Source organism: Ancylobacter sp. TW_SC_1, from assembly GCF_056836805.1.
Genome location: NZ_CM166365.1, coordinates 4,206,074 through 4,263,744 on the forward strand (window position 1 = coordinate 4,206,074; position 57,671 = coordinate 4,263,744).

Below are 57,671 nucleotides of genomic sequence, written 5' to 3' on the forward strand. Positions count from 1 at the left end.
CCACAACGCGGCGCGCGCGGCCTTGGCTCTGACGTCGGATCTCGTCGAGCAGGTCCTCGGAAATTTCGACATTGGGGCAGAATGCGCGCGCGAGATGCTGCACGTCCTCGATGTCGCAAGGTTGGGCGGGCATCCAGTCGAGGACGCGGTTCGCGACGCGCTCGATGCGCTCCAGCTTCACCGGGAGCTTTTCTTCGCCGATAAGAAGAACCGGCGCGCCCGAATGTTCCTGCAGTTCCCGGACGAGTTCGATGTAGCCCTTGTCGACGATCTTGTCGGCTTCATCGATGATGAGCGGGCGGCGAGGATTGTCGCCCAGCGCCGCCTTCGCCTTCTCTGCCATTGCGGCGACGGTTCCGCGCGGATCGAAGCCAAGTTCAAACAGGATGGCTCGCAAGAAGGTCCCGCGCGTCCAGCTGTCGCCGACCTCGACACGTACCGCGCGGGTCTTGTTCTGGCAGAAGATCGACGCATAGGTCTTGCCGTAGCCCGAAGGGCCGAAGCACACGCCGATGCCGGGAAGATGCGGCGAACGGTCGATCAGCTTCGTCGCCTGAGCCATGAAGGCGGCAACGTTCTTGAGGGCGATCGGCCCATTGACCTGCGGAACGGCGACAGTCATTCTGGTCTCCTCAATCGACTTTCAAAGCCCGGCTTCGGCCGGGTTTTCTTCTTCGAGCGGGTCGCCCCACGTAGCGGCGAAGCCCCGGTATTCCGGCCCCTCGCGGTAGCCCCCGAGCCACATCAGATCGGCCGGATTGACCGGCTCCTTGGCGACGAGGCGCGCAGCGATCGCGCCGGCCCGCTTCCAGCGGTCATGGGCCGTCTCGACGCGGCGGAGCGGGGCGACGTTCTCCTCCGCCATTAGCTGGCGCTGCATATCGAGGATCGAGGCCGCGACGGGCTGCGGCGCGGCGGGCGTGACGGCGTCCAGCGCGGCACCGAGCGCGGGCGTTGTGTGGGTGTCTTCGCGCTTCGGGAAGGCGATCAGCGTAGCCGCCTGCGCCTGCCCGTGCCGCACCACCGCATCGGCAAAGTCACGAGGCTTGAACTTGACCTTGCGGAGCTCGGCCGTCCGCTCGGCCATGAACGCCTTCTGCGCCGCCTGCGCCCGCTTCACCGCTTCCGCCGGGTCGACGCCGGCGAGCTCGGGCGCGATGGCCTCGCCCAGGAAAGCCTCGCCGGAGGCGTCGAACAGATAGGCGCGGCCCATATCGGCCGGGTCCATGCGCACAAGCACTTCGGTGCCCGGCATCACCCCGGCGGCGATGTAGACGGTCCGGTCGATGGGGATGCCTTCCTTGCCGACTGTGCGGAGTCCGTCGCGGCCGGCGATCGGCGCGAGCAGCATGTCGAGGGCGCGAACATCCACGCGGCGGATCGGCGTCCGGTCGGCGCTGGCGACCTGGAACGGCGTGGCACCGGAAAGCCCGTCATGCGGACGATGGGCGTAGCGTCCGGCTGCCCAGCGGTCGCAATAGTCCTGCAACTCGGCCGGCGTCAGGTCGACCGAGAACGCCTTGTCGACGTCGCTGCCGAGCCGCTGGGCGAACGCCTTGCGCCCCTCAATCGCCTTGCGGTCGGCGACCGAATGGCCGACGAAACCCGGCAGCGTTCGCATGAGGTCGCGCTGCATCGTGCCGATGGCGCGCTCCACCGTGCCCTTCTGCCAGGGCGAGAAGGGCGCGGAAAGCTCGACATCGATACCGAGGCTGGCCATCACCCGCTGGGTGTACTTCGCCACGAAATCCGAGCCGTTGTCGGTCTTCACCCGCTCCGGCACGCCCCATTCGAGGATGGCGCGGCGCATGAGCAGGCCCACCGCTGCCGCCTTCGGGGTCTTGGAGACGAAGATGATGAGCCGCCGCGAGAAGACGTCGATGGCGACATAGACGCTGTGGCGGCCATCCTTGGTGAGCACGTCCGCCGGCGAGGCGTCGATCGCCCAGAGCTCGTTGCAGCGGCTCACCAGATGAGCTGAGCGGCCGGAAACGCGGAAGCTGTTCTTGAAGGCGTCCGGATCGGTCAGCGCCAGAAGCTCGGCCGAATAGGTCTCGCGCCATCCCTTCAAGGTCATTTGAAAGGTACGGACGGAGGGCACCGGCGCCACGGCGTCGCCCATGTCGAGGCTGGCGCCGAAGCGGTCGATGATCAGGACGCGCATATGATCGGCCGACAAATATGGGTTCTTGGCCATCGCCGCGAGGATGGTGTTGCGCACCTCGCCGCCATTGGCGAGGTCGAGCACCCCGCGATTGCGGCGCGCGGCGCCCTTGTCGACGGCGAGCCGATGCGTCTCGCCGGCCTTGAGAGCCGTCCGCCAGCGGCGCAGCGTTCGCGGCGTGAGCCCGCGAACAGAGGACCGCACCCACTCAGCAACTGGAATGCCGCCGGCATTGTAGGCGTCGCAGAACAGGGCGTCGGAGCCGAGGAGCCCGAGGCCGCTGTCGCGCTGAAAGCGTGTCAGGGCATTGAGAATGACGAGACGCGCGTCGCGCTGTTCGGCGGCGCTGCACGAAAGCTGCTGGGCCTCTGGCTCGGCCGCTGCGACAGCCGCGAGCGACGACGGCAGGTCGACGGCAGCGAGTTGCGCCTGGGCGCAGGCAAGTCGCACGTCCTGCGGCAGGCTGGCATAGCCATAGAGCCGCGGCCGGCCAGTGCCGGCCCCGACCGTGAACGGCCATGCCTCGCGCTGGGCGCGTATCTCGGCGCCGCGCTTGGTGACGTTCAGGGCCTGGGCGATCTGCGAAATGGAGAGCGGCTGCATCAGCGGCCACCCCGCCACTGCCGGCGACCGAGCCTCTTGATGCGCTCCAGCTGCTCGATCTGCTCGGTTGCCATCGCCTCCTTGATCGCGCCCTCAAAGCGCGCTTCGACCACGATCCGGTCGAGAGGGTCGGCTGCGAGTTGCAGGAGGCGCTCGTCGCCGGTGACGGCTCCTAGGGCGATCACGCGCAGGAACGAGATAGTGTGGCCTTCCTTGGCCTGGCTGGCGTAATTGTCCAGCATGCCGCGCGTGACGCCGCCGTCCTCGTCACCGAGAAACTCATTCATGCGGTCGGCGATGTCCTCGCGTGTCATTTTGCTTGCGTGCAGGGCCTCGGCGACGGCGCGGGCCACCTGGTCGCGCCACGTCGCGGCGCGCACGCGCTGGGCGTCGAAGCGCTTGACGACGGCCGGCGGCGTCCAGTCGAAGAGGTCGAGGGTATGAGAGTCGCGGCGGCTCAAGTCAGCGGCCCTCCCGCGCATCGTCGAGCACCGCGTCGACGAGATCATCCAGCAGCACCTTTTCAAGGATGGCGCTGGCGAGTACCGACCGCATGATCTTGCGTTTGTCGGCCTCTATTGTGAGGAGGGCGGAGGCCCGCGTCGTCATGTGCGCGATCGGCAGCGGGCCACCAGAAAGCGGCTCACCGCCGTCTAGGCCGGCCTTGCGGATCTGGCTCAGATAGACACGAACGGTTCCGGGCGTGAGCCTGCCATCCAGGCAGCAAACGATTTCGTTGGGATGCAGGCCGTTTCTGACCAAGCGCATCACCTCGGACAATCCAGTGCTTCGGTCGTCGGTCAATTCGACTCGCCGCACCATGTCAGCGCCCCTCCCCAAAGGGCGCCGGGCGGGCGATGCGAGACAGGCCCGCCCGGCAGTTTGGCTCAGGGAGGATGCGAGTAGCCCCGCCGCCCCACCACTGGCGCAGGTGGCGCGCTTCCCCGATGCTCAGGTCGCCAAACACCGAGTCGGAGGAAGCCGAAATATGAGTTGCGATCGAGAAGCAGGACATCACGCACGTCCTCGCGGGCGGAGGACGAACAATGCCGCTGCATAAATACGCGTCGCAGTGTTTCGCGCTGTCCGAAGAAGTCCAGTCGTTCTTGACCGGGGACGAGTACGAGGATGTCTTTGAGCTTTTGAAGGAGTTTTCGTACGTTGATTGGTTGCGTTGGCGTAGTGAAAGAGCCGACGCTCTGCGCGCGCTCGCAGCAGCAACTCCTGCCAAGCAGCAGCAGAAGCTTCACAAGATGCCGTCGAGAGAGCGCCTCCTAACGGTCTTTGCCCTGTCGCAGTTCTACGCTGAGGCGGGCGAACTTCTCGAAGCGGCGTCAGATCTGCAAGCAGGCGGCTCGTATCGGTCGACAGCTGTGTGGGCGTGGGATCGACGGCAGAAATTGGAGGGAGCTGAGCACTCGTTTTGGCCGTGGGGCGGCTCACCCACGTTCCGAAACCCTTAGCCAGCGCGCGTGCAGCGGCGAGAATGTGCCCGCGCAGCCTCATGCCGCCCTCCCGAAGTCTTCCGGGAGTGGCATTGCGCGCCAGAGCGATCCGCCGGGCGAACGCTTGAGCGCCGGCGAGGTGTTCAGCCACAGAGCAAGGCCATGGGCGACATCGGCATCCGTCACCACCAGCACGCTGTGCCGGTTCACGGCCTCGCCGATCAGCATGGTGGCGCCGACCACCGGCGAGGGATCGATGGTGACGGACCCGCTCCAGTAGATGCAGCCGGAGCGGTGGTCGGGCTCAAGGCGTCCGATGACGTACATCACGGCGCCACCTCGCGCAGTGCGCGTTCCGCCAGCGCCATGACGCTGGGCCGATAGGCAAGTGAGCGTTCCACCTTCACGCCGAGAGCGGCGAGGACCCCTTCGGGGAGGTCCCGGACGTTGTCAGCGACGATGCGCTCCGGCGCGCCCCACTTTGTCAGGGCAGCCGAAAGGGCACCCCATACCGCCGCCGTCTGAGAGCCGCCCGTGTAGTGGCCCAGCGTGGTGCGCGAGCGCACGTCGACAATGGCCGCGAGCCAGGGACGGCCTCCCTCGACGATGACATCGAGCGACTTCACGTCCACAACCCAGCATTCATGATGGCGCAGAGGCGTTCTGGTCATGGCGTTCACCACCGGCCGAGGCCGGCGAGGACGTTCGCCGTGCCGATGATGAGGGTGGCGATGACGAGCGCCTGGATCAGCAGTGCGTCATGGCGGCGGGGCCGGCGGCAGGGTCGCAGGGGCATGTCAGGCAGCCTCGATGGATTTGCCATGGCGGTACGTGGTCGATCGGCTATTCTTCGCCCTGTGCAGCAGGGTGCGTTGCTTGGGGATTCGCACGCCGGCCGACGTCCAGTGCTCCGGGAAGAGGACCTGCGGCGTCACGTCGAGCGTGGCAGCAAGCGCGCTCTCGATGGGAAGAGACGGAGCCCCCGCGGCGGTCGCCTGGACCGCCTGCCGGGTGACGCCGATCTCTTTCGCGAGAGACGTCCACGAGGACCCGACAAGCTTCAGCTGCATGTGGATCCACGCCCGCCTCACAGCGGGATTTTTTGGGATGTCTAAGGTTGCGTTCGCTACTGCCATGGCAACGAGAATGCGCTGAAAACAGCGTGTGTCAACGCCACTATCAGCGGTTCGCAAAGCCAACCCGACGCGATATGCGCCAATATCGGCGTATCTCTTTGAGTTTGCGCTGTTTTCTGCTTCTGCGAAATGGCTGACCAAATGGTGGATTCATTTCGCAAAGAGCCCTTCGATGACGCTTCGCTTGGCGAACGACTGAGGGAGTTCCGCGAATCACTGCATCTCGATCAAAAAGCGTTTGCTAAGCAGCTGGGCGCTGGTTTCCGCACCTACCAGGAGTACGAAGCCGGTAGATCTGCTCCGAAGGTGAGCGTGCTGCGTCTGTTGGCAGAGATGGGCTGCGATCCCACTTGGCTCTTGACCGGAAAGCGCAATGACAAGCCGGCACCGTGGGCCCATTTCACGCCAGATGCCGAGTTGTTGGGTCGTATCACAGACATGATCGCGCGCGTTTACCGCGAGGGTGGAGCGCCATTATCTATGGTCGATCTCGGCCGCTTAAGTGCCGAGAAATACAACGAAATCGCAAACGCCACGGACAATCCGGACGAGCGTTTCACCATGGTTAAATTGCTCGCCTCGCAGCTGAAAAGCGATCTAGCGAAATCTGAAGCCGGCTCCGGCAAACGCTCGGCCTGAGGTTGATCCGCGGGGAACGAACTACAATTATCGCGGGAATGGTATCCTGTTGGTGTATAAAATTGTTTGTGTGGTAACGAACGCGCTATCAGAACGTGCGCCCGGAGATGAAAAATGCGGCTCTTTGTGACCTGCACGTTATGGCTTCTGCTGGCGAACTCGGCGAACGCCTTCACCGTCACGGAGCAGGTAAAGATGCTCCAACGGGCAGAAAAGCAGGCCTCGTCAGCCATGATAAGTGGAGACGTCGCCGCGCTCCGGCATCTAAACAAGGACTTCTCGTCGCAACTTCAATCGCTGCTTGCGTCGGATGCGCCGTTCGAATGCAAGATGGCCGGCAACGCGATGCAGGGCCTACTCATAAGCGTTCTGTTGCCGCCCTCCGCTAGGAAATTGACGGCGATCGACCACGACGCGGGTCAGTGGGAAAAGAACATGGACGCATGCGAGCGGGATTTGCGTCTGCCATCTAAGCGCCTGATCACCCGGTAGCATTCCGCGAGAGCAGGCATCGGACGTTGGCCATTTGATCCTTCGCGCCCCTTTGGCGCCCGGTCACTGGCCATTTGATCCTTCGCGCCGCTCGTTTCATTGGCGCCCGCGCAAACCCTTGCCGTACCGCGCTTTCCCGCACGTTCCCGCCTAATCCCGCCAGATCACCGATTGTCCATCTGATCCTTCGCGTAACACTACTGCATCCGGTGCTGGTGGCGACGCTGCTGATGAACCTGACGTTCCGCGCCGAAGCCAGCCTCTCGCATGCAAGCTTGATCCTCGATGCGGTCTGGTTCTGCGTGCTGCTGATCGGCTATGGCAGCGCGGTGCTGTCGACGGTGCTCGGCATGCGCCGGCGCCGCGTGCCGGGGATCGGGCGGGCCATCGCGCTGATGCCGCTTTATTGGCTGATGATGTCGGCCGCGGCCTGGCGTGCCGTTCTCCAGCTCGTGATGGCACCCTATCGCTGGGAGAAGACGGACCACGGGCTGGCGCGCACCTCGCGGCGGCGCCCACGAATCCTGCGCACGGCACCGCCTAGAGGTAGCGGCGCAGTTCCTCGGCGGCCTCGGCCGGCGACCGCTTGAGGTTGAACGGCGCGATGAAGGTGCCGTCCTTGCCCATGAGATAGATGATGGCGGTATGGTCCATCGTGTAGTCGCCGTCCTGCGTCGGCACCTTCTTGGCATAGACGCGGTAGGCCTTGACGACCGCGGCAATCTGCTCGGGCGTGCCGGTCAGGCCCTGTATGCTGGGGTGGAAGCTGCCGAGATACGACTTCATCACCTCAGCCGTGTCGCGCTCGGGATCGACGGTGATGAACAGTCCGGTCACCTTGCGCGCATCCGGCCCGAGCGCCTCGAAAAGCTGTGACATCTCGAACAGCGAGGTCGGGCAGATGTCCGGGCAATGGGTGAAGCCGAAAAAGACCAGTGTTGGCTCCCCGACGAAGGTTTCCTGCGTGACCTTCTGGCCATCCTGATCGGTCAGCTCGAAGGGGCCGCCGATGGCGGTCTGCCCAGAGACCGCGACCGGCCCCTGCGGAAGCAGCGCAAGGGCGCTGGCGACGATGATGACGGCACCGGCGACGAAGGCGGCCAGCAGCAGGAGAACGCGACGGTTGGACATGGCACCCACGGCAGATTTTTCGGTGGCGCGCCCGGACCGGCCCGCATGTCGGCGGATTCAGTCAATGGGACGCTTCAAGCCTAGAAGCAATAGGCAATTCCGGCCGACAGCATGTCGAAGAAAACGGCGGCACCATGACGTGCCCACAGGCCGATCGCCGCACCTATCAGTACAATTACGCAGGCCGCGAAGATCCATCGTCCCAACATGCCTAGCCCTGCCGCGCGAGCCGTCATATATTCCTCCAGGTTCGGGTGAATACGTTATGCTGAATTTTGCCGTCTGACGACCTTAGCCCCACGATTCACCTAGGTTGCATGAGTGGCAAAATAGTACTCTAGTATATGAGCGTTCATTTTCGGAATGCGGGCGGGGCAAGACGCCGTTTCGCTGTCGCCCAACGTGGGACGGTGGAGGCGGAAGCCGGATGGATGGACCATTCGGAATGATGAGTGCTGGAAGGTCAACGCTATCCGGTCTCGGCCCGCGATCGGCGGAGCCGGAAGGACAAAAGCCTGGTGATGTCGACATCACCGGGTTGCTCAACTGCATGCGCGACGGGTTGGCGATCTTTGACGCCCAGGATCGCCTCGTTTTTCACAATCGACGCTTCCTTGAGCTGTTTCCCTTTCTCGAGCCGCTGGGCGATCTGCAGGGGCTGACCTTCTATGCCCTCGCCTCCGTTCCCAACGGCGAATGGCGCTGGGCGAAAAACCCGGAAGACCACATCGCGGAACGGCTGCGCCGGCATGCGACGGCCGATGGCACGCCCTTCCTGCTTCAACTGGAAGATGGTGGCTGGGTGCAGGTGCGCGAGCAGCGCACGCCGGAATCCTGGATGATCTGCACCTGGGCCGACGTGTCCGGGCTGAAGATGGTGGAGACCCAACTGAACGACGCGGTCGACGGGATCGCCGCGGGCCTGATCGTCCTCGGTCCCGAAGGACGGATCATCCAGACCAATAGCGGCATGCGGCAGATCTTTGCCGCCTCCGGCACCGCCCTGCGTACCGGACGGTACCTTTCGGAGGTGCTGGACGAGGCGCAGGCCAACGGTTTCTTCGGCGATGGCGCCGCCAATGCGCTCGCCCTGCTCAGGGACGGCCCCAACAAGGACGACGAGCGGCCGGTCGAGATCGTGCTGCGCGACGAGAGCTGGCTCCTGGTGAGCCAACGCCGGCTCGCCAATGGCAGCATGGTCGGCATCTGGACCGACCTGACCGCGCAGAAGAAGCGCGAGGCCGAACTCGTGGCCATGCGCGAGCAACTGCGCGAGCACACAGAGGCGCTGGCGGATTTCGCCCGCCTCGTCGCCCAGCAGGCACGCCACGACATGCTGACCGGCCTGCCCAATCGTTTCGCGCTCGAGGAACGGCTCGACCAGGTCCTGCGCGACGGCGTGACCGGCGGCGTGTGGGTCGGGGTCATCGACATCGACCATTTCAGTGGCATCAACGACGCGGTCGGCCACACCGCCGCGGACGAACTGCTGCGCGAGATCGGGCGCTTCCTGCGCGGGCAGCTGCGTGGCGACGACATGCTGGCACGCATCGGCGCCGACGAGTTCGCCGTGGTGCTCACCGGCCTCAGCGAGATCGAGATCGTCAGCATCGCCAACCGCCTCAATGGCGCGATCCAGTCCCACCCTTTCCGCGTCAACGGGCAACGCATCACGCTGACGGCGAGCATGGGCCTAAGCATGGCGCAGGCGCCGCTGCGGACGCCCTCCGGCCTGCTCGCAGCGGCTGACACGGCCTGCCGCGTGGCCAAGGAAGGCGGACGCGATCGCGTCCAGCTCTATGACCTCGGCGATCCGAAGGTGAATACCACGCATCAGCAGGTCGGCTGGGCCGAGCGGATCCGGCTCGGGCTGGAACTGAACCGCTTCAAGCTGCACCTGCAGGCCATCGTCGATTCCCACCAGCAGATCTGTGGCTATGAGGCGCTGATCCGGCTGACCGACGACAATGACAGCTATTACAGCCCGGCCCAGTTCCTGCCGGCGGCGCGGCGTCTCGGCCTCATGGGACGCATCGACGACTGGGTCTGCCGCCAGTGCGTGGACTTCGCCATGCAACTCATCCAGCGTGGGGGCGGTCAATACGTCTCGATGAATCTCAGCGTGCAGACGCTCGCCAACGCCACCTTCCAGCGCCGGCTGCTGGAAATTATCGAGGCGCATCCGGGGGTCGAGAAGGCGCTGCGGATCGAGATCACCGAAACCGACGTGATCTACGACGCGCATCAGGTGACCAGCTTCCTGATCGCGCTGCGCGCGCATGGCATGCACGTCTATCTCGACGATTTCGGCAATGGCTACAATTCGTTCGACACGCTGAAGCAGTTTCCGGTCGACGGCATCAAGATCGACTGGACCGTCACCCGCGATCTGCTGAGCGACCCGATCGACGAGGCGCAGATCAAGGCGGCGATTTCCATCACCGACTCGCTGGGGCTGGAACTGGTCGTCGAGGGCGTCGAGGAGGAGGAGCAGCTCACCCGGCTGAAGGAGCTCGGCGCGACGCTGTTCCAGGGCTTCTATTTCCACCGTCCGGTCAACGCCGACACCCTCTTCAAATGACCGCCACCTCCGCCGGGCGGGCCGAGGCTGCCTAATAGCCGCGGCGCGGATCGACTTCGTGCAGCGGCGCCAGCCCCCGACGCATCCGCCGGATGCTCTCCGCCACGTCCCGCGCCGCGAGCGTCGGCACGGTGATGCTGGCAAGATGCGGGGTGATCAGCACATTGTCGAGCGACCATAGCGGGTGGCCGGGCGGCAGCGGCTCGGTCTCGAAGACGTCGAGCGTCGCCTCGGCGATGCGGCCGGAGCGCAACGCCTCGACCAGCGCCGCCTCGTCCACCACGGCGCCGCGCGAGGCATTCACGAACTTGGCGCCCGCCGGCATGAGCGCCAGTTCGCGCGCGCCCAGCATATGGCGGGTGTCGGGCGTGAGCGGCATCATGCAGACGATGATCTCGTTGCCGGCGAGCACGCGCTCCAGCCCGTCCCGCCCGGCATGCGTCGTCACGCCGGGAATGTCCTTGGGGCTGCGCGACCAGCCCGACACCGTGAAGCCCATGGCCGCCAGCATGCGGGCCGCCGCGCCGCCCAGCTCGCCGAGGCCGAGCACGCCGACCTTGATCTCGAACAGCGGGCGTGGATGGACATAGTCCCACTCGCCGCGCCGCTTGGCCCGCTCGAACACGGGAATGTCGCGGGCGTAGCGCGTCACGGCGAAGACGACGTAGCTGGTCATCATCGCCTCCATGCCGGGATCGTTGAGGCGCGAGAACCTCACCGGCACGAGATCGTCGCGCTGCATCAGCGCGTCGACCCCGGCGCCGAGATTGATGACGAGTTCCAGATTGGGAAAACGGGCGAAGAAGCCCCTGGGCGGCACCCAGGCCAGCGCGTAGCGGATATCGGCGGGATCGCCGACATCGGGATCGATGCGGACGTCGAGGTCGGGAAGCTCGGCCTGCAGGGCCGCCCGCCAGGCCGCCGCATCGTCCACGGCGCTGTAGAAAACGAGCGCATCCTTGCTCACCAGACAACTCCCAGCCGGGCCGACCGATTCGGCGGACCTCTCGGCGGCTATCCTACCGGGCGCCGGGCGGCGCGAGAAAGCCGGCTGCGGCGGGCCGCCGGTTGCAGGTGAGAGCCGTCGACTTCGCCGATCCGGGCAGGCCGGGTGCGCGACGCTCCTAGCCATCCGCCGCCGTCTGGAAGGCCGCCTCGGCAAGGTCGGTCTCACGCAGCAATTTGTGGGCGAGATCCGTCGAGATGCGATGGCCGCGCGCCATGTTGGCGATGGCCGCGCGCTCGGCCCTCAGGGCGAGGACGTGCAGCCGCTCCTCGGTATGCAGCCGGTCCTCGCCCTTTGCGACAAGCGCCTCCGGCTGCAATTGCGCGAGGCGATGCTGATAATAGTCGGCCACCAGGGCGATGGCGGCGAGGTCGCTCCCTGCCGCGCGCCCCTTGCCGTCGCTGGCGCGGGCGAGAGCGGCGATCGCCGCCTTCGCCACCTCCACGCGGGCGTTGCGCTCCTTCGTGTCGCGGCGCGGCTCCGGTGGCATCTCGACTGCGCGGAGCAGGCGCGGCAGGCTCGCATTGGCCACGACGAGCGAGACCAGGATCACCCCCGCCGCGATGAGGATGACAAGATCGCGGGAGGGGAAAGGCGCGCCGTCGGGCAGCGCCAGCGGCAGGCTGAGCGCGCCCGCCAGCGTGACCGCGCCGCGCACCCCCGCGGTCGACATGGCGGCGACGAGGCGCCAGTTCGGCAGCATGCGTTCCGGCCCGGAGACGCCATGCCGCCAGCGCCAGATGGTGACCGACACCCAGACCCAGGAGAAGCGCAGCACGGCAAGCGCCGCCGCCACCGCCGCCACATAGAGGGCAGGCCATTCCAGCCCGCTATGGCCGCTTTCGGCAGCCCCCGCATGCACGCGCGCCAGGATTCCCGGCAACTGTTCGCCGAGAAGCAGGAAGATCGAGCCGTTGAGCGCGAACTGCAGCGTCTCCCACACCGCGTTGCGGCGGATACGGGTGACGGCGAGCGCCTGCCCGCCGACCTCGATCCGGCTCATCATCATGCCGGCCGCCACTGCCGCCAGCACTGGCGAGCAGCCGAGCGCCTCGGCCAGAAGATAGGCGCCATAAGGCGTCAACAGGCTGATCACGATCTGCGACGAGGCATCCTCGCCGAGCCGCGCGACGACCCAGAACTTGGCGAAGGACACGAGCCAACTGAGACCGAGGCCGAGCGCAATGCCGCCGGCCGCCGCCCAGACCAGCCCGCCGACGGAGGGCCAGAAGGGAAAGGTGCCGGTCATCGCCACCGCCACCGCAACGCGCAGGCAGACCAGGCCCGAGGCATCGTTGAACAGCGCCTCGCCTTCGAGGATGCGCAGCAGGCGGCGCGGGACCGGCACGTTCGCCATCATCGAGGTGGCGGCGACGACATCGGTCGGCGAGAGCACCGCCGCCAGTGCGAAGCACACCGCCAGCGGCATGGCCGGCACCATCAGGTGCAGCAGCAGCCCGACGCCGAGGACGGTGAAGAAGACCAGCCCGAAGGCCAGCGAGAGGACCGTGACGACATTGTCCTGCAAGTCCTGCTTGGGCACGCGCCAGCCATCGAGAAACAGCAGCGGCGGCAGGAAGAGGACGAAGAACAGCTCGGGCTCCAGTCGGACGCCGAAATCGCTGGTCAGGCCGATCGCGGCACCGGCGGCGATCTGCACCAGCGGCAGGGCCACACGTCCGCCGAGCGCCTTGGCGAGCCAATGCGTGGCGACCACGCCGGTCAGGAGAATGAGGATGATGCCGATGGCGTTCATGCGGGGTCCGGGGATTTCCGTCGAGCAGCCACGCCTCGCGACGCGGTCCGGGGGCGCACGGCGACGCAGGAGGTGGCAAACGAACTTCCCCCATGCGCACGCGGGACCGCGACAACGACGCCGGACCGACCAACCGTACCGCCCCGCGCCGCCGGCGTCTTTCCCCTCGGCACAGACGCAGCAAAATCGCACGGCCCGGGGCGCGCCAAGCGAAGACCGCTCCGCCCGCGGCTCCTGTCGATCACCGTCGACCTTCCGCCGCCGGGGCAGAACCGACTCGCTATCCACGGTTGGCGATCAGCGCCGGGCCATCCCGCGGTGCCCAGGACCGCCCGCACTCCGCCGTCGCAACGACATGCGCAACGCCGCGCCAAGCAGCCGCGCCAAGCCACCGGCGTCGCAGGCCATTTGATCTTTCGGGGAAACTGGAGCGGGCGAAGGGAATCGAACCCTCGTATGCAGCTTGGGAAGCTGCCGTTCTACCATTGAACTACGCCCGCTCGGGCAGGCCGCACCATAAGGGCGGCAAGGGGGTGGTTCAAGTCCCCCGGCGAGGAGCTTCACAGGAGAGAACGAGACGCGCCTGCCCGCGTACTCAAGCACAATCCGGGCCCGAACCGACGACAATACGCCCAGCATCCAACCAATCGCCGGAGCATCCAGCTTCTGGAACGTCCGCATCTCACAATCGTGCCCGTACATGCCACCGGCTCGCTCTGCCCTCGCTTGTCAGCAGCCCGCCACAGCTCCCTGAAAAGATTGCGGCGCCTTTCCGCCCGGCGGCGCGGAATCAGGTGCGGATGGCCGGCCATGGCCCGAGCCCGGCGAAAGGATGCAGGCGGCGCCGTGCCCAATTTACGAATGAAACTCATTCGCAGTTGCAAACGTCGCGATCTGGCATAAGGTGCTATTGCAAATCATTCGCAAGAGGAGAGGCGCATGCCCAGCAGGCGTGTCGTTCTGGCTGGTCTGGCGACCATTGGTCTTCTTTGCACGGGGGCATCGATCGTCTCGGCGCAGGCGGGCAGCGAGGGCAAGTTCAAGGCGGTGACGACCTTCACCGTCATCGCCGACATGGCGCGCAACGTGGCGGGCGACGCGGCGGTGGTGGAATCCATCACCAAGCCCGGCGCCGAGATCCACAATTACGCTCCCACCCCCGGCGACATTCAGCGCGCGCAGGGCGCCCAGCTCGTCCTGTGGAACGGCCTCAACCTCGAACTCTGGTTCGAGCGGTTCTTCCAGAACCTGAGGGACGTGCCGAGCGTGGTGGTGTCCGACGGCGTCAAGCCGATGGGCATCGCCGAGGGCCCCTATCGCGGCAAGCCGAACCCGCATGCCTGGATGTCACCCAAGGATGCGCTGATCTATGTCGACAACATCCGCGACGCCTTCGTGAAGTACGATCCGGCCAATGCCGGAACCTACCGGGCCAATGCCGACGCCTACAAGCAGCGCATCGAGGCCGCGGTAGCGCCGATCCGCGAGAAGCTGGCGGCGATCCCCGCCGACAAGCGCTGGCTGGTGTCGAGCGAGGGCGCGTTCTCCTATCTCGCCCGCGATTTCGGCCTGAAGGAGCTCTATCTCTGGCCGATCAACGCCGACCAGCAGGGCACGCCGCAGCAGGTGCGCAAGGTGATCGACGCGGTGCGCAAGAATGCCATTCCCGCCGTGTTCAGCGAGAGCACCGTCTCCGACAAGCCAGCCCGGCAGGTGGCGCGCGAGACCGGCGCGCATTATGGCGGCGTGCTCTATGTCGACTCGCTCAGCGAGCCGGACGGCCCGGTCCCGACCTATATCGACCTTCTGCGCGCCACGACGGGCACGCTGGAGACCGGGCTCGCCCAGGGGCTGTCACAATGACTGCTGTCGCACTGAACGTGCACCCCGCCCGATCGTCGCGCCCGGCCCACAGCTCCGAGACCGGGCCGGGCCTCGCGGTCCGCGACGTCACGGTCACCTACCGCAACGGCCATACCGCGCTGCGCGACGCCAGCTTCGACATCCCGACCGGCACCATCACTGCCCTGGTCGGGGTCAACGGCTCGGGCAAATCGACGCTGTTCAAGGCGATCATGGGCTTCGTGCGCGTCTCGCGCGGGAGCATCTCGATCCTCGGCCGCAGCGTCGGCGAGGCGCTGAAGGGCAACCTCGTCGCCTATGTGCCGCAGAGCGAGGAGGTCGACTGGAACTTCCCCGTGCTGGTGGAAGACGTCGTCATGATGGGGCGCTACGGCCATATGGGCTTCATGCGCATCCCCCGCGCCGCCGACCGCGCGGCCGTGGAGGTGGCGCTGGCCCGCGTCGGCATGGGCGAGTTCCGTCACCGGCAGATCGGCGAACTGTCCGGCGGTCAGAAGAAGCGCGTCTTCCTCGCCCGCGCGCTGGCGCAGGACGCCCGGGTGATCCTGCTCGACGAGCCCTTTACCGGCGTCGACGTGAAGACCGAGGAGGCCATCATCGCGCTGCTCCGGGCGCTGCGCGAGGAAGGCCGGGTGATGCTGGTCTCCACCCACAATCTCGGCAGCGTGCCGGAATTCTGCGACCGCACCGTTCTCATCAAGGGCACGGTGCTGGCGCACGGGCCGACGGCCGAGACCTTCACCGAGGCCAATCTGGAGCGCACCTTCGGCGGCGTGCTGCGCCATTTCGTGCTCGGCGGCGCCGGGCTGCACGAGGATGACGACCGGCGCCACCTCGCCGTGCTCACCGACGACGAGCGCCCGCTGGTGCTCTACGGCGAGAAGGGCGCGATGCAGCCGAAGACCGCCGACGAGAAGCCGGGCAAGGGGGACACCCCGTGATCGCGCTTCTGAGCGAGCCCTTCGGCTACGAATACATGCGCAACGCCATGTGGGTGTCGGCGCTGGTCGGCGCGGTCTGCGCGTTCCTGTCCTGCTATCTCATGCTCAAGGGCTGGTCGCTGATCGGCGACGCGCTCTCCCATGCCATCGTCCCCGGCGTCGCCGGCGCCTATATGCTCGGGCTGCCCTTCGCCATCGGCGCGTTCTTCTCCGGCGGCCTCGCCGCCGCCGCCATGCTGTTCCTCAACCAGCGCACGCGGCTGAAGGAGGACACCATCATCGGGCTGATCTTCTCCTCCTTCTTCGGGCTCGGCCTGTTCATGGTCTCGCTCTCGCCGACATCGGTGAACATCCAGACCATCGTGCTCGGCAACATCCTCGCCATCACGCCGGAAGACACGCTGCAGCTCGTCCTCATCGGCGTCGTGTCGCTGGCGATCCTGCTGGCGAAGTGGAAGGACCTGCTGGCCGTGTTCTTCGACGAGACGCATGCGCGCTCGATCGGGCTCAACCCGACGGCGCTGAAGGTGATGTTCTTCACGCTGCTCTCCGCCTCCACCGTGGCGGCGCTGCAGACGGTCGGCGCCTTCCTCGTCATCTGCCTGGTGGTGACGCCCGGCGCGACCGCCTATCTGCTCGCCGACCGCTTTCCCCGCCTGCTGGTCATCGCCGTCGCCATCGGCGCGGTGACGAGCGCGGTCGGCGCCTATGCGAGCTATTTTCTCGACGGCGCCACCGGCGGAATCATCGTGGTGCTGCAGACGTTCATCTTCCTCGCCGCCTTCGTCTTCGCACCCAAGCACGGCATGCTGGCGGCGCGGCGGCGGGCGGCCAGCCTGCCGAAGGAGATGGAGCTGTGAGCCTCCTCGAGACGCTGCTGGCGCCCTTCCAGTTCGAGTTCATGGTGCATGCGCTCGTCATCTCCGCGCTCATCGCCGTGCCGACGGCGCTGCTGTCGTGCTTCCTCGTGCTCAAGGGCTGGTCGCTGATGGGCGACGCGATCTCCCATGCCGTCTTTCCCGGCGTGGTGCTCGCCTACATCACCGGAATCCCCCTGGCGATCGGGGCCTTCGCCGCCGGCATGTTCTGCGCCGTGGCGACGGGCTTCCTCAAGGACAACAGCCGCATCAAGCAGGACACGGTGATGGGCATCGTTTTCTCGGGCATGTTCGGCGCGGGGCTGGTGCTCTATGTGAAGATCCAGACCGAGGTGCATCTCGACCACATCCTGTTCGGCGACATGCTCGGCGTCTCCTTGTGGGACATCGCCGAGACCGCCCTTATCGCCGCCGTGACCGCCGGCATCATCGGCCTGAAGTGGAAGGACTTCCTGCTGCACGCCTTCGACCCGGCGCAGGCGCGGGCGGTGGGGCTGCGCGTCGGGCTGCTGCATTACGGCCTGCTGTGCCTCATCTCGCTGGCCGTGGTCGGGGCGCTGAAGGCGGTCGGCATCATCCTCGCCATCGCCATGCTGATCGCACCCGGCGCCATCGCCTTCCTGCTGACACGGCGCTTCGGCGCGATGCTGCTGGTCGCGCTGGCGATCGCGGTCGGCGCCTCGCTCGCCGGCGTCTACCTCTCCTTCTTCCTCGACAGCGCGCCGGCCCCGACCATCGTGCTGCTGATGAGCCTGCTGTTCGTTGGCGTCTTCATCCGCGGCCAGATGGCCTCGCCCCGCCCGGAGACGTCCGGCACGGGCTGAACCCGCGCGGCGACCGCCCCCCCGCAGGCCTCCTGCGTGCCGGGCACCGACTTGGCTACCCAGAGGAACCTTGTACCATTGCGTTTTTGCGAAGCTCAGGCGCAAGCTCCTGCGTCGACAACCCGCCGCGGCAGCCCTTCCGGCGAAATGTGAGCCGGCCCCATGGCCGTCTCACGCCACCAGCCCGGCTCGGGCCGCGCCGGCGCCTCCGACGAGAAGGCATCGCCCGCCGAATGATCGTCTTCATCACTTATCGCGGCCATGGCCGGGCCGTGCAGAGCCTGGTCGAGGGCACCCTCGGCGTGCCGACGCCGCACATTCGGCACACCCATTACGAGCGCCTGTTCCGCGCCTGGCGGGTGCCGCGCGCGACCTATGTCTTCTGCGATTTCGAGTGTCTTCTGCCCTGGAAGCTGGAGCGCGCCGCGCAGCTCTACCGGATGATGCGGGCGGCCGGGCTGAAATGCCTGAACGATCCGGCGATGGCGATGTCGCGCGTCGAGTTGCTGACCACGCTGGAGCGGCGCGGGATCAATCCCTTCGGCGTCTACCGCGCCGACGCCGACCCGCGCCCGCGCCGCTTTCCCGTATTCGTTCGCGCCGAACTGGGGCACGGCACGCCTTCGACGACGCTGTACGAGGACCAGGAAGCGCTGGCGGCGGCGCTCCACGACCTGCAGCGGCGCGGCGTGCCGCTACGCGGGCTGCTGGTCATCGAGCTCGCGGCCGAGCGTTACAATGAGACGCTGTGGGCCAAATGGGGGACGTGGCGCATCGGGCAACGCACGGTGCTGGAGCACATCGCCGTCGACGATACCTGGATGGTGAAGATCGGCGACCACGCCAAGGTCTCCCAATCCGTGGCGCAGGACGAGCACGACGCCGTCGTCGCCAATCGCTATGCCGAGGACATGTCGGCGATCTTCGATCTCGCCCATGTCGAGTATGGCCGTGCCGACCATGCGCGTTTCGCCGGCGGCACGATCGTCTTCGAGATCAACACCAACCCGTATATCGGGCACTTCGTGCCGGACCGTAATCCGGTGCGGCGCGAGACGCAGCTGATCGCGCGCCAGCGCATCGCCGACGGCCTGCGCGCCATCGACACGGCGGAGGGCGGAGGCGTCTGGCTGCCGGACTGGCGCAAACGGCGGCCGTGGGGGTGGATGCGCCCGCGCCTGGGCGGCCCGCCGGGGCCCTGACGGCCGCGAAACCGCCTCTAACGAAAGCGCCGGCCTTTCGGCCGGCGCCCAGTCGACCGCAAAATCGGGTCGGGTCTTACGCCTTGGTCAGCGGCGAGGGCGGCGGCGGACCCATGGGGGCAACGGACGCAACCGGACGAACGGTATACTTCATTACGTCTCTCCTTGATGGCCGTATCGAGTTTTCTAAAGCGGCATCCTCACTAGAACGAAATATTTCTATCATTTCTCTTTTGATGCGTCTTCATGATCCGCAGAAGGCGTCGGCAATTCCTCAGGATCTGGCGCGCCAGGATTCGGCGCGCGATCAACCGTCGGTTCGGCGGCGCGAAACTTGGACAGGTGCAGGGGATTACCGTGTCGTCCATCGGGATGGACGCCGCGGAAATACCACTTCTGCCAGCCCTGGCGGATCGCTTCCGGCTCCCCGGCATTGAGACGCTCGTTGAAGGCTTGCCTCATCTCGCCATAGCGCCCGATGGCCTGCACGCGCTCGGGCGCGGTCTCGACCGGCACGATCGCCGGCCGCACCGATTCCAGCGCCCGGTAGGGCATCGGCGCGAGGAAGCAGAACGGCTCGCCTTCCTCGAAACGCACCGTGCCCGGGCGGGTGAACTTCCAGTTCATGGTGAAGGGGAGATCGAGCCAGTCGGTCTCCACGATTCCTTCCAGCGGATGAATGCCGTCCTTGGGCAGGTTCGGGCTGCCGCGCACGTTCATGCCGATCCCCTGCTCCGTCCTGAACAGGTAGTGCGTGATGAAGGTCAGCACGCCGGAACCGAAATGCGAGGCCGCGTAACGTTCGATCGTCGGGGAACCGGCATGCAGGGCGAGGCTGTCCAGCCCGGCCTCGCCGTTCCACTCCGCCTCGAAGGTCATCGGGCACAGCAGTTCCCAGCCCATGCTGTTGGCGATGGTGAGCGGCAGGCAGCGATAGGCGAAACGCTGCTCCGTCGCGTCCATCCAGGCGCGCTCCGCCCGCGCGGGGACGAGGAGCGGCGCATCAGAGTTCAGGCGATAACACGTCAGCGACGTCACGCGGACCATCCTTCGATACTGCCGGGCAACCGATGGTATTTTCCCGAGAGTACCTTCTACGTGCCCGCGCACCGACGTGGCAAAGTCGATTTTTCCTCGTCTGCGCATCGGAACATCGGCAATCGATCCGCCGCGCCGGCCCGCGTGGAAAACCTGCCCCGACGACCGGCGGGTAAGTCGGTATGGCGCTGTCCGGCGGATTGCGGCGCGCAGGGTGGCGAAGCGTAACATTTTGGCCGCGCCACCCCAAAAATACACCGACGAGGGCCACTAGGGGCCTTTCCCGTATTTGCCTGATAGATCGAAGGTGGTAGAAATCTAGACGATTATTACGCATGGTTGCGGCCGGCGGAAATCGAGGGGGCGATGAAGCGTACTTTTTTGATGGCGGCTGCTCTTGGAGCAGTTTCAATCGGGGCTGTTGGCAGCGCGTCTGCGGATGTCTGCCTGACGCAGGGTACTCTTACGCAGGCCGTCGGCACGGTCCTGGTGGATAAGGGTGCCGGCTATGCCCCTGGCGTGATCGGCACGTCTCTGAAGAACGGTGACAAGATCACCGTTCAGGGGCCTGGTACCGCGGTGGTGGATTTCGGCAATGACCGGACCTTGACCGTTCCGGCCTCCACGACCGAGACGCTGCGCGCTCCCGGTTGTGGCGGCTTCGCGTCGACCAATCCCACTCTGGGGATTCTCGGCTCGCTGGCTGTCGGTGGCGGTGTCGCGGCGGCGATCGCAGCGTCGGACGGCAATAGCGGCGTGCAGTTCTTCCCGATCAGTCCCTGATCGGACCCGCCTGATTACAGGCACGCGTGAAGATTCGGGACCGGCGCGCGTTGCGCCGGTCTTTTCGTTTTGCGGGCCTCGTCCTTGGGATCTGGCGCGAGCGACCCTTTCCGCGCCACGCCCGGCACGTCCTAGCGGAAGGGTGGCTCGTCGAAGGAGCGCAGCTTGCGCGAATGGATGATGTCGCCGGCCAGCCTGAGCTTTTCGAGCGCGGCGAGGCCGATCCTGAGATGTTCGCCGACCGCGCGCTCGTAGAAGGCATTGGCGGCGCCCGGCAGCTTGATCTCGCCATGCAGCGGCTTGTCCGACACACACAGCAGCGTGCCGTAGGGCACCCGCAGCCGGTAGCCCTGTGTGGCGACGGTGCCGGACTCCATGTCGACGGCGATGGCGCGGGAAAGGTTGATGCGGCGGCGTTCCTGCGTCCAGCGCAGCTCCCAGTTCCGATCGTCCTGCGTGACGACGGTACCCGTGCGCAGGCGCCGCTTGAGCAGGTCGCCCATCTCGCCGGTGACGTCCGCCGCCGCCTGCTGCAGCGCGACCTGCACCTCGGCCAGCGCGGGAATCGGGATGCTGGGCGGAACCAGCTCGTCCAGAATGCCATCCTGCCGCAGATAGGCGTGGGCGAGTACATAGTCGCCGATGACCTGCGTCTGCCGGAGCCCGCCGCAATGGCCGACCATCAGCCAGCAATGCGGCCTCAGCACAGCGAGATGGTCGGTGATCGTCTTGGCATTGGAGGGACCGACGCCGATATTGACCAGCGTCACCCCCGCGCCTCCGGCCCGCACGAGGTGGTAGGCCGGCATCTGGTAGCGGTGCCACGGCGCCGCCATCACCCGCTCGACCGCCATGGCGTCGAGGCCGGCGCGCTCGATCCGGATGCCGCCCGGCGTCACCAACGCCTCCGCCGTCCCCGCCTCGATCTCCGCAAGGCCGGCACGGATGAACTGGTCGACATAGCGATGATAATTGGTCAGCAGGATCCACGACTGGAACGTCCGCCAATCGGTCCCGGTGTAATGGACCAGCCGGCGCAGCGAATAGTCCACCCGCACCGCGTCGAAGAGCGCGAGCGGGCGCGGCTCGCCCTCCACCAGCTCGAAGGCGCCGTCGGCGATCTCGTCGCCGACCAGCGACAGCAGCGGCGTCGGGAAATGCCGCGCCAGCTCGGACGCCGTGACTTCGCCGCGCCCGAGTTCGTCGCCGCCCTCGAGCGCGTAGGGATAGGGAATCTCCTGGTGGCTGACGCCGGTCTCGATCGTCGCGCCATATTCCTCGACCAGCGGAGTCAGTTGGTCGAGCAGATAGGCGCGGAACTCGGCCGGCTGGGTCACGGTGGTCTGGTGGACGCCTGGCACCGCAAATTTGGCGTAGCCGCGCTGGGTACGCGCCATGGCCGGTTTTGACGGCTCGTAGGTGACGCGCAGGAGTGGGTAGCGGTAGCGTGCCCGCTCTTCGGCGGACGGCGCCTGCCGGGTCTCGAAGAAGCGGTTGAGGTCCTGGCGCAGCGCGTCGCGCGCCGCCCCGTAAAGCCTCTCCAGCCGGTCGATGGCCTCGTTCGGGGTCGCCGCTGTCTCGAACATCATCGGATCCGCACCTCTGTCGGACTGGCTGCTACAGTGCTTTGGCTGCGACGTAAACGCCGGACCGCCGCTCGGGCACGAGAAGCCCTGTTGGATCACGGCTCGCCGGACGTGGTATCAGGGCCGCGGCTCGACTAAAGATGACGCTCCAAACCCCTTCCGATGGCTCTTGTTCGACGCCTGACGACATTGCGAGATAGGCAGAACCGGCCATGCCCTTCCTGACCACCAACCCCGCGCTCGCCCGCGCCCTTGCCGAACGGGACTACGACAACCCCACGCCGGTGCAGCTCGCCGTGCTCGCCCCCGAGGCGGCGGGCCGCGACCTTCTGGTGTCCGCCCAGACCGGCTCCGGCAAGACCGTGGCCTACGGCCTCGCCGTCGCCGAGACGCTGCTGGGCACGCAGGAACGGTTCGGGCCGGCCACCGCGCCGCAGGCGTTGGTGGTGGCCCCCACCCGCGAACTGGCGCTGCAGGTGCAGCGCGAATTCGACTGGCTGTACGCGGCGACCGGCGCGCGCATCGTCTCCTGCGTCGGCGGCATGGATCCGCGCCAGGAGCAGCGCCTTCTCAACCAGGGCGCGCACATCGTCGTCGGCACGCCCGGCCGCCTGCGCGACCATCTGGAGCGCGGCCGGCTCGACATCTCCGCCCTGCGGGCCGTCGTGCTCGATGAGGCCGACGAGATGCTCGACCTCGGCTTCCGCGAGGACCTCGAATTCATCCTCGACGCCACCCCGCCGGGCCGGCGCAGCCTGCTTTTCTCCGCCACCATGCCGCGCGGCATCGCCGCCCTCGCCAAGCGCTACCAGCAGGAGGCGCTGCGCATCGAGGTGGCGAGCGCAGCCGGCGGCCATGCCGACATCGAGTACCGCACCATCCGCATCGCCCCGAAGGAGGTCGAGTACGCCGTCGTCAACGTGCTGCGTTTCTACGACACGCCGAGCGCCATCATCTTCTGCAACACCCGCGAGGCGGTACGGCATCTGCACGCGACGCTGCAGGAGCGCCAGTTCTCGGCCGTGGCGCTGTCGGGCGAGCTCAGCCAGAGCGAGCGCAACCACGCGCTTCAGGCGCTGCGCGACGGCCGGGCGCGGGTCTGCGTCGCCACCGATGTCGCCGCGCGCGGCATCGACCTGCCCAATCTTGGCCTCGTCATCCATGCCGACCTGCCCAACGACGCCGAGAGCCTCCAGCACCGCAGCGGCCGCACCGGGCGGGCGGGGCGCAAGGGCGTCAGCGTGCTGCTGGTGCCGCCGTTCCGCCGGCGCCGGACGGAAGACCTGCTGCGCGGGCTGGGCGTGACGCCGGTCTGGTCGGGACCGCCGACCGCCGAGGAGATCCGCAAGCTCGACCATGAGCGCATGCTGCGCGACCCGCTGCTGACCGACACGCCGAGCGAGGACGATGCCGCCGTCGCCCGCACCCTGCTGGCGAACCACCCGGCCGAACACATGGTCGCGGCGCTGGTGCGCCTCTATCGCGCCGGCCTGCCGGCGCCGGAGGAGGTCGCCGACCCCGGCGAGCCGCGCGCCACCCGCGAGCGTCCCGCCCAGCGCGAGTTCGGCGGGCCGTCGGGCGCCGGCGGCAGCGCCTGGTTCCGCCTCAATGTCGGACGCCGCAGCAATGCCGATCCGAAATGGCTGCTGCCGCTGATCTGCCGGCGCGGAAACGTGACGCGCCAGGACATCGGCGCCATCCGCATCTTCGACGAGGAAACCACCTTCGAGGTCAGCCTCGCCGCCGTGGAGCGCTTCACCCATGCGCTGCGCAAGACGGAGGGCGCCGAGGTGGCGATCGAGCCGCTGTCCGGCCCGCCGCCGGCGCGCGGCGAGGGCCCCGCTTCCAGCCGCGCGCCGCGCGGCAAGCCGCGCTACGACCCGCTGGCCGAAAAAGCGCCCGCTGAGCGGACGCCCCACGAGAAGCCGTTCCGGGAGAAACCGTTCCGCGAAAAACCCTTCCGGGAGAAGCCGCGACGAGAAGAGACGCCCGGCGAAAAAGCCGCGCCAGAGGCGGCTTACGCCAGGTCCGACCGTGCCAAGGCTCCGTACGCCAAGGCTGCTTACCCCAAGCCTGATCATGCCAAGCCCGACCATGCCAAACCGGCTCGCGCCAAGGCTCCGTACGCCAAGCCTGATCATGCCAAGCCCGACTATGGCAAGCCGGCCCCTGTCAAGGCTGACCACCCCAAGCCGGCGCGTGCCAAACCGGGCTTCGACAAGCCGCGCGGTCCGAAGCCGGCGGGGCGCGATGCCAATGAGCGCCCGCCCGGGCGGGACCGTCCGGGTGCTTTCGAGGGTAAGCCCAAGGGGAAGAAGAAGCCGCGGCCCTGACCGCGCCGACACCGCACTAAAGCAGCACGCCCGGCCCCGGCATGCGGCCGCGCCCCGTTGTCCGGGACGCGGCCGCGCTGCGTCAGAGCGACCAGCCGCCGTCGATGTTGTAGGCCTGCCCGGTCGTGTAGGTCGCATTGGCCAGATGCACCGCGAGGTCGGCGATCTCCTCGGGCTGGCCGAGCCGGCCCAGCGGCTGACGCGCGATGAAGGCCGCGCGGGCGGTGTCGTAGTCGCCGGCGGCGCGGATGCGCTGTTCCAGCGAGGGGCTCTCCACCGTCCCGGGGCAGATCGCGTTGCAGCGTATGCCGCGCCCCACATAATCCGCCGCCACCGACTTGGTCAGCCCGACCACCGCCGCCTTGGTGACGGCGTAGACGAAGCGGTTCGGCGCGCCCTTGGCCGCCCCGACCACCGAGGCCATGTTGATGATCGCCCCCTCCCCGCGCTCCAGCATGCCCGGCAGGGCGGCGCGGATGGTTCGGATCATCGAGCGCACATTGAGGTCGACGGCGAAATCGAACTCATCGTCCTTCATGTCGAGGACGGTGCCGGAATGGACGAAGCCGGCGCAGTTGAACAATACGTCGATCGGGCCAATCTCTGCGAAGGCGGCGTTGACCGCCGCGTCGTCGCGCACGTCGAGCGGGCGGGTCACGATGCCCGGCACCACGCCGAGCCGGGCCAACGCCTCGGCATTGACGTCGGTGGCATGGACCCGCGCGCCGGCGGCCGCGAAGGCAAGGGCGCTGGCGCGCCCGATGCCCTGCGCCGCCGCGGTGATCAGTACCGACCTGTTCTTGACCCAATCGCTCATGCGTTCACTCCAAAGCGCTTTGCCGCGACGTCCGCGTCGAAGAACTCCCGATTGACGCAGTCGCGCGAGGCGGACGTGCCGAGATATTCCAGAGCGGTACGTGCCGATTTCTGCCGGAGGTCGACGAGGCTCGACGGGCTGTAGAAGGCGGCGTGCGGCGAGAACATCAGTTTATAGCGGGCGGCGGATTCCGGTGCACGCCACAGCTTCATCAGGGCATGCGCGGGATCGAGCGGCTCCTGTTCCAATACGTCGAGGCCCGCCCCTCCCAGCCGCCCGGCCGCGATCGTCTCGGCGAGCGCGGCGAGATCGACCACGCCGCCGCGCGCCGTGTTGATCAGGATGGCGTCGTCCTTCATCGCCGCGAGCGCGGCGGTCGAGATGAGGTGCCGGGTCTCGCGCGTCAGCGGCGTGTGCAGCGACACGACGTCCGACTGCGCCAGCAGCTCGTCAAGGCTGTGCACCCGCCCGATGCCGACGGCGAGCTCGCTGCCGGTCGGCTTGTAGGGATCGTAGAAGATCACCCGCATGCCCAACGCCTTGGCGCGCAGCGCGGCGGCGGTGCCGATGCGCCCGAGCCCGACCACGCCGAAGACCTGCGTCGACAGCCGCCGGATGGTCGGCACGTCCTGGAAGCGCCAGCCCCCAATGGGATCGTTCAGGATCGCGCTGTTGTAGTGGACGATGCCGCGCAGGAACCCCAGCGCCATCGCGATGGCGTGGTCGGCGACGTCCATCGTACCGTAATCGGGCGTGTTGCAGACGGCGACGCCGCGCCGGCCCGCCGCGGCCAGGTCGATATTGTCGAAGCCGACGCCGGCCCGCACCACGACGCGACAGTTCGGCATGCGGTCGAGCACCGCGTCGTTCACCTCGATCTCGTGATAGCAGACCATGGCGACGGCCTCGCGCCAGGTTGCCTCGGGGATATTGCCGAGGTTCTTCGACTGCGAGATGTGGACCTGGTAGCGCGAACCGTAGACGGCCTGCTCCAGATCCGCCTCGCCGTCGAACTGGACGTCCGGCTGCAGAATGATGTTCGGCATTTTCCAACCCTTCTTGGAAGGCGCGTGCGTGTTCGCTGCACTGTCGCCGTAGTGAGTGTCCGGGAATGCGTCAGTTGTGGAGGCCCGCGACGCGGGGCAGCCACAGCGAGAGCACCGGCACATAGGTGATGATGAGGAGAGCGAGGATCTTGATGGCGTAGAAGGGCATCAGAGCCCGTGAGACCGCCATCATCGGCCGGCCCGCCACCGAGGAGATGACGAACAGGTTGGTGCCCACCGGCGGCGTGTTCAGCCCGATCATCAAATTGACGATCACGATGATCGCGAAATGGATCGGGTCGATGCCGAACTGCACCGCCGTCGGCTGCAGGATCGGCACGAAGATGAGGATCGCCGGCACGGTGTCGACGAAGGCGCCGACGACCAGCAGGAAGACGTTGACGATGAGCAGGAAGACATAGGGGTTGTCGGTCAGCGACTGGAACAGGTCGCGCGCCGCGTTGGGCACGTTCTCCATCGCCAGATACCAGGCGAAGAGATTGGACGTCGCCACGATGATCATGATCGTCGCCGAGGTCATGGCGCTCTCGCGGAAGACCTCGACGAGCCTCCTGAGCCCGACGGTCCGGTAGGCCACGACGCACAGCAGCATGGCATAGCCGCACAGCACCGCCGCCGCCTCCGTCGCGGTGAACATGCCGCCCCGCACGCCACCGACGATCAGCAGCGGCGCCGCCAGCACCGGGAGCGCCTTCACCGTCGCCTTCGCGAATACCATCGGCCCGGTTTCCTGCGGAACGATGACCGGATCGTTGCGGCGGGCGAAGGCGACATAGCCCATCAGGAGAACGGCGATCAGGAAGGCCGGCAGGATGCCGGCAAAGAACATCGCGCCGATCGAGAGCTTGGTGGGGATCGCATAGATCACCATGATCAGGCTCGGCGGCAGGATCGGCGCCATGATCGCGCCGGAGATCGTCAGCGCCGCGGCGAAGTCGGCGGTGTAGCCGCGCGCCTTCATCGCCGGGATCATCACCGCGCCGATGGCGGCGGAATCGGCCGTCGCCGAGCCCGAGACGCCCGCCATCATCAGATTGGCCAGCACGTTGACATGGGCGAGGCCGCCGCGAATGCGCCCGACCATGACGTCGGCGAACTCGATCAGCCGCTGGATGACGCCGCCGGCGACGAGGATGTTACCGCCGAGGACGAAGAGCGGCAGGGCCAGCAGCGCATAGGCGTTCATGCCTGAAAACATGCGCTGGGCGGCGATGCTCGGGCTGGTGATGCCCGCCAGGGTGAGGCCTGCGACCGCTAGGAGGCCGATGCTGAAGGCGATCGGCACCCCGACCACCAGCAGCACCACGAGAAGCAGGACGAGGATCACCGCCGTCATTGCACGGCCTCCTTCCTCGACAGGAGCAGGTGGATCTTGCCGAGGAAGGCCAGCACCGACAGGAAGCAGGTGACGGGAATGACCATGTAGAACAGGCCCATCGGCAGGCGCATGGCGGTCGAGGGCTGCGACCAGGAGTTCCGGGCGAGCTCGAGGCCGCCATAACCGATGTAGCCGACGAAGAAACAGGCCGCGAGGAGGCCGCCAGCTTGAAGGAACCTGACGGCCATTGATTGACCTTCGCGCGGAAGGACGTCGAGCCGAATGTGCTGATCCTTCTCGATCGCCCGGTACATGCCGAAGAAGGACAGGACGACCAGAAGAAGCTGGGACAGTTCTTCCGGCCAGGGCAGCGCGGCGTGATAGAAGTACCGGGCGCAGACTTGGAGGATCATCGCGAAGACGATGACCGCCAGGCAGGAAACGATGATCGTGTCGACGATTTTGTGAAGAACGGCAATTCGGCTCAAAGGAATACCCTTTCCGAACGTGATGGTGCCGCAGACTGGAAGACGGTTACTTCACGGCGGCGGCGCGTTCGGCGCGGATCGTCTCGATCTCGTCATAGACCGCCTTCACGAAGGCCGGATCGAGTTCCTTGTTGAGGTATTCCTGCATCGGCGCCTTGACGGCGTCGCGGAAGGTCGCCGCCTCTTCCGGCGTCGGGAAGTAGACCTGCATGCCCTTCTTGCGCAAGGCATCGACGGTCACCACGCGGGACTGGTAGTTGCGCGCGCCATATTCGGTGGCCGCGGCCATCTGCGCGCCGACGGCGACGATCTCGCGCAGCTCCGGCGACAGGCTCTTGAAGAACGGCTCGCTGATGACGATGCTGTTCAGGCCGAGCTGGTGATTGTCGACCGTCAGGAACTTCTGCACCTCGTAGAACGAGTAGTCGTGGATCACGCCCAGCGGGTTCTCCTGTCCGTCGACCACGCCGGTCTGCAGCGCGCCGTAGAGCTCCGCCCACGGAATTGGCGTCGGCGAACCGCCCATGGCCTTGACCATCGCCAGCGACATCGGGCTCGGCGGCACCCGCATGCGGATACCCTTCATGTCCGCCGCCGACTTGATCGGGCGGACATTGTTGGTGAAGTCGCGGAAGCCGTAGGAGGCGGCCGAGAGCAGGCGCAGGCCGGAGGCCGCCGCCATCTCCTCGTTGGTCTTGGTGAACAGGTCGCTCGCCAGGAAAGCGCGCGCCTCCTCGTCATCAGCGAAGAGATACGGCGTCGCCAGGATCATCATCGGCTTGTAGAAGGCGTCGAGCGTCTGTTCGTCGGCCTGGGCGATCTGGATCGCCCCCGCCTTCGCCTGTTCGAGGCCGTCGGTGATCGAGCCGAGCTGGCCGGCCGGCGAGATGACCACCTCGATCTTGCCGCCGCTGGCGCCCTCGACATAGGCCTTGAACACCTCATAGCCCTTGTGCAGCGGGCTGTCGGTGGCTTCCGAGTGGCTGGCGCGGATCTTGTAGTCGGCCGCCATGGCGCTGACGGGCATCGTCAGGCCAGCCGCCACCAGCGCGGCGGTGAGAGTCCTCATTCCGTTGTTCATGCCATTCCCCTTGGTTTGCGCTTGTGCGCTTGGTGAGACGAACTCACAGGACGCCGTATTTGGCGTAGACCTCGCCAAGCAGCAGGCCGTTCTCCAGCTCCTGCCGCGTCTTGTTCTCGCTGGTCACCTTGGTGAGGGCCGCCTCAATCACCTCGGCGGCGACCTCCTGCGGGATGACCACGACGCCGTCGACGTCGCCGAAGACGATGTCGCCGGGCGCGACGCTGACGCCGCCGCATTCGATCTTCACGTCATAGGCCATCATCTTGCCGCGGCCGCGCGAATCCAGCGGGCCGATGCCGCCATGGAAGACCGGGAAGCCGAGCGAGCGGATGTGGCGCACGTCGCGCACCAGACCATCGGTGACGCAGCCGACCGCCCCCCGCTTGAGCGAGGCGGTGGTGAGCAGTTCGCCCCAGGGCGCGATGCGCTGCGTGGGCCCGGCGCAGCCGAGCACGGCGACGTCGTTGGGCTTGAGGTCGTCGATCAGCGCGATCTCGATCTCGTAGGGGTTCTCGCCCTCGCGCACCGAGTAGGTGTTCATGAACAGGCCCGTGCGGGCATAGCCCATGAGCTTCTGGCTCTCGTCCAGCGGACGGACGAAGGGCGCCATCGCCTGGTCGGGAAGGCCGAAATCATCCAGCACGTCGCTGAGGACGGCGGAGTAGAGCTTCGCCTTCAGGGTTTCGAGATCGAGATCATTCTTGTGCAAGGAGCGTCTCCAAGGCTTCATGTTAAACGTTTAACAAAACCATAAAGTTGTTTATCGATACCGTCAATGGCCCCATAGAGAGTACCCTTCCAGGACGAACGAATGGCCAAGCCGAACCTGCACACCGTCGCCGCGCATGCCGGCGTCTCGATCGCCACGGTCTCCAAGGTCGTGAACGGCATGCGTTACGGCATCTCGGTCGAGACGGTGGAGCGCGTGCAGGCGTCGGTGCGCGAGCTGGGCTACCGCCCCAACCGCATGGGGCGCGGGCTGCGGACACTGCAGCGCTCGATCATCGGCCTGACCATCGTCGATCCCTCGCCGATGTTCCTGGCCGACCCCTTCACCACCCATGTCGCGGCGGGTCTGTCCAACCATCTCAGCCAGCACGGCTTCGGGCTGCTGCTGCACGGCGTCAAGCCGAAGCAGATCGGCGAATCCTTCCTCGTCCGCGAGGCGGTGGTGGACGCCATCTGCATCATGCTGTCGGGCTCGGCCGCCTCGCGCCGGACCAATACCGAGCTTCTCGCCAGCCTCGGGCAGCCGATGATCGTGTTTCAGGACAGGCCGATCGCGGACCTCGCCGACACCTGCTTCGTCAATCAGGACGACGCCGGTGGCGCCAGCACGCTCGCGCGCCATCTGCTGCGCCGCCATCCCAAGAAGGTGGCGATCGTCATCCCGCACATTCCCTGGCCGGCCATCGAGCTGCGGCTCGAGGCCTTCCGGCAGGCGTTCAGGCAGGCGCGGGTCGGCGTGAAGGTGCTGCGCTGCGACGAGAACGACCCCGACGCCATCGCCCACGTGATCGGCGAGCATATCGAGGATCACGGCCTGCCCGACACGATCGTCGGCGCCAACGACAAGATCGCCATCGTCGCGCTGCGGCTGCTGGACAGCCGCGGCATACGCGTTCCCGACCAGGTCGCGGTCTCCGGCTTCAATGCCTTCGAGCCCCACAGCTATGGCGGGGTCAGCCTCACCTCGGCACGCTCGCCGGCCTTCGAGCTGGGCGAGCTCGGCGCGAAGCTGCTGCTGGAGCGCCTGCGCACCGGCGCCTTCGAGAAGCGGGAATACACGCTCCCCGTCACCCTGGTCGAGGGTACCAGCGCCTGAGGCGCGGCGCCCGAGGCGGCCCGCGCCCGCGCCACCTCGCGGATGACGATCATCGGTCGCCATGTGCTAATTTGGCCGCCGGGCTTGACGGGAGATTCGCATGGGAAAGCGCGCCGCACTGCTGGTATCGGCCTACGTGTTCCCTCTTGTGACGGCAGTCGCCGGCATCGCCGGTGCCTCAGACCTCCCTGCGCCTGCGCCGGCAACTCCCGCGGCCTCGTGGACCGGGCTCTATCTGGGCGTGCATGCCGGTTCGGGGCTTTTCTCCACGCAATGGGGCATTGGCACGGGCGAGCTTGCCGCCTCCGCCGCGCAGAGGTTGCCGGTCGATGGCGACGCCGGCGGCGTGTTGGTCGGCGGGCAGATCGGCTACAATCAACAAATTGGCGACATCGTGCTGGGCGCGGAGGCCGACGTCAGCGCCGGCCAGCTCAATTCGATGGTACGCTGCCTGAACGACTGGTGGTCGACCTGCAGCACCGACACCGATGTGATGGGCACGCTCACGGCACGCGCCGGCTACGCGTTCGACAATATGCTGCTCTACGGCAAGGCCGGCTTGGCGCTCGCCAACAGTAATTTCGCGGTACCGGGTAGCGGCTATGTCGGGCGCTACACCGGCTCGGACACGCTGGTCGGCTGGACGGTCGGCGCAGGCGTCGAGATCGCGCTGACGCAGGAGTTCTCCGCCCGGGCGGAGTACAATTACATTGATTTCGGCTCGGCCTCCGTGGGGCTGGAGAATGGCGGGCTGTCGAGCTCGGTTGACCTGTCCCAGTCGGCGCAGATCGTCAAACTCGGTCTCAACTGGCGTCCCGGCGCGGCGCCCCTGCCGGGCACCGCACCGGCCGCGAGCGCCGCTACGCGCGACTGGTCCGGGCTCTATGTCGGCGGCCATGCCGGCGGCGCGTGGGCGCGCGATGAATGGATCTCGAGCGGCGGCATGCTTGCCTCCGTGTCCGAACTCGGCAGCTTCCCCGGCGCCGCCGACGGGCAGGGCCTGTTCGGCGGCGGGCAGATCGGCGTCAACTACCAGTTCGGCTCGTGGGTGGCCGGCCTCGACGCCTCCCTCAGCGCGACGGACCTCGACAGCCATGCCAAGTGCGCGACGAACAATGTCGGCTCCGTGAGCTATGTCTGCCACGACAGCATCTCGTCCCTCGGCACGGTGGCGGGCCGGCTCGGCCGTGGCTGGGGCGACTTCCTGATCTACGCCAAGGCCGGCGCCGCCTGGGCCGATGCCGGCAGCGAGGTTCAGGAATCCGCGTCCACGGACCACAGCAACAGTTCGGGTACGCGCTGGGGCTGGATGGCCGGGGCCGGCGTGGAATACGCGATCGACGCCCGTCTCAGCGCCTTCATCGAATACAACCACATGGATTTCGGCACGCAGGACCTCGCCTTCGCCGGAGCCGGCGGCGCCTCGACCGCCTCGCTGAACCAGACGCTCGACGCGGTGCGCCTCGGCCTCAACTACCGCTTCGCCGGCGACGACACTGGCTCACAAGCGGTCGCGACGCCTGCCGCCTCCACCCCTTCAGGCTGGAGCGCGGAAATCGGCGCCCGCTACTTCCTCAGTTCCGGCCGGATGCAGAAGGACCTCTTCGACCCCCATGAGACACTGCGCCTCAACTCCCGCCTGATCTACGAGGACACGACCGGGCAGGCGGGTGAGACCTTCTTCCGGTTCGACAACGACAACGGCCTGTTCCTCAAGGGCTTTGTCGGCCTCGGCCAGCTCAATGGCGGCTCCCTGCATGACGAGGACTTTCCCGCCGGCCCGGCCTATTCCAACACGCTCTCGTCGCTGCACGCCGGGCGTCTGTCCTATGGCGCGCTGGATGTCGGCTATGACGCCGTCTCGGTGCGAGGCGGTAGCCTCGGCGCCTTCATCGGTTATCGGGCGCTCTATCAGGGCGCCGACGGTTATAGCTGCACGCAGGTCGGGCTCTCCGATATCTGCGGCGCGGCCGATCGCGCCGCCTATCCCGCCCTCGCCTCCAACCTCGGCCTGAGCGAGACCGAGCTCTGGCAGGGTGTGGCGCTCGGGCTGAACGCCCGCCTGCGCCTGTCCGACCGCGTCACGCTCGACGTGGATGCCGCCTATCTGCCCTATGTCACGCGCTCGTCCTACGACAATCACTGGTTCCGTCCCGACATCAATCCGCAGTCCGAGACGGGCGACGGATGGGGTACGCAGATCGAGGCCGCCCTGACCTACGCGGTGAACGACCGCCTCGATATCGGCATTGGCGGGCGCTACTGGTTCTTCGCCACCGACAACGCACAGACGCAGTTCCCCTCCACCCTGTTGCCGTCGCCCCAGACCTTCTATACCGAGCGCTACGGTGCGTTCCTTCAGGCCTCCTACCGCTTCGGCGACCGGCGACCGGCACGCGAAGCGGGCGACCTGCCGGTGAAGGCCACCGAACCCGCCATGAACTGGACCGGCCTCTATGCCGGCGGCACGCTCGGCGCGGGCAAGGCCGGCAGCAGCTACCAGTCCCCCTTCGTGCCGCCGGTCACCGGCGATGCCGTCGATCTGGGCGGGGCGATCGCGGGGGGCCAGATCGGCGTCGACTACCAGATGGGCGATATCGTCATCGGCGCCGAGGCATCGGGCGCCTGGGCCAACATCGTCGGCACCAACACCTGCTTCTCCACGGCGCCGGCGGGCGACCTTTCCGGCTTCAACTGCGGCAGCCGGGTCGATGCGCTGATGACCGCGACCGCGCGGCTCGGCTACGCCTTCGATCGCGCACTTGTCTATATGCGCGGCGGCTTCGCCTGGGACCGACAGAAGGATTCCTTCAACAATTTCAACTTCGTCGGTCAGGTGCTGGACAACAGGAGCAGCAATGGCGGCTGGACGCTGGGCGCCGGCATCGACTATGCGCTGCTGCCCAACATGTCAGTGGGGCTGGAGTACCGACATGTCGAGCTCGACGCCTCCTCGGCCTTCTACACCACCGCCCCGGCCTCGCTGACCGGCGTCAGCCTCGCACCCGACAGCACGAAGCTCGATATCATCGCCATGACGGTGAACTGGCGCTTCGGCGCCACGCCGTAAACCCGGCGCTCAGGTCCGCAGGCCCGGCGCCTCCTGGCCGGTGCGCGCGACATATTCCGTGTAGCCGCCGCCATATTGATGGATGCCGTCCGGCGTCAGCTCCAGCACGCGGTTCGACAGCGCGGCGAGGAAATGCCGGTCATGCGAGACGAACAGCATGGTCCCCTCGTAATTCGCCAGCGCCGCCACCAGCATCTCCTTGGTGGCGATGTCGAGATGGTTGGTCGGCTCGTCCAGCACCAGGAAGTTCGGCGGGTCGAACAGCATCTTGGCCATCACCAGCCGGGCCTTCTCGCCGCCCGAGAGCACCCGGCACTTCTTTTCCACGTCGTCGCCCGAGAAGCCGAAGCAGCCCGCCAGCGCGCGCAGCGAACCCTGCGCGGCCTGCGGAAACGCGTCCTCCAGCGACTGGAACACGGTGCGCTCGCCCTCCAGCACTTCCATGGCGTGCTGGGCGAAATAGGCCATCTTCACGCTGCCGCCGAGCGCGACCGTGCCGTCGTCCGGCGCGGTCGAGCCCGTCACCAGCTTCAGCAGCGTCGACTTGCCGGCGCCGTTGACGCCCATCACCGCCCACCGCTCGCGCCGGCGCACATGGAAGTCCAGCCCCTCATAGATGGTGCGGGTGCCGTAGCTCTTGTGCACGTTCTTCAGGCTGACCACGTCCTCGCCCGAGCGCGGCGCCGGCTGGAACTCGAAGGCGACGGTCTGGCGGCGGCGGGGCGGCTCGACGCGCTCGATCTTGTCGAGCTTCTTCACCCGGCTCTGCACCTGCGCGGCGTGCGAGGCGCGCGCCTTGAAGCGTTCGATGAAGGCGATCTCCTTGGCGAGCATCGCCTGCTGGCGCTCGAACTGCGCCTGCTGCTGCTTTTCCGACAGTGCCCGCTGCTGGGCATAGAACTCGTAGTCGCCGGAGTAGCTGGTGAGCGCGCCGGCGTCGATCTCCACCACCTTGTTGACGATGCGGTTCATGAAGGCGCGGTCGTGCGAGGTCATCATCAGCGCGCCGTCGAAATTCTTCAGGAACGCCTCCAGCCAGATCAGGCTCTCGATGTCGAGATGGTTCGAGGGCTCGTCGAGCAGCATCACGTCCGGGCGCATGAGCAGGATGCGGGCGAGCGCCACGCGCATCTTCCAGCCGCCCGACAGCTTGCCGACATCGCCTTCCATCATCTCCTGCGTAAAGCCGAGGCCGGCCAGCACCTCGCTCGCGCGACCCTCCAGCGAATAGCCGTCGAGTTCCTCGAAGCGCGCCTGCACCTCGCCATAACGCTCGATGATCGCGTCCATCTCGTCGGCCCGCTCGGGATCGACCATGGCCGCTTCGAGCTCGCGCATCTCGGCGGCGATCGAACTCACCGGGCCGGCACCGTCCATCACCTCGGCCAGCACCGGCTGCCCCGCCATCTCGCCGACATCCTGGCTGAAATAGCCGATGGTGATGCCGCGATCGGTGGAGACCTGCCCCTCGTCGGGCGCCTCCTCGCCGGTGATCAGACGGAACAGCGTCGTCTTGCCGGCGCCGTTGGGGCCGACCAGCCCCACCTTCTCGCCCTTCAGCAGCGTCGCCGACGCCTCGATGAAGACGATCTGCTTGCCGTTCTGTTTGCCGATGGAGTCGAGCCGGATCATGCGTGCACGGATTCCTTGGGAGAGATGCGCGCACTTAGGCCATTTGCCGCCCCGAAGGAAGGGCGCGGGGGCGAGAGTACCTGCCGACGCACCTGCCGGCGGGCCTTTCCGCGTCGATCTGTCTGGTCCGGTCGCCGCCCCGACGGCGCCGTAAAACGCTTTATCCGACGGCAGTTTCGGGGCGAAACCGGGCGACCAGGGCGGTCGCGGATTGCGGGCTCAGTTCCACGCGCTCCGATCCTTGCACCAGCAAGGCGTCGCCGGCGTCGAGCGCGACGCCATCGGCCGCGTGCCATGTGCCGGCGACCGCATAGACGATCGCAAGCTCGTCCGCGCCGAGCAGCAGCTCGCCGGCCTCGCGCCACACCGCAACCTCCGCCGTCCAGCGCCCACGGCGTGTCATGACGTTGATCACCCGTACCGGCCCCGAAGCGAGGCGGGAGACCGGCGCGGCGGCACTGTCGAAGAAGAGCGGCGTCAGGGGATCGAGACGCCGCGTCATGCCGCCGAAATCAAGCGCCAGCCCGTGTCCCTCGATGAGGGTAATGTGGCGGTCGATGCCGGGAAAGGACGAGAACGGCACCTCCTCGTCGATCGGCGCGAGGCTGATGCGGATGTCGAAATCCCGCCGGCTCGCGCCTTCCGGCAGCAGCAGGACATCGGTGGTGACACCGTGTCCGTTGTTCCACGGCGTCGAGACGTAGTCGTGCTTGGAGAGGATGCGCAGCATTTTCCGGTCCTGAGGTCGCCGAGGACTAGTGAGCGTTCCGCCCCGCGTCAATCGACGCGCGACGGGGGCGGTCAGATGCTGATGCGCCCGGTCGCCAGCCCATAGAGCGCGACCACCGCGCCGGCGGCCGCGGCGGCGAAGAGCAGGGCCTCGGCGTGGGTGAAGACCCGGTGCTCGCGCTCCTTCTGCGCGATGACGAACAGCGCGGTGCCCGGCGCGTAGATCACCAGCGAGAGCAGCAGGAACTTCAGCCCGCCCGTATAGATCAGCCCGGCGGCATAGATCGTCGCCAGCACGGCGCGCGTGAGATCGACGCCGCGCTCGCGCGGCTGCCCCGCATAGGTCTCGCCGCTGAGGGCCAGCTTGAGCGCATAGGCGGCGACGAGGAGATAGGGCAGCAGGATCATCGACGAGGTGAGCTTCAGCGCCAGCAGGAAGGCCTGCTCGGCGAACAGCGTCAGTATCAGGAAAAGCTGGATCAGGATGTTGGTCAGCCACAGCGCGGCGAAGGGTACCTTGTTGCGGTTCTCCGCCGCCAGGAAGGCCGGCATGCTTTCCATCTTCGCCGCCGAGAACAGCACCTCCGCCGCCAGCAGCGACCAGGACAGATAGGCGCCGAGCACCGAGATGATGAGGCCGACACTCACGAAGACCGCGCCCCAGGGGCCGACCACGGCCCGCAGCACGCCCGCCATGGACGGGTTGCGCAGTCCCGCGAGGTCGGGACGCAGCATCACGCCATAGGACAGCATCGTCACCAGCACGAGCAGGCACAGCACGCCGAGAAAGCCGAGCAGGGTCGCGATACCGACATCCGCGCGCCTGCGGGCATAGCGGGAATAGACGCTGGCGCCCTCGATGCCGACGAAGACGAACACCGTCACCAGCATGGTGCCGCGCACCTGCGCGAACAGTCCCTCGGCCTCCAGCCCCGGTCCGCCGTAGAAATTCGCGGCGAAGATGTCCGCCTTGAAGCCGACGCCGACGAAGACGAGGAAGACCAGGATCGGAATGATCTTCGCCACCGTCACCACGGTGTTGACGAAGGCCGCCCCGCGCACCCCGCGCAGGATCATGAAATGCACGACCCAGATGCCGACCGAGGACAGGACCACTGCCACGACCGTGTTGCCGTCGCCGAGGATGGGAAACAGCGCGCCCCAGGTCGACTTGACCAGCACCCAGTAGGACACGTTGCCGAGGCAGCAGACGGTCCAGTAGCCCAGCGCCGAGAGAAAGCCGGGATAATTGCCGAAGCCGGCCTTGGCATAGGCATAGACGCCGGCGTCGAGTTCCGGCTTGCGGCGCGAAAGCGTCTGGAACACGAAGGCCAGCATCAGCATGCCGCCGCCGGCGATTGACCAGGCGATGAGCGCGCCCAGCCCCCCGGTCACCTGCCCGAAGGTCTGCGGCAGCGAGAAGATGCCCGCCCCCACCATGGAGCCGACCACCATGGCGGTCAGCGTGGGGAGCGCGAATTTCTGCGGGGAAGGCTGGGTCATCGGTCGCCTGAGTACGTGGTCCGGACGGCATCGAAGGCTGCGCGGGGTTCGGGCGCGGCGTTCACCGCTCCCGTTTCCCGGCCCAGCGGAGGCGAAGCCAGAGCGCCGAGCCGGGATCCAGCGCAAGACTCCACCGCAGGCGCTGCACTCGATCCCCCTGAGGGGATTTCGAGGCTTCGGCCCTTTTCCCCCGGACCCCGGATCGGCGCTGCACGATGTGCAGCTTGTCCGGGGAACGGGAAGAGGCCGCCCTCAGAACTCCACCGCGTCGCGGATGATCGGGCAGGTCATGCAATGGCCGCCACCGCGCCCGCGCCCGAGCTCGGAACCGTCGATGGTGATCACCTCGATGCCGGCCTTGCGCAGCAGCGTGTTGGCGTAGGTGTTGCGGTCATAGGCGAACACCACGCCGGGCGAGGCGCAGACGAGGTTGGCGCCGGAATCCCATTGCGTACGCTCGCGCATGTAGTCATTGCCGCCGGTCTCGACGACGCGGATTTGCTTGAGGCCGAGCGCCTCCTTCACCGTCTCCACGAGGCCCTTGTCCTTGGAGAGCTCGACGCCGCCCTTGCCATCCGGCCGGTAGGAGAAGCACTCGATCTTATCGACGATGTCGGGATAGAGCAGCACGCAGTCGCGGTCGGCGAAGGTGAACACCGTGTCGAGATGCATCGCCGCGCGCAGCTTCGGCATGGCGGCGACGATGACACGCTCGGCGGCGCCTTGCGCGAACAGCGCCGCCGCCGCCTGGCTGATCGCCTGGCGCGAGGTGCGCTCGCTCATGCCGATCAGCACGTTGCCCTTGCCGATCGGCATGACGTCGCCACCTTCCAGCGTGGCGAGGCCCCAATCCCTGGTCGGATCGCCCCACCACACCTTCACCTTGCCGGCGAAATCCGGGTGGAACGTGTAGATCGAGGTGGTGAGGATGGTCTCCTCGTGCCGCGCCGGCCAGTAGAGCGGGTTCAGCGTCACGCCGCCATAGATCCAGCAGGTGGTGTCGCGCGTGTAGAGCGTGTTCGGCAGCGGCGGCAGCAGGTATTCGTTGACGCCCGCCGCGTCGCGGATCAGCGCCAGCGTCTCGCCGCCGATGGTCTCGGGGAACTCATACGTCGACAGGCCGCCAATCAGCGTCTCGGCGAGCTGGCGGTTGGGCAGACCTTCGAGATAGGAGCGGACCTCGTCGACAAAGCCAAGGCCGATCTGGTTCGGCGCCACCTGGTTGTCGAGGATCCACTTCTTCGCCTCGGGGATGGCGACGGTCTCGGTGAGCAAATTGTGCATCTCCACCACCTCGATGCCGCGGTCGCGCATCTTGGTGATGAAGTCGAAATGATCGCGCTTGGCGACATCGACCCACAGCACATCGTCGAACAGCAGGGAATCGCAGTTGCTCGGGGTGAGGCGCTGGTGGGCGCGGCCGGGCGCGCAGACCATGACCTTGCGCAGCTGGCCGACCTCGGAGTGAACGCCGAAATTGGTTTCCATCATTGGGCTCCAGGTACGTTTCTTGTCAGGGTGTTATGGTGCCGGTCAGCAGGCCATACGCGCCGATCACCCCCGCCACGACCGTGACGCCGAAGACGATGAGCTCGACCGGCGTGAAGAGGCGTGCGCGCTGCTCGCGCCGGGCCCAGAAGTACAGGATCGTCCCCGGCACGAAGAGCACGGCGACCAGCAGCACGTATTTCAGACCCGCCGCGACGAACATGAACAGCGTGTAGACGACGGCGATCCACGCGAAGATCTGGTCGCGGCCGCGCTGCTCGGGCGTGGTCTCGTAGCCCTTGCCGCTGCGGGCGAGCAGCACGCCATAGCCGGCGACCAGCAGATAGGGCAGCAGCGCCGTCACGCTGGTCATGTCCAGCATGAAGTTGAAGGCGTCGCGCGACCAGTAGGTCGAGACGACGAACAGCGAGACGACGATATTGGTCAGCCAGAGCGCGTTGGCCGGCACGCGGTTGCCGTTCTGCGCTGCGAACATCTTCGGCATGTCCTGCGACTTGGCCGCGGCGAACAGCACCTCGGCGCAGATCAGCGACCAGGCGAGATAGGCGCCGAGCACCGAGACGAGCACGCCGATGGAGATGAACACCGCGCCCCAGTGCCCGACGACCAGTTCGAGGGCGCCGGCAAGGGAGGGATTGGGCACCCCGGCGATGGCCGCGCGGGGCGCCGTGGCGAAGGGCAGCAGCGTGACAGCGACCATCAGGCCGGTCACGGCGACGAAGCCGAGGATGGTGGCGGAGCCGACATCCGAACGCTTCTTGGCGAAGCGGGAATAGACGCTCGCGCCTTCGATGCCGAGGAACACGAAGACCGTGATCAGCATCGTGTCGCGGACCTGCGCCACCAGGGTCTTCTCCGGCATACCGACGCCGCCGAAGAAATTCTCGGAGAACTGCGAATAATTGAAGAAGAACACGAAGGCGAGGATCGCCACGATCAGCGGCACGATCTTGGCGATGGTGACGACGCTGTTGATGAAGGTCGCCTGCTCGACGCCGCGCAGGATCATGAAATGGAAGGCCCAGATGCCGACCAGCGACACGATGATTGCCGTCGCCGTGCTGCCATCGCCGAAGAAATCGGGGAAGAAGCGCCCCAGCGTCGAGCCGATCAGCACCCAGTAGAACACGTTGCCGAGGCAGCTTCCCAGCCAGTAGCCGAAGGCGGAGAGGAAGCCCATATAGTCGCCGAAGCCGGCCTTGGCGTAGGCGAAGACGCCGGAATCGATGTCCGGCCGCTTTTCCGCCAGCGCCTGGAAGACGCGCGCCAGCATGTACATGCCGGTGCCGGCGATGATCCAGGCGATGATGGCGCCGAACGGACCCGTCGCCGTCGCGAAACGGCCGGGCAGGTTGAAGATGCCGGCCCCGACCATGGAGCCGACCACCATCGCGGTCAGGCTAGGAAGAGAAAGCTTTCCGGCCGACGAATCAGCCATGACGCACCTCACCGAAAGAGAACACGAATCGATGCATCCACTACAAGGCTCGGAGCCAAATAACGCGGCATAAAGCCTCTGACTTATCGATCAAATACCAATTCGGACGGCGTGTTAAGCCTTATCTTCCGGAAACTATGCTGCACCTGCGAAATGCTAACGCGCGTACAACTGGACACGATATGCCCGCCGAACCTCACAAAACGAGCAGAAAACCGAACCGGACCCACGACCGCCGCGACACCGACGCGGCTTCTTGGGCACTCGCGATACCGGCCCGAGAGCGCAACTCCTACGCGCCGGAGTCAGGCCTGTGGAAAGGTGGCGTTCAGAATCAAGACGGCACATTCCCTAACGCCGACGACACGCCCGGCCGGCAGCTGATGGCTTTGGAGGGTGTCGAAACGCGCCGTCGGCACCGCGCGGCGCGCTCCTGCAAAGGGGCGTTGCGATTGACAGTGCGCACCCGGGCGCCCTAAAATCAGGCAACATTGCGCAACGGTACTTGCGTGTGCAACTTAGTCTCAAAGTGCGCACTTTCGTGTAGTGTCAAAGATATAACACGCCAGAAAAGTGGGCATATGGATCATTCCGAGATTCTAAATTCTATGAATGTCGACGCCATCGAAAAGATGGGCGAGACGATCGCCGGCAAGGATTACTTTGAACGCAAGCCCGCCTGGATCGGCGGCAATATTTCAATCAACGACTCACGGTTTCTAGCCGGCCTGGTCCACGCCGTTCAACCCAGGAAGGTCGTCGAAATCGGCGTTGCGAGCGGATGGAGTTCGTCCATTCTTCTCAGAACGTTGAAAGGCATCGGGCACCCATTTCACCTTGTCGGCGTCGATCTGTTTCCTGAATACTATCTGGACAAGTCAAAAGCCACAGGCTCTGCGGTCAGCGAGATGGAGGGAGATGTCCGCGATTGCTATGAGCTTCTCACCAGCGGCATCGCTCTCGATCAGATGGATGGCATTGGTCGCGTCGACTTTGCCTTCATAGACGCCAACCATCTCCATCCCTGGACGACCTCCGATCTGATCGCGGTCCTGCCCCATCTGGCGCCGTTATCCTGGATTGCGATGCATGATCTGAATTTGTGCATGTTCGAGCGGCATGGACACAGAAACCGCGGCCCGTTCTATCTGTATAATTTCTGGCCAGATCGAAAGTTTCATTCCACGCAGAAGCCGCCCATGATTGGAGCGGTGCAGTTATCATTGGATTTTACTGCTTATGCAGACATTCTCTGCGAAACTCTGGCCACACCGTGGGAAACACCCATTGCCGATAATGTCATCGAAAGCCTGCTGGAGTTTGTCCAGCGGCATTTTGGCGATAAAACGTCGGAACGATTTGCTAAGGTGTGCCACGCTCAAATGAAGCAGATTGGGTGACCCACTCTTCGCTGCGTTTCTTTGAGAGATTTGAAAAATTCGACCATGACACGAATTCACATTCGAATTGCCGATTCCGGTTGGATCCTTGAGAAGTGTGCAAGGGAAATCGCCGGACGTTCATCGCAGGTAACCTACGGCCTGAGCGGCGATCCATTCTCTGATCTGCAATATTATATCAATTATTCGGGCTTCAAGGGGCGCATTTCACCTGTCGAAGTAGCTTTTTTTACGCATTCCGAGCCCATTCCCGTCGCCAGGGAGCGTTATTTCTCTGTCGCGCGGGACGTCGATCACCGCATATGCATGTCGGAGCGGTACGCGCAAGAGATGCGCGAGGAGGGCCTGAATGAGGTGAGCCTCATCTCGCCCGGCGTCGATCTGAGGCTGTTCAAGCCCGTGGTCCGAATTGGCGTCATCGGCAGGACCTACCATACCGGACGCAAGGGCGAAGCCTTGGTCGCCGAAGTTATGGATGTTCCGGGAATCGACTGGCAGTTCACTGGCGCCGGCTGGCCCAAACCCTCGGTTACCGTTGCGGACTCTGCCCTTCCCGATTTCTACAACAGCCTGGATTACGTGCTCATCCCCTCCCTCTATGAGGGCGGTCCCATGAGCATGCTGGAGGGGCTGGCCTGCGGCGTGCCGGTCATTGCTCCGGATGTTGGCTGGGTGGGCGAATTCCCGCATATCCCCTTCGAGCGGGGCAATGCGGCTTCGCTGCGCCAGGTTCTTCGCTCGCTAGTGGAGGAGCGTGCCGCGTTGCGCGAGAGCGTCAGCGGCCGCACCTGGGAAGCCTGGGCGGATGCGCACCTGTCGCTATTCGATCATCTGCTTTCGAAACAGCCGGCGCGGGCGGAGCGCCCGGTGCTGCCCAGATCGCGCGGGGCGACAGCGGCTATCCTATCCGCCAGCAGCGAGACCGTGAGCCGGGGCGGGCCGACGACCCGCATCGCGAATATCGTCGCGACCGCCGCCCAGCGCAACGAGACGATCGAAGTCAAGACCACGCTGGCCGAGGAGGACACCCACTCGACGGTGCATGTCTTCAACTCATGGCCGCTACACTACGCGTCCGGGCAACTCGCGCTGGCCAAGCGCATCGGTGCCCGGTCGGTCTATTCGCCGATCGCCCTGAACCTCTCCTACCTTCCCTATTTCGTCGGGGCCATACCCGCCGCGCTCCGACTTACCTCGGCCGGCACCACGTTGCGGCAGGGTATCGGAAATATCCACGCCCTGACCCCGCCCTACCTGGCCGGTGCGGGCGCACCGCCGGCGGAAGGCGTGAAGGGTCACTTCTCGGCCCTCAAACGAGGCGCCGAGCTGGCGGACCATGTGATCTTCCTCAGCTCCTACGAGGAAGGGTTCGTCCGGTCACTCGGCGCACAAATTCGTTCGTCGAGTGTCGTGCGAAACGGCGTGGACACCGCCGCAATGGTGGCCGGCGACGCGGCGAAATTCACCAATGCTTTTGGGCTGAGGGATTTCGTGCTCGTCGTGGGCCGCATCGAACCGCGCAAGAATCAGGCTCTGATCGCCCACGCCCTCAAGAATATCGACCGCCCCGTCGTACTCCTCGGACATGTCGGGGACGCCGACTATTTCGCTCTGCTCAAGAAGTGGGCCGGCCCCAACCTTGTCCATCTCGACCGGATCGAGGACCGGGCCATGCTGGCCGCTGCCTTCAAGGCGGCAGCCTGCCTCGTGCTGACGAGCTGGGCGGAAGGCGCCCCCTTGGCCGCCCTCGAGGCGGGGGCCGCCGGCACGCCACTGTTCCTGTCGAACATGTCGGGCGAGAGCGAGTATTTCGGCGATCTGGCGAAGTACTTTCATCCCTGTGACCTCGACGGCTTGACCGAAGCAGTGCGCAGGGAGCTTGCCGAACCCGAGACATCCACCCAGAGGCAACGGCGATCGCAGTTCGTCTGCGAGCATTTTGACATAGGTCAGCACGTCGACGGCACGCTTGCCGTCTATCGCAGCCTGATCGAAACCGAGGCAGGCCAGAAGGACGCCCGGCGTGCCCCGCCGGAGCCGAGGCTGTATCTGGAGAACAGTCATCTGTTCCATCAGCAGGCGCATGGTCGTCCTCTTACTGGAGTGACCGGGCTCGAGCTGAATACCTCGGATGCCCTGGTGCACATGAAGCCGGATTGCCGCTCGCTCATCTGGGTCGACCAGAACACCGGATACGTTGAGGAGAGCTTCGACTACGTCGAATCGGGCGGCCGCCGCGCAAGGCTAGCGACCTCGCCCGGCGACGGAGAGAGCCGCCGTTATGTGAAGCTGCTTGAGGTGCAGGTAACACTCCGCCCCCTCGGCGATCCCGCGCCTGGAGAGATCGCGATGCAGGCGGCATCGCCGCGGCGGCGCAGGCGCAGGGTGATCCCGCGTCGGATACGCCTGGCGTGGCGTGCTTTCCTTCACGGCGAAACCCTGCTTCCGAAGCAGGAAGTGACGTCCGCCAAAGGCGTGATCCAGCCTCACGCGCCGGAGGTGCTGAGCGTCATGCCCCGCTATGCATACTTCGATCTCGACCATCTGCCGGATCTGAACGCCGGAGACCGGGTGTTCGTCCTCGGTCAGCCCTGGATCTCGAACGAGGTGATGCTCTCCGATTTTTGCAATCTGGTCCGAAGCCACCAGGTCAAGCTCCGCGTTCACGTCCCGGACATCGTCTACGTAACGGACCCCGCCTCGTTCGACGCAGATACAAGGGACGCCTACCGTAGGAGGTTGACGACGCTTCTCTCGGTCGCTGATTCGGTCATCACGATCTCGCGCCAGTCGCAGACCGAGCTGAGGCGTTTTGCGGCCGATGCCGGGCTGAAGCTGCCGGTGACGTGCATGCCGCTCGGCGTCCGCAATGATCTTGTGAGCGCGGAACCGATCAAGCCGGACTGCACCCTGCCCGAGAACTTCGTTATCTTCGTCTCATCCATCAATCATCGGAAACGCCACGATTTCATCGTCGACGTCTGGAAGGAGTTCATCAGTTCCTCTTCCGACCCGCGCGTGCGCGACCTGCATCTCATCCTGGTCGGCGGCGTGCAGCGTGGCTTCGAGCATTACGATAGTCCGCGCATGGCGAGCGCCCTGGCCCAACACAATATCATCCAGCTGCGCGGCACGAGTTCCGAGCAACTCTCCTGGCTCTACCAGAACTGCCGGTTCACGCTCTACCCACCACGCTGCGAGGGTTGGGGCCTGCCACCGATCGAGTCCCTCCATTTCGGGAAGGTCTGCGTCGTGTCCGACACTGTGCCGGCGGCGCGGGAGACCGATTGTGCGGGCCTGATCAGGATCGCCCCGAACGACTATTACGCGTGGGTCGATGCGCTGAAGACGCTGGCGATGAATGACGGCCTGAGAACAGCGCTGGAGAAGAAGGCACGCGAATATGTCGCCCCCACATGGGATGATGCCGCGCTCGCGCTGCTGGACGCCTGACTGGCGCCCCGGAGTCAGCGCCTGTCGGCGTCGCCCGCCTCAGGCGGCGTCGGAATCCGCCGCCTCATAGGGCTCGCTCTCCACAACCGGAAACTCCAGCACCTGCAGCAGCCCGTGCGCCATGTTCTGCAGGACCAGCGCACCGCCGTTGCGGGTGACGATCTGCTGGGCGATGGCGAGGCCGAGCCCCGCCCCCGGCGTGGGCGCCCGGCGCGCCGGGTCGACCCGGAAGAACGGCTCGAAGACCCGCGGCAGCAATTCCTCGGGAATGCCCGGCCCGCAATCCTCGATCGTGACGCGCGCCCTGCCCGCCTCCGCGCTCACCCGCACGGTCGCCTTTCGGCCGTGCGTCGCCGCGTTGATGATGAGGTTGCGCAGGGCGCGGCGCAGCGCCTCCGGCCGGACGCGGATCGACACCGGCACCGCCGCCGCCAGATCGGCCGCGAATCCGATGTCTTGCAACTCCGTGACGGTGTCGGCGACCATCCCGTCGAGGCGGATCGTCTCGCCGGCCCCTCCCTCGACCTCCTCGCGCACGAGGCGGATGGCACTGTCGGCGATGCGGTCGAGTTCGTCGAGATCGTTGATGAAGTCGGCACGGTCGTCGTCGGAGAGGAATTCGGCGCGTAGCCGCATCCGCGTCATCGGCGTGCGCAGGTCGTGCCCGGCGGCGGCGACGAGCCGCATGCGGCTCTCCATTGCCTGCCCCAGGCGCAACGACAGCAGATTGATCGCCCGCGCCGCCGCGCGTACCTCCGTCGGCCCCCTTTCCGGCAGGGGCTTGAGTTCGCCGCAGGGGTCGATGGCGGCGGCGGTCCGGCGCAACAGCGCCAGCGGCTCGGTGAGGCGCCGCACGGCGAACACCATGACGAGCGTCGTCCCGAGGGCCACGAGGACGAGCCAGCCGACCAGAGCCCACGCGCCATCCTTCCCCGGCGGCATGATCGCCATGGGCACGATCAGCCAGCGGCCGTCGGAGAGCGGTGCCGATATGATCGGCCACGGCATGTCCGGCGGTTCGGTTATCGTCACGCGCTGGGTGCGGCCCCGACGCCTGAGCGCCTCGTTGATGCCGCGAAAGGCCTGATCAACGACCTGGCCGCCCGCGGGTTCCTTGGCGATCTTGCCATAGGGGTTGTCGACCAGCGCCTCATGGTTGCTCTCGGCGAGGTCGATCAGCATCTCGAGCTGAACCGCGGTGGCATCGTCGATCTTGCTGAAATCCGGCGGCGTGAGCATCAGGAACGACAGTCCGGTCGCAACCACCAGCACGCCAAGAACCGAACCGACCAGCAGCACGGTGAGCTTGGTGCGGATCGTGTTCACGGTGCCGTCGTCTCCGTGCCCGGTGTGAGCTCAACCCGCGCGGCCAACTGGTAGCCACCATTGCGCAGCGTCTTGATGATCTGGAAGCTGCCGGCATCGCCCAGCTTGCGGCGCAGCCGGCTGATCAGCACGTCTATGGAGCGATCGAACCCGACCGAGCCGCGCCCGTGCGTGATGTCGAGAAGCTGCTCGCGCGACAGCATGCGCCCGGGCCGCTCCAGCAGCGCCAGAAGCAGGTCGAACTCGGCGCCGGTGAGCACGATCTCGTTGCCCTCGCGGTCCCAGAGCTGGCGGCTCGCCGGATCGGCGACGAAACCGCAGAACTGCATGCGCAGCGTACGCGGCGCGGCGGCCGCGGCACGCGGCGACAAACGGCGCAGCACCGCGCGGATGCGCGCCACCAGTTCGCGCGGGTTGAACGGCTTGCCGAGATAGTCGTCGGCGCCGATCTCCAGCCCGATGATGCGGTCGACATCCTCCTTCAACGCCGTGAGCACGATGATCGGAACGCTGGAGCGCCCTCGGATCGCGCGGCATAGGTCGAGGCCGGAGACGTCCGGCAGCATGAGGTCCAGCACCACGAGGTCGATGCGCCCCTCGGTGAGCCGGCGCTCGGCCTCGCGGCCGGTCGCGGCGAGCGAGACACGGAAGCTCTGCTCAGCCAGATACCGCCCCAGAAGCTTGCGGATCTGCTGGTCGTCGTCGACCACAAGTATGTGCGGGCCACTGCCCGCCTCGCCATCGCGCATGTCGTTCATGTTGCTCATATAGCTACACACTTCCGGACGTGCTCGGGATTTTTGCGAACGAGCGTTGCTATTCCCTCCCGAGCAACGCTGCGCAACAAATATCCGCCTTTCGCGGTGCCGCGTGAAACAAACGGGAAACGCGGCACGTCTAGTCGTTCGTTGGCTGGCCGGGGCGGCACCCACGGAAAGAACCGAGTGACCGAATGGTGAAGGGCAGGCTGTTCAAGCCGCTGCTGTTTGTGGCTTTCTTTGTATTGCTGGCCGGAATCTATGCTGCCCGCAGCCAATGGGTAAAGGACCCGTCCTCCTCGCTGGTGACGGCGCCCGTCGTGCGCGGCGACGTGGAGGAAGCCGTACTGGCCAGCGGCACGCTCAAGCCGGCCAAGCTCGTCGCGGTCGGCGCGCAGGCGTCCGGCCGCATCACCCGCGTCGCCGTTTCGCTCGGCCAGAAAGTGACCGCCGGCGACCTGCTGGCCGAAATCGATTCCGTACCGCAGGAGAACGCGCTGCGCACGGCGCGCGCCGCGCTCGACAATGCACGCGCCCAACTCACGGAGAAGGAAGCCCTGCTTCACCGTGACGAACTGATCCTTGAGCGCCGCACCTCGATGGTATCGCAGAAGGTCGTGTCGCAGGCCGATTTCGAGGCGGCCGAGGCGGATGTGAAGGTGACCCGGGCGCAGATCGCCCAGCTCAAGGCCTCGATCATCGAGGCGGAGGTCGCTGTCGAGAATGCCCAGTCCAACCTCGGCTATACCCGCATCACCGCGCCCATCGACGGCACCGTGCTCGCCATCGTCAGCCAGGAAGGCCAGACGGTGAATGCCACTCAATCGGCGCCGACCATCGTCGTGCTCGGCCAGCTCGACACCATGACCGTGCGGGCGGAGATTTCGGAGGCCGACGTGGTGCGGACGGCACCGGGCCAGCGCGCCTATTTCACCATCGTCGGCGAGGGTACGCGGCGCTACGAGACCGAGCTCGCCTTCATCGAGCCGGCGCCGGAATCGATCAAGAGCGATGACAGCTTCTCATCCAGCACGGCGAGCAGCAGCACCTCCTCCAGTTCCTCCAGCAGCAGCAGCTCGGCCATCTACTACAACGGCATCCTCAACGTGCCGAACCCGGAGGGCCGGCTGCGCACCTACATGACCGCCGAGGTCCATATCGTCGTCGGCGCGGCGCAGGGCGTGTTGACCATTCCAGCCATGGCGCTGGGCGCGCGTGACGCTACCGGGCGCTACGAGGTCCGGGTGCTCAGCGCGGACGGCAGTCCGGAGACGCGGGTGGTCGAGATCGGACTCAACGACAAGACCGTGGCCGAGGTGCGCGCCGGCCTCGCGGAAGGCGAACGTGTGGTGACGGGCGACACGGCGAGCGTGGCGCCGGCGAGCTCCGGCATGCCCGGCCCTCCGCCGATGGGGCTCTGACGATGGATCGGCCGGTATCGACCGACACGCCCCTCATCGTCCTTGAGGGCGTGAGGCGGGACTACGCTTCCGGCGAGGGCACGGTGAGCGTGCTCAACGGCATCGACCTCACCATCCGGGCGGGCGAGATGGTCGCCATCGTCGGCGCCTCCGGCTCGGGCAAGTCGACGCTGATGAACATTCTCGGCTGCCTCGACCGGCCGAGCGCGGGCAGCTACCGCATCAACGGACGCGACACCGCGCGGCTTGCCGCCGACGATCTGGCGGCGCTCCGGCGCGAGCATTTCGGCTTCGTCTTCCAGCGCTACAACCTGCTGGCCGAACTGACCGCTCTCGGCAATGTCGAGATGCCGGCGATCTATGCCGGCCGCCCGGCGCAGGAGCGGCAGGCCCGCGCCGCGGCCCTGCTTGGACGGCTCGGCATGGCCGGGCGGCTCGGCCACCGGCCGGGTCAGCTCTCCGGCGGCCAGCAGCAGCGCGTGTCGATCGCCCGGGCGCTGATGAACGACGCCGACGTGGTCCTTGCCGACGAGCCGACCGGCGCGCTCGACCGGCAGAGCGGCGAGGAAGTGCTCAGGATCCTCGACGAACTGCACGCCGAGGGTCGGACGGTGATCATCGTCACCCACGACATGAACATCGCCGCCCGCGCCGGACGCATCATCGAGATCGAGGACGGGCACATCATCGCCGACCGCCGCACCGCGCCCGATGTGACCGAGCCGGGCGGGCTGGACATGGCGGCGGAGCCAGGCACGGCGGAGGCCGCACCTGGCCGCAAGCCGTCCTGGCGCAGCGCCCTCGACCAGTTCGGCGAGGCGTTCCACATGGCGCTACGCTCGATGAACGCGCACCGCCTGCGCACCGGCCTCACCATGCTGGGCATCGTCATCGGCATCGCCTCGGTGGTCTGCGTGGTGGCGCTGGGCGAAGGCTCGCGCCAGAAGGTGCTCGCCAATATCAGCGGGCTCGGCACCAACACGATCGAGATATTCGCCGGCAAGGACTTCGGCGACACGCGTTCGGGGCGGATCACCACGCTGGTGGTGGCCGACGTCGACCAGCTCGCCCGGCAGCCCTATGTCGCCGCCGCGACCCCGACCGTCTCCACGCAGAGCACGGTGCGCTTCGGCGCCAAGGAGGCGAACGCGCTGGTGAATGGCGTCAGCGAGCAGTACTTCGCCGCCAAGGGCACCAAACTCGCCGCCGGCCGGTTCTTTGATGCCGACGCCGTCGCCTCCCGCGCACTCGACGTCGTCATCGACGAGAACACCCGAAAGGCGCTGTTCGCCGAGGCGGGTGCCGATCCGCTCGGCACGGTGATCTTCGTCGGCACGGTGCCCGCCCGCATCATCGGCGTCACGCAGACGCAGCAGGGCGGGTTTGGGTCGAGCCAGAACCTCTCGCTCTACATGCCGTACACGGCGGTGCAGACGCGCATCCTCGGCTCGACCTCGCTGCGCTCCATCACCCTGAAGATCCGCGACGAGGTCGACAGCGCCTATGCCGAGCAGGCGGTGACGCGCTTTCTCACCCAGCGCCACGGAACGAAGGACTTCTTCATCATCAACACGGACGACATACGCCGCACCATCACCAGCACCACCCAGACCCTGACGGTGCTGATCGCCGCCATCGCCGTCATCTCGCTGGTCGTCGGCGGCATCGGGGTGATGAACATCATGCTGGTCTCGGTGTCCGAGCGCGTCGGCGAGATCGGCGTGCGGATGGCGGTCGGCGCCCGCCAGAACAACATCTTGCAGCAGTTTCTCACCGAGGCGGTGATGGTGTGCCTCATCGGCGGGGCGGCCGGCATCGCCCTTGCGCTGGCCTTCGGCGTGGGGTTCAGCCTGCTCGGCTCGAACTTCTCGCTCGTCTACTCGACCGGCTCGATCCTGCTCGCCTTCGCCTGTTCGAGCCTCATCGGCGTCGCCTTCGGCTACCTGCCGGCGCGCAACGCTTCGCGCCTCGATCCGGTCGCAGCTTTGACCAATTCTCGTCAGTAATATTCAGCAATATAAATGTAAATCTCGGAAACAGTTTCACCATACTATGAGCAAATTGCGCATCGATTGTACAGACAACAAATTGTTATCGTGAAAAAGCGCACCAATGCTCAATATCATACGGCGACTATGGCACTGGCTGACAGACCCGTACGTCTATACATGCCCGCATTGCGGAAACGAAGAGATGTGCGACGAGTGTCTGGAGTATTGGGCAATAAAATAGCCGCCATGGCGCGCGGCGCACGCCCCTCGCCCGAGCGCGTTCCCCGCGCATGACGGAAGCGCATCGCGCCGAAGCGGGACGGCCTCACTCCGCCGGCGTGTGCACCAGCCCCGGAGCGACCTCGGTATGAGCGGTGTGGTGGATGCGGCCGATCAGCGAATAGACCACCGGCACCACGAACAGCGTCAGCAGCGTCCCCAGCGTCATGCCGCCGACCACGACCCAGCCGATCTGCGAGCGGCTCTCCGCGCCCGCGCCCTGGGCGAGCGCCAGCGGCAGGGCGCCGAGCACCATCGCGCCGGTGGTCATGAGGATGGGCCGCAGGCGCAGCACCGCCGCCTCGATCACCGCGGCCCGCCGGTCGTATCCGGCTTCCTGCTGCTGGTTGGCGAACTCGACGATGAGGATGCCGTGCTTGGTGATCAGACCGACCAGCGTCACGAGGCCGATCTGCGAATAGACGTTGAGCGAGCCGCCGGTGAAATACAGTGCCGCCAGCGCACCGGTCATCGACAGCGGCACAGTGAGCATGATGATCACCGGATCGCGGAAGCTCTCGAACTGCGCCGACAGCACCAGATAGATGAAGCCGAGCGCCAGCAGGAACACCACGACGAGGCTTTGGCCGGCGGCGCGGAACTCGCGGCTCTGGCCGGCGACGTCGGTCTGCACCGTTTGCGGCAGCACCTCATGCGCGGTCCGGTCGAGGAAGGCGAGAGCCTCGCCCTGCGAGAAGCCGGGCGCCAGATTGGCGGAGATGGTGGCTGCGCGAAGCTGGTTGAAGCGCTTCAGCTCCTGCGGCGCAACGCTCTCGCGCACCGTGACGAGGTTCGAGAGTTGCACCATCTCTCCGCTCACCGAGCGCAGATAGATCGTGTCGAGCGTCGCCGGGGAGGAACGGTCGCGGGCGTCGAGCTGGACGTAGACGTCATATTGCTCGCCCGCCACCTCGAAGCGCGTCACCTGCCGGCCGCCCAGCAGGCTTTCCAGCGTGCGCCCGAGCACGGCGACATCGATGCCGAGATCGGCCGCCTTGGCGCGGTCGATCGCCACGGAAATCTCCGGCTTGTTCAGCTTCAGGTCGCTGTCGACGCTGACGAGGCCGGGATAGTCCTTGATGCGGTCCAGGAAGCGGTCGACATATTCGTCGAGCTGCTCATAGGTGCCCGATGTCTGGATGACGAACTCGATCGGCCGCGAATTATTCGAGGCGCCAAGCGAAGCCGGATTGCTCGCATAGGCGTTGATGCCGGCGATGCGCCGCAATTCCGGCGAGACCTTCTCGACGATCTCCTGCTGGCGGCGGTCGCGCTCGTTCCAGTCCTTGAGACGCCCGATGACGAGGAAGCGGTGCACCTCGGGGAAGCCGTTGATGATGAGCACGCTCTCCATCTCCGGCTCCTTCTCGAGCACGGCTTCGACCTGGTTGGTGTAGCGGGAGGTGTACGCCAGGGTCGACCCCTCCGGGCCGCTGCCACGCACGCGCACCACGCCCCGATCCTCCACCGGCGACAGTTCGGACGGAAGCGCCATGACGAAGTAGATGCTGCTGGCGGCAACAGCGAGCGCCATGGCGAGCAGGACCGGGCGGACCCGCAGCGCCCCGTCGAGAAGGCGCCGGTAGCCGCTCTCCAGCGCGCGCAGGCGGCCCTCGATGAAGGTCGAGACCCGGCCCGGCTTGCTCTCGTGCTTGAGCAGGCGCGAGCACATCATCGGCGTCAGCGTGAGCGCGACGAAGCCCGAGATGATGACGGCGCCGGCCAGCGTCAGCGCGAATTCGAGAAACAGCCGCCCGGTGCGGCCGGAGGCGAAGGCGACGGGCGCATAGACCGCCGCCAGCGTCATCGTCATGGCGACGACGGCAAAGCCGATCTCGCGCGCGCCCTTGATGGCGGCGGGGATCGGCTTCATGCCGTGCTCGATGTGGCGGAAGATGTTCTCCAGCACCACGATGGCGTCGTCGACGACGAGGCCGATGGCGAGCACGAAAGCGAGCAAGGTCAGCGTGTTCACGCTGAAGCCCAGCGCGTACATGATGCCGAAGGTGGTGATCAGCGAGATCGGGATGGTGACGATTGGGATGATCGAGGCGCGAAGGGAGCGCAGGAACACCACGATCACCAGCACGACAAGGGCGACGGCCTCGAAGATGGTGTGGAACACCGCCTCGATCGAACGGTCGATGAACACGGCGTTGTCGTTGCCGATGGTGGCGCTCATGCCTTCCGGCAGGCTCTCATTCACCGCCGGCAGCACGGCACGCGCGCCGGCCGAGACGTCGAGCGGATTGGCCACGGCCTGCTTGATCAGGCCCACAATGATCGCTGCCCCGCCATTGAAGCGGCTCGCCCGTCGCTCGTCGGCGGCGCCCAGTTCGACGCGCGCGACGTCGCTCATGTGCACCTGCGCGCCGCCGGTGCGCTTGACGACGATGTCGTTGAACTGGTCGACGGTGGTCAGCCCGGTGCGCGACAGCACGGTGAACTCGCGGTCCACACTCTCGATGCGACCGGAGGGAATCTCGACGTTCTGCGCGTTGAGCGCGTCCTCGATGTCCTGCACCGTGAGGCTGTAGGCGGCGAGCCGCTCGCGGTCGACCCAGATGCGCATCGCATAGCGCCGCTCGCCGTAGATCTGCACGTCGGAGACGCCGCTCACATTCTTGAAGCGGTCGACGACATAGCGGTCGATGTAGTCGGAAAGCTCCAGTGCCGACATCCGGTCCGAGCGGAAGACGATGAACAGTACCGGCTGGGCGTCGGCCTCGACCTTGGAGATGACCGGCTCGTCGATCTCGTCCGGCAGGCGCTGGCGCACGCGGCTCACCCGGTCGCGCACGTCGCTGGCGGCGACATCGGGGTCGATCTCCAGCCGGAAGCGGACGGTGATGCGGCTGGATTCCGAGCGGCTGGTCGATTCCAGCACGTCGATGCCCTCGATGCCGGCGATGGAGCCTTCCAGCACCTGCGTGACCTGGCTCTCGACGATGCTGGCCGACGCGCCGGAATAGGTGGTGACCACCGAGACGACGGGTTCGTCGATATTCGGGTATTCGCGCACGGTCAGCCGGCTGTACGACACGATGCCGACCAGCACGAGCAGGAGGCTGAGCACCGTCGCGAAGACGGGACGGCGGATGCAGAATTCGGAAAGACCCATGGCCGCGCCTCAGCCCTGAGGCGCCGGCGGCGGCGCGATCACCTCCACTGCGGCGCCGGCCTGCAGCCGGCCCTGCCCCGCCACGACGATCATCGCACCGGCGGGAATGCCCTTCACCTCGACCTCGCCATTGCTGCGCTGGCCGATCTGCACCTTCACCTGCTGGGCCTTGCCGTCCGCGATCTGCCAGACTAGTCGCTCCTGGCCGCGCGGCACGATGGCGCTCTCCGGCACGAAGACGGCGGTGCGCGTGTCGCGCCCCTTCACCACCACGCGGGCAAACAGGCCCGGGCGCAGCGCGAGCCCGCTATTGGCGAGCCTCGCCCGCACGCTGAGCGAGCGGCCGTTGACATCCACCATCGGGTCGATGGCGTAGATCGTGCCGGTGAAGGTGCGTTCCGGCAGCGCGTCCACCGTGATGATCACCGTCTGGCCGGGCGAGATGCTGGCGAGGTGCGTCTCCGGCACTTTGAAGTCGAGCTTGAGCGTGTCGATCTTCTCGAGATTCACCAGTTCGGTGCCGACGGCGATATAGGCGCCGTTCGACACCGAACGCAGGCCGACGACACCGTCGAAGGGTGCGGTGATGGTGTGCTTGGCGATCTGCACGCGCTGGGAGTTGAGCAGCGCCCGCGACGTGTTCAGTTCCGCCTGCGCCTCGTCGAGCGCGCGCGCCGTGCCCGAGCCGGATTGCTGGAGGCGCTGGGCACGGCCAAAATTGGCCTCGGCGAGGGCGAGCCTTGCCTCGTTCTCTTCGAGCGAGGCCTTCACCAGCGCTGCGTCGAGTTGCACGAGCACGTCGCCGGCCTTGACGTGCTCGCCTTCCCGAAAGCGGATTTCCTGAATGCGGCCGGAAACCTCGGACGCCACCTTCACCGACTCGTCCGACTGCAGCGAGCCGATGGAGGCGATATCGGTCGTCACCGCCACCTCGCGGGCCGGCGCGACCTCGACCGGAATGTGAGGAACGGCCTTCGGCTCGGCGGCGGCAATGGCGGCGCCCTGCCCGCCGAACAGCGCGGCCGCGTCGACCCAGCCCTTCTCATGCGCGAACCACCCGGCCCCCGCGAGAACGGCGATCGTCAGCAACAAGCCGGTTCCACGTCGCATCAGGGCCCCATCAAGCTGCATCGGAAGCACGGAAATCCATGCTGCGACACAACAGATATGAGGAAAAGTTCCAACTTAATTATGCGTCACGCCCTGACCGCGGCGATCACATTCGCGCGGTCACCACATCATCATACTCCATCCGCCGCCGCTTTGCCGACGGCCCGCCGCGAACACCGAGGCGGGCGCGCAAGGCCCTCCGGAATCAGGCGTTCTTCACCATCACATGGCGCACGACGGTATAATCCTCCAGTGCATAGGCGCTGAGATCCTTGCCGTAGCCGGACTGCTTGAGGCCGCCATGCGGCATCTCGCTCACCAGCATGAAATGGCAGTTCACCCAGGTGCAGCCATATTGCAGGCGCGAAGCGGTCGCCATGCCCTTCGCCACGTCCCTCGTCCACACCGAGGAGGCGAGGCCGTAGTCGCTGTCATTCGCCCAGCCGACCGCCTCGTCGACATCCGAGAAACGCGTGACCGAGACCACGGGCCCGAACACCTCCCGACGCACGATCTCGTCGGACTGCAGCGCGCCGGCGACGACGGTCGGCTCGTAGAAGAACCCCTTGCCCGAGGCCGGACTGCCGGCGATCTTGCCGCCGGTGGCGATCTCGATGTGATTGAGTTCGGAGGCGCGCTCGACGAAGGAGGCGACGCGGGCACGCTGGCGGGCTGAGATGAGCGGACCGATGTCGTTCTGCGCGTCGTCCGCCTGGCCGAATTTGAGGCCCGACACGGCCGAGGCGAGGTCCGCCACCAGCCTGTCGTAGACCTTCGCGCCGGCATAGATGCGGCAGGCGGCGGTGCAGTCCTGCCCGGCATTGTAGTAGCCGAAGATCTTCACGCCCTCGACCACCGCCTCGATGTCGGCATCGTCGAAGACGATGACCGGCGCCTTGCCGCCGAGTTCGAGATGGGTGCGCTTCACCGTCTTGGCGGCGGCGGTGAGCACCTTCTTGCCGGTGGCGATGTCGCCGGTCAGCGAGATCATCGCCACCTTGGGATGGTTGATCAGCGCGTTGCCCACGCTCTCGCCGCGCCCGACGACGACGTTCACCACGCCCTCGGGGAAGATGTCGGCGATGATCTTCGCCAGCTTCAGCATGGTGAGCGGGGTCTGCTCGGACGGCTTGATCACCACCGTGTTGCCGCCGGCCAGCGCCGGGGCGAGCTTCCACGCCGCCATCATCAGCGGGTAGTTCCACGGCGCGATGGAAGCGACGACGCCGACCGGATCGCGGCGGATCATCGAGGTGTGGCCGGCAATGTACTCGCCCGCCACCATGCCGTGCTGGGTGCGCACGGCGCCGGCGAAGAAGCGGAAGCAGTCGACCACACCGGGCATCTCGTCGTTCAGCACCGCATGGCGCGGCTTGCCGCAGTTCAGCGCCTCCAGCGTGGCGAAGGATTCGGCCTCGGCCTCGATCCGGTCGGCCAGCTTGAGCAGCAGGTAAGAACGCTCCTGCGGCGTGGTGCGCGACCAGCTCGCGAACGCCTTCGACGCCGCCGTCACCGCCGCGTCGATCTGGTCCGGGGAGGCCTCCGGCAGCTCGATCAGCGTCTCCTCGGTCTTCGGGTTCAGCACCGTCTCTTTCGTCTCCGTGCCGGCGACGAAAGCGGAGCCGATGAGCATCTCGGTATCGGACAGGCTGGTCATGGGGCGTCTCCTATTTTCCTGAGCCGGCCACCGCCTCGCCCTCGCGGGTGAGGTAATAGGCGGCGAGGATGGGCAGGAAGGTCACGAGGATCACGAGCACGGCGACCACGTTGGTCACGGGCCTCTGCCGCGGGCGAATGAGTTCGGACAGCATCCAGATCGGCAAGGTGGACTGCTGGCCGGCGGTGAAGGTGGTGACGATCACCTCGTCGAAGCTGAGCGCGAAGGCGAGCATGCCGCCCGCCAGCAGCGCCGTGCCGATATTCGGCAGCAC

Annotated in this window: 47 protein-coding genes and 1 tRNA gene (2 of these 48 running past the window's edge); 18 read left to right on the forward strand and 30 right to left on the reverse strand. The window is 66.4% G+C overall.

The genetic code is table 11. From position 1 onward, the window contains the following. The 4 genes in view from AC1PZ7_RS19960 to AC1PZ7_RS19975 are tightly spaced (at most 21 nt apart) and all read right to left on the reverse strand, a layout consistent with a single transcriptional unit that may run on beyond the window. Positions 1-622: the 5' portion of an AAA family ATPase gene (locus AC1PZ7_RS19960; protein ID WP_482356925.1), read on the reverse strand. The gene continues 137 nt to the left of window position 1, outside the view; the window shows 622 of its 759 coding nt (coding positions 1-622); it begins with the start codon at positions 620-622; its stop codon lies beyond the left edge, outside the window. A 21-nt stretch (positions 623-643) separates the two neighbouring features. Beyond that, positions 644-2,767 (reverse strand): transposase, encoded by a 2,124-nt coding sequence (locus AC1PZ7_RS19965; protein ID WP_482356926.1) that lies wholly within the window; start codon positions 2,765-2,767, stop codon positions 644-646. Next, positions 2,767-3,228, reverse strand: coding sequence for a hypothetical protein (locus tag AC1PZ7_RS19970; RefSeq protein WP_482356927.1), 462 nt, complete (start codon positions 3,226-3,228; stop codon positions 2,767-2,769). The genes AC1PZ7_RS19965 and AC1PZ7_RS19970 overlap by 1 nt, the downstream gene beginning before the upstream one ends. Before the next feature lies 1 nt (position 3,229). Beyond that, complete coding sequence (locus tag AC1PZ7_RS19975) at positions 3,230-3,589, reverse strand: hypothetical protein (protein WP_482356928.1); 360 nt, start codon at positions 3,587-3,589, stop codon at positions 3,230-3,232. 224 nt (positions 3,590-3,813) lie between these two features. On the opposite strand from AC1PZ7_RS19975, the gene AC1PZ7_RS19980 reads away from it, so the two are divergent. Next, entirely contained in the window at positions 3,814-4,230 is a 417-nt protein-coding gene (locus AC1PZ7_RS19980) for a hypothetical protein (protein WP_482356929.1), read from the forward strand. A gap of 39 nt (positions 4,231-4,269) precedes the next feature. On the opposite strand, the gene AC1PZ7_RS19985 is transcribed toward AC1PZ7_RS19980, so the two are convergent. The 3 genes from AC1PZ7_RS19985 to AC1PZ7_RS19995 form a co-directional block, all read right to left on the reverse strand. Then, entirely contained in the window at positions 4,270-4,542 is a 273-nt protein-coding gene (locus AC1PZ7_RS19985) for a hypothetical protein (RefSeq protein ID WP_482356930.1), read from the reverse strand. Continuing rightward, on the reverse strand, positions 4,539-4,883 hold the full coding sequence (locus tag AC1PZ7_RS19990) for an integrase catalytic domain-containing protein (RefSeq protein WP_482356931.1): 345 nt from the start codon (positions 4,881-4,883) through the stop codon (positions 4,539-4,541). Before AC1PZ7_RS19990 ends, AC1PZ7_RS19985 begins: the two co-directional genes overlap by 4 nt. Positions 4,884-5,009: 126 nt before the next feature. Then, positions 5,010-5,282 (reverse strand): helix-turn-helix domain-containing protein, encoded by a 273-nt coding sequence (locus tag AC1PZ7_RS19995; protein WP_482356932.1) that lies wholly within the window; start codon positions 5,280-5,282, stop codon positions 5,010-5,012. A gap of 195 nt (positions 5,283-5,477) precedes the next feature. Here AC1PZ7_RS19995 and AC1PZ7_RS20000 point away from each other — a divergent pair, with 195 nt between their 5' ends. The 3 genes from AC1PZ7_RS20000 to AC1PZ7_RS20010 all read left to right on the forward strand — a co-directional run bounded on the left by AC1PZ7_RS20000 (position 5,478) and on the right by AC1PZ7_RS20010 (position 7,069). After that, complete coding sequence (locus AC1PZ7_RS20000) at positions 5,478-5,987, forward strand: helix-turn-helix domain-containing protein (protein WP_482356933.1); 510 nt, start codon at positions 5,478-5,480, stop codon at positions 5,985-5,987. Between the two features lie 114 nt (positions 5,988-6,101). Continuing rightward, positions 6,102-6,479 carry a hypothetical protein gene (locus AC1PZ7_RS20005; protein ID WP_482356934.1) on the forward strand — a complete coding sequence of 126 codons (378 nt, stop codon included), beginning with the start codon at positions 6,102-6,104 and terminating at the stop codon, positions 6,477-6,479. Positions 6,480-6,694: 215 nt separating this feature from the next. Further along, positions 6,695-7,069 (forward strand): hypothetical protein, encoded by a 375-nt coding sequence (locus tag AC1PZ7_RS20010; protein ID WP_482356935.1) that lies wholly within the window; start codon positions 6,695-6,697, stop codon positions 7,067-7,069. Here the strand turns inward: AC1PZ7_RS20010 and AC1PZ7_RS20015 are convergent. Beyond that, the gene (locus AC1PZ7_RS20015; protein ID WP_482356936.1) at positions 7,020-7,610 is read right to left on the reverse strand and encodes an SCO family protein; all 591 of its coding nucleotides are present in this window, start codon (positions 7,608-7,610) and stop codon (positions 7,020-7,022) included. The genes AC1PZ7_RS20010 and AC1PZ7_RS20015 overlap by 50 nt on opposite strands. A gap of 550 nt (positions 7,611-8,160) precedes the next feature. Between AC1PZ7_RS20015 and AC1PZ7_RS20020 the strand changes: the two genes are divergently transcribed. Next, entirely contained in the window at positions 8,161-10,191 is a 2,031-nt protein-coding gene (locus AC1PZ7_RS20020; protein ID WP_482356937.1) for a putative bifunctional diguanylate cyclase/phosphodiesterase, read from the forward strand. A 31-nt stretch (positions 10,192-10,222) separates the two neighbouring features. Here the strand turns inward: AC1PZ7_RS20020 and AC1PZ7_RS20025 are convergent, their stop codons facing one another. From AC1PZ7_RS20025 to AC1PZ7_RS20035, 3 genes are all read right to left on the reverse strand, one after another. Beyond that, complete coding sequence (locus tag AC1PZ7_RS20025) at positions 10,223-11,158, reverse strand: 2-hydroxyacid dehydrogenase (RefSeq protein ID WP_482356938.1); 936 nt, start codon at positions 11,156-11,158, stop codon at positions 10,223-10,225. Between the two features lie 157 nt (positions 11,159-11,315). Beyond that, a complete protein-coding gene (locus AC1PZ7_RS20030) occupies positions 11,316-12,953 on the reverse strand; it encodes a Na+/H+ antiporter (protein ID WP_482356939.1) in 1,638 nt (545 codons plus the stop codon). Between the two features lie 426 nt (positions 12,954-13,379). Continuing rightward, positions 13,380-13,453 (reverse strand) — tRNA-Gly (locus AC1PZ7_RS20035). A gap of 439 nt (positions 13,454-13,892) precedes the next feature. Here AC1PZ7_RS20035 and AC1PZ7_RS20040 point away from each other — a divergent pair. The 5 genes from AC1PZ7_RS20040 (at position 13,893) to AC1PZ7_RS20060 (ending at position 18,661) form a co-directional block, all read left to right on the forward strand. Continuing rightward, on the forward strand, positions 13,893-14,816 hold the full coding sequence (locus AC1PZ7_RS20040) for a metal ABC transporter substrate-binding protein (RefSeq protein ID WP_482356940.1): 924 nt from the start codon (positions 13,893-13,895) through the stop codon (positions 14,814-14,816). Continuing rightward, entirely contained in the window at positions 14,813-15,757 is a 945-nt protein-coding gene (locus AC1PZ7_RS20045; RefSeq protein WP_482356941.1) for a manganese/iron ABC transporter ATP-binding protein, read from the forward strand. Before AC1PZ7_RS20040 ends, AC1PZ7_RS20045 begins: the two co-directional genes overlap by 4 nt. Further along, positions 15,754-16,617, forward strand: coding sequence for a metal ABC transporter permease (locus tag AC1PZ7_RS20050; protein ID WP_482356942.1), 864 nt, complete (start codon positions 15,754-15,756; stop codon positions 16,615-16,617). Before AC1PZ7_RS20045 ends, AC1PZ7_RS20050 begins: the two co-directional genes overlap by 4 nt. Next, a complete protein-coding gene (locus AC1PZ7_RS20055; RefSeq protein WP_482356943.1) occupies positions 16,614-17,459 on the forward strand; it encodes a metal ABC transporter permease in 846 nt (281 codons plus the stop codon). Before AC1PZ7_RS20050 ends, AC1PZ7_RS20055 begins: the two co-directional genes overlap by 4 nt. A gap of 233 nt (positions 17,460-17,692) precedes the next feature. Next, positions 17,693-18,661, forward strand: a complete 969-nt coding sequence (locus AC1PZ7_RS20060) for a hypothetical protein (protein ID WP_482356944.1) — start codon at positions 17,693-17,695, stop codon at positions 18,659-18,661. Between the two features lie 222 nt (positions 18,662-18,883). Here the strand turns inward: AC1PZ7_RS20060 and AC1PZ7_RS20065 are convergent, their stop codons facing one another. After that, positions 18,884-19,930, reverse strand: a complete 1,047-nt coding sequence (locus AC1PZ7_RS20065) for a DUF6065 family protein (protein ID WP_482356945.1) — start codon at positions 19,928-19,930, stop codon at positions 18,884-18,886. A gap of 135 nt (positions 19,931-20,065) precedes the next feature. Here AC1PZ7_RS20065 and AC1PZ7_RS20070 point away from each other — a divergent pair, with 135 nt between their 5' ends. Then, entirely contained in the window at positions 20,066-20,482 is a 417-nt protein-coding gene (locus tag AC1PZ7_RS20070) for a hypothetical protein (RefSeq protein ID WP_482356946.1), read from the forward strand. Positions 20,483-20,613: 131 nt separating this feature from the next. Here AC1PZ7_RS20070 and AC1PZ7_RS20075 read toward each other — a convergent pair whose 3' ends face one another. Beyond that, the gene (locus tag AC1PZ7_RS20075; RefSeq protein WP_482356947.1) at positions 20,614-22,071 is read right to left on the reverse strand and encodes an AMP nucleosidase; all 1,458 of its coding nucleotides are present in this window, start codon (positions 22,069-22,071) and stop codon (positions 20,614-20,616) included. Positions 22,072-22,280: 209 nt separating this feature from the next. Between AC1PZ7_RS20075 and AC1PZ7_RS20080 the strand changes: the two genes are divergently transcribed. Next, on the forward strand, positions 22,281-24,401 hold the full coding sequence (locus AC1PZ7_RS20080; RefSeq protein WP_482356948.1) for a DEAD/DEAH box helicase: 2,121 nt from the start codon (positions 22,281-22,283) through the stop codon (positions 24,399-24,401). 82 nt (positions 24,402-24,483) lie between these two features. On the opposite strand, the gene AC1PZ7_RS20085 is transcribed toward AC1PZ7_RS20080, so the two are convergent. The 6 genes from AC1PZ7_RS20085 to AC1PZ7_RS20110 all read right to left on the reverse strand — a co-directional run bounded on the left by AC1PZ7_RS20085 (position 24,484) and on the right by AC1PZ7_RS20110 (position 29,884). Further along, positions 24,484-25,218: an SDR family oxidoreductase gene (locus tag AC1PZ7_RS20085; protein WP_482356949.1), complete on the reverse strand. Its 735-nt coding sequence runs from the start codon at positions 25,216-25,218 to the stop codon at positions 24,484-24,486. Further along, positions 25,215-26,264 (reverse strand): C-terminal binding protein, encoded by a 1,050-nt coding sequence (locus tag AC1PZ7_RS20090; protein ID WP_482356950.1) that lies wholly within the window; start codon positions 26,262-26,264, stop codon positions 25,215-25,217. The genes AC1PZ7_RS20085 and AC1PZ7_RS20090 overlap by 4 nt, the downstream gene beginning before the upstream one ends. Positions 26,265-26,334: 70 nt before the next feature. Further along, complete coding sequence (locus AC1PZ7_RS20095) at positions 26,335-27,621, reverse strand: TRAP transporter large permease (protein ID WP_482356951.1); 1,287 nt, start codon at positions 27,619-27,621, stop codon at positions 26,335-26,337. Then, positions 27,618-28,091, reverse strand: coding sequence for a TRAP transporter small permease (locus AC1PZ7_RS20100; protein WP_482356952.1), 474 nt, complete (start codon positions 28,089-28,091; stop codon positions 27,618-27,620). Before AC1PZ7_RS20100 ends, AC1PZ7_RS20095 begins: the two co-directional genes overlap by 4 nt. Before the next feature lie 46 nt (positions 28,092-28,137). Then, complete coding sequence (locus tag AC1PZ7_RS20105; protein ID WP_482356953.1) at positions 28,138-29,172, reverse strand: TRAP transporter substrate-binding protein; 1,035 nt, start codon at positions 29,170-29,172, stop codon at positions 28,138-28,140. A 43-nt stretch (positions 29,173-29,215) separates the two neighbouring features. After that, positions 29,216-29,884: an RraA family protein gene (locus AC1PZ7_RS20110; RefSeq protein ID WP_482356954.1), complete on the reverse strand. Its 669-nt coding sequence runs from the start codon at positions 29,882-29,884 to the stop codon at positions 29,216-29,218. A gap of 102 nt (positions 29,885-29,986) precedes the next feature. Between AC1PZ7_RS20110 and AC1PZ7_RS20115 the strand changes: the two genes are divergently transcribed. Both AC1PZ7_RS20115 and AC1PZ7_RS20120 read left to right on the forward strand, forming a co-directional pair. Further along, a complete protein-coding gene (locus AC1PZ7_RS20115) occupies positions 29,987-31,000 on the forward strand; it encodes a LacI family DNA-binding transcriptional regulator (protein WP_482356955.1) in 1,014 nt (337 codons plus the stop codon). A 100-nt stretch (positions 31,001-31,100) separates the two neighbouring features. Then, positions 31,101-34,070, forward strand: coding sequence for an outer membrane protein (locus AC1PZ7_RS20120; RefSeq protein WP_482356956.1), 2,970 nt, complete (start codon positions 31,101-31,103; stop codon positions 34,068-34,070). A gap of 9 nt (positions 34,071-34,079) precedes the next feature. On the opposite strand, the gene AC1PZ7_RS20125 is transcribed toward AC1PZ7_RS20120, so the two are convergent. The 5 genes from AC1PZ7_RS20125 to AC1PZ7_RS20145 form a co-directional block, all read right to left on the reverse strand. After that, on the reverse strand, positions 34,080-35,702 hold the full coding sequence (locus AC1PZ7_RS20125) for an ABC-F family ATP-binding cassette domain-containing protein (protein ID WP_482356957.1): 1,623 nt from the start codon (positions 35,700-35,702) through the stop codon (positions 34,080-34,082). Between the two features lie 160 nt (positions 35,703-35,862). Then, a complete protein-coding gene (locus AC1PZ7_RS20130; RefSeq protein ID WP_482356958.1) occupies positions 35,863-36,432 on the reverse strand; it encodes a HutD/Ves family protein in 570 nt (189 codons plus the stop codon). 71 nt (positions 36,433-36,503) lie between these two features. Beyond that, positions 36,504-37,934: a basic amino acid/polyamine antiporter gene (locus tag AC1PZ7_RS20135; protein ID WP_482356959.1), complete on the reverse strand. Its 1,431-nt coding sequence runs from the start codon at positions 37,932-37,934 to the stop codon at positions 36,504-36,506. 252 nt (positions 37,935-38,186) lie between these two features. Continuing rightward, positions 38,187-39,422, reverse strand: a complete 1,236-nt coding sequence (locus AC1PZ7_RS20140) for an arginine deiminase (RefSeq protein ID WP_482356960.1) — start codon at positions 39,420-39,422, stop codon at positions 38,187-38,189. Between the two features lie 25 nt (positions 39,423-39,447). After that, the gene (locus AC1PZ7_RS20145; RefSeq protein WP_482356961.1) at positions 39,448-40,881 is read right to left on the reverse strand and encodes a basic amino acid/polyamine antiporter; all 1,434 of its coding nucleotides are present in this window, start codon (positions 40,879-40,881) and stop codon (positions 39,448-39,450) included. 581 nt (positions 40,882-41,462) lie between these two features. Here AC1PZ7_RS20145 and AC1PZ7_RS20150 point away from each other — a divergent pair. Further along, complete coding sequence (locus AC1PZ7_RS20150; protein ID WP_482356962.1) at positions 41,463-42,281, forward strand: class I SAM-dependent methyltransferase; 819 nt, start codon at positions 41,463-41,465, stop codon at positions 42,279-42,281. 45 nt (positions 42,282-42,326) lie between these two features. Continuing rightward, a complete protein-coding gene (locus AC1PZ7_RS20155; RefSeq protein ID WP_482356963.1) occupies positions 42,327-45,734 on the forward strand; it encodes a glycosyltransferase family 4 protein in 3,408 nt (1,135 codons plus the stop codon). A gap of 39 nt (positions 45,735-45,773) precedes the next feature. On the opposite strand, the gene AC1PZ7_RS20160 is transcribed toward AC1PZ7_RS20155, so the two are convergent. Beyond that, a complete protein-coding gene (locus tag AC1PZ7_RS20160; protein WP_482356964.1) occupies positions 45,774-47,060 on the reverse strand; it encodes an ATP-binding protein in 1,287 nt (428 codons plus the stop codon). Then, a complete protein-coding gene (locus AC1PZ7_RS20165) occupies positions 47,057-47,827 on the reverse strand; it encodes a response regulator transcription factor (RefSeq protein ID WP_482356965.1) in 771 nt (256 codons plus the stop codon). Before AC1PZ7_RS20165 ends, AC1PZ7_RS20160 begins: the two co-directional genes overlap by 4 nt. 185 nt (positions 47,828-48,012) lie before the next feature. Between AC1PZ7_RS20165 and AC1PZ7_RS20170 the strand changes: the two genes are divergently transcribed. Then, positions 48,013-49,239 (forward strand): efflux RND transporter periplasmic adaptor subunit, encoded by a 1,227-nt coding sequence (locus AC1PZ7_RS20170; protein ID WP_482356966.1) that lies wholly within the window; start codon positions 48,013-48,015, stop codon positions 49,237-49,239. A 2-nt stretch (positions 49,240-49,241) separates the two neighbouring features. Beyond that, a complete protein-coding gene (locus tag AC1PZ7_RS20175) occupies positions 49,242-51,245 on the forward strand; it encodes a MacB family efflux pump subunit (protein WP_482356967.1) in 2,004 nt (667 codons plus the stop codon). Between the two features lie 310 nt (positions 51,246-51,555). Here the strand turns inward: AC1PZ7_RS20175 and AC1PZ7_RS20180 are convergent, their stop codons facing one another. The 4 genes from AC1PZ7_RS20180 to AC1PZ7_RS20195 form a co-directional block, all read right to left on the reverse strand. Continuing rightward, a complete protein-coding gene (locus AC1PZ7_RS20180) occupies positions 51,556-54,630 on the reverse strand; it encodes an efflux RND transporter permease subunit (protein WP_482356968.1) in 3,075 nt (1,024 codons plus the stop codon). Positions 54,631-54,639: 9 nt separating this feature from the next. Then, on the reverse strand, positions 54,640-55,722 hold the full coding sequence (locus tag AC1PZ7_RS20185) for an efflux RND transporter periplasmic adaptor subunit (RefSeq protein WP_482356969.1): 1,083 nt from the start codon (positions 55,720-55,722) through the stop codon (positions 54,640-54,642). Positions 55,723-55,945: 223 nt separating this feature from the next. Next, positions 55,946-57,397, reverse strand: a complete 1,452-nt coding sequence (locus tag AC1PZ7_RS20190) for a gamma-aminobutyraldehyde dehydrogenase (protein WP_482356970.1) — start codon at positions 57,395-57,397, stop codon at positions 55,946-55,948. Between the two features lie 10 nt (positions 57,398-57,407). Beyond that, a protein-coding gene (locus AC1PZ7_RS20195; RefSeq protein WP_482356971.1) for an ABC transporter permease crosses the window boundary here: on the reverse strand, positions 57,408-57,671 show its end. 537 nt of this gene lie beyond the right edge of the window; 264 of the gene's 801 nt are visible here — the last part of the coding sequence; the start codon falls outside the window, past its right edge; the stop codon is at positions 57,408-57,410.

Bases quoted from the DNA above. Each gene is read 5' to 3' on its own strand.
- AC1PZ7_RS19965 (WP_482356926.1), bottom strand. From the start codon at position 2,767: ATGCAGCCGCTCTCCATTTCGCAGATCGCCCAGGCCCTGAACGTCACC.
- AC1PZ7_RS19975 (WP_482356928.1), bottom strand. From the start codon at position 3,589: ATGGTGCGGCGAGTCGAATTGACCGACGACCGAAGCACTGGATTGTCC.
- AC1PZ7_RS19980 (WP_482356929.1), top strand. From the start codon at position 3,814: ATGCCGCTGCATAAATACGCGTCGCAGTGTTTCGCGCTGTCCGAAGAA.
- AC1PZ7_RS19990 (WP_482356931.1), bottom strand. From the start codon at position 4,883: ATGACCAGAACGCCTCTGCGCCATCATGAATGCTGGGTTGTGGACGTG.
- AC1PZ7_RS19995 (WP_482356932.1), bottom strand. From the start codon at position 5,282: ATGCAGCTGAAGCTTGTCGGGTCCTCGTGGACGTCTCTCGCGAAAGAG.
- AC1PZ7_RS20000 (WP_482356933.1), top strand. From the start codon at position 5,478: ATGGCTGACCAAATGGTGGATTCATTTCGCAAAGAGCCCTTCGATGAC.
- AC1PZ7_RS20005 (WP_482356934.1), top strand. From the start codon at position 6,102: ATGCGGCTCTTTGTGACCTGCACGTTATGGCTTCTGCTGGCGAACTCG.
- AC1PZ7_RS20015 (WP_482356936.1), bottom strand. From the start codon at position 7,610: ATGTCCAACCGTCGCGTTCTCCTGCTGCTGGCCGCCTTCGTCGCCGGT.
- AC1PZ7_RS20020 (WP_482356937.1), top strand. From the start codon at position 8,161: ATGCGCGACGGGTTGGCGATCTTTGACGCCCAGGATCGCCTCGTTTTT.
- AC1PZ7_RS20030 (WP_482356939.1), bottom strand. From the start codon at position 12,953: ATGAACGCCATCGGCATCATCCTCATTCTCCTGACCGGCGTGGTCGCC.
- AC1PZ7_RS20040 (WP_482356940.1), top strand. From the start codon at position 13,893: ATGCCCAGCAGGCGTGTCGTTCTGGCTGGTCTGGCGACCATTGGTCTT.
- AC1PZ7_RS20045 (WP_482356941.1), top strand. From the start codon at position 14,813: ATGACTGCTGTCGCACTGAACGTGCACCCCGCCCGATCGTCGCGCCCG.
- AC1PZ7_RS20060 (WP_482356944.1), top strand. From the start codon at position 17,693: ATGATCGTCTTCATCACTTATCGCGGCCATGGCCGGGCCGTGCAGAGC.
- AC1PZ7_RS20065 (WP_482356945.1), bottom strand. From the start codon at position 19,930: ATGTTACGCTTCGCCACCCTGCGCGCCGCAATCCGCCGGACAGCGCCA.
- AC1PZ7_RS20070 (WP_482356946.1), top strand. From the start codon at position 20,066: ATGAAGCGTACTTTTTTGATGGCGGCTGCTCTTGGAGCAGTTTCAATC.
- AC1PZ7_RS20075 (WP_482356947.1), bottom strand. From the start codon at position 22,071: ATGATGTTCGAGACAGCGGCGACCCCGAACGAGGCCATCGACCGGCTG.
- AC1PZ7_RS20080 (WP_482356948.1), top strand. From the start codon at position 22,281: ATGCCCTTCCTGACCACCAACCCCGCGCTCGCCCGCGCCCTTGCCGAA.
- AC1PZ7_RS20085 (WP_482356949.1), bottom strand. From the start codon at position 25,218: ATGAGCGATTGGGTCAAGAACAGGTCGGTACTGATCACCGCGGCGGCG.
- AC1PZ7_RS20090 (WP_482356950.1), bottom strand. From the start codon at position 26,264: ATGCCGAACATCATTCTGCAGCCGGACGTCCAGTTCGACGGCGAGGCG.
- AC1PZ7_RS20095 (WP_482356951.1), bottom strand. From the start codon at position 27,621: ATGACGGCGGTGATCCTCGTCCTGCTTCTCGTGGTGCTGCTGGTGGTC.
- AC1PZ7_RS20105 (WP_482356953.1), bottom strand. From the start codon at position 29,172: ATGAACAACGGAATGAGGACTCTCACCGCCGCGCTGGTGGCGGCTGGC.
- AC1PZ7_RS20115 (WP_482356955.1), top strand. From the start codon at position 29,987: ATGGCCAAGCCGAACCTGCACACCGTCGCCGCGCATGCCGGCGTCTCG.
- AC1PZ7_RS20120 (WP_482356956.1), top strand. From the start codon at position 31,101: ATGGGAAAGCGCGCCGCACTGCTGGTATCGGCCTACGTGTTCCCTCTT.
- AC1PZ7_RS20125 (WP_482356957.1), bottom strand. From the start codon at position 35,702: ATGATCCGGCTCGACTCCATCGGCAAACAGAACGGCAAGCAGATCGTC.
- AC1PZ7_RS20130 (WP_482356958.1), bottom strand. From the start codon at position 36,432: ATGCTGCGCATCCTCTCCAAGCACGACTACGTCTCGACGCCGTGGAAC.
- AC1PZ7_RS20135 (WP_482356959.1), bottom strand. From the start codon at position 37,934: ATGACCCAGCCTTCCCCGCAGAAATTCGCGCTCCCCACGCTGACCGCC.
- AC1PZ7_RS20140 (WP_482356960.1), bottom strand. From the start codon at position 39,422: ATGGAAACCAATTTCGGCGTTCACTCCGAGGTCGGCCAGCTGCGCAAG.
- AC1PZ7_RS20145 (WP_482356961.1), bottom strand. From the start codon at position 40,881: ATGGCTGATTCGTCGGCCGGAAAGCTTTCTCTTCCTAGCCTGACCGCG.
- AC1PZ7_RS20150 (WP_482356962.1), top strand. From the start codon at position 41,463: ATGGATCATTCCGAGATTCTAAATTCTATGAATGTCGACGCCATCGAA.
- AC1PZ7_RS20155 (WP_482356963.1), top strand. From the start codon at position 42,327: ATGACACGAATTCACATTCGAATTGCCGATTCCGGTTGGATCCTTGAG.
- AC1PZ7_RS20165 (WP_482356965.1), bottom strand. From the start codon at position 47,827: ATGAGCAACATGAACGACATGCGCGATGGCGAGGCGGGCAGTGGCCCG.
- AC1PZ7_RS20170 (WP_482356966.1), top strand. From the start codon at position 48,013: ATGGTGAAGGGCAGGCTGTTCAAGCCGCTGCTGTTTGTGGCTTTCTTT.
- AC1PZ7_RS20175 (WP_482356967.1), top strand. From the start codon at position 49,242: ATGGATCGGCCGGTATCGACCGACACGCCCCTCATCGTCCTTGAGGGC.
- AC1PZ7_RS20180 (WP_482356968.1), bottom strand. From the start codon at position 54,630: ATGGGTCTTTCCGAATTCTGCATCCGCCGTCCCGTCTTCGCGACGGTG.
- AC1PZ7_RS20190 (WP_482356970.1), bottom strand. From the start codon at position 57,397: ATGACCAGCCTGTCCGATACCGAGATGCTCATCGGCTCCGCTTTCGTC.